52 protein-coding genes (1 of these 52 running past the window's edge) are annotated in these 57,071 nt (G+C 73.1%); 25 read left to right on the top strand and 27 right to left on the bottom strand.

All coding sequences use genetic code 11. The features are described from left to right. Window positions 1–651: the end of a Na+/H+ antiporter gene (locus tag AC2A1K_RS28730; protein WP_483899767.1), read on the top strand. It extends 945 nt beyond the left edge of the window; 651 of the gene's 1,596 nt are visible here — the last part of the coding sequence; the start codon falls outside the window, past its left edge; it ends in the stop codon at window positions 649–651. A 21-nt stretch (window positions 652–672) separates the two neighbouring features. On the opposite strand, the gene AC2A1K_RS28725 is transcribed toward AC2A1K_RS28730, so the two are convergent. The 4 genes from AC2A1K_RS28725 to AC2A1K_RS28710 all read right to left on the bottom strand — a co-directional run bounded on the left by AC2A1K_RS28725 (window position 673) and on the right by AC2A1K_RS28710 (window position 3,147). Then, the gene (locus AC2A1K_RS28725; RefSeq protein WP_483899766.1) at window positions 673–984 is read right to left on the bottom strand and encodes a hypothetical protein; all 312 of its coding nucleotides are present in this window, start codon (window positions 982–984) and stop codon (window positions 673–675) included. A gap of 73 nt (window positions 985–1,057) precedes the next feature. Beyond that, the gene (locus tag AC2A1K_RS28720; RefSeq protein WP_483899765.1) at window positions 1,058–1,885 is read right to left on the bottom strand and encodes a helix-turn-helix transcriptional regulator; all 828 of its coding nucleotides are present in this window, start codon (window positions 1,883–1,885) and stop codon (window positions 1,058–1,060) included. A gap of 36 nt (window positions 1,886–1,921) precedes the next feature. After that, complete coding sequence (locus AC2A1K_RS28715) at window positions 1,922–2,245, bottom strand: hypothetical protein (RefSeq protein ID WP_483899764.1); 324 nt, start codon at window positions 2,243–2,245, stop codon at window positions 1,922–1,924. Then, window positions 2,242–3,147, bottom strand: a complete 906-nt coding sequence (locus AC2A1K_RS28710) for a cation diffusion facilitator family transporter (RefSeq protein ID WP_483899763.1) — start codon at window positions 3,145–3,147, stop codon at window positions 2,242–2,244. Before AC2A1K_RS28710 ends, AC2A1K_RS28715 begins: the two co-directional genes overlap by 4 nt. A 448-nt stretch (window positions 3,148–3,595) precedes the next feature. Between AC2A1K_RS28710 and AC2A1K_RS28705 the strand changes: the two genes are divergently transcribed. Beyond that, entirely contained in the window at window positions 3,596–3,823 is a 228-nt protein-coding gene (locus AC2A1K_RS28705; RefSeq protein WP_483899762.1) for a DUF2630 family protein, read from the top strand. 102 nt (window positions 3,824–3,925) lie between these two features. Further along, window positions 3,926–4,189 (top strand): hypothetical protein, encoded by a 264-nt coding sequence (locus tag AC2A1K_RS28700; protein WP_483899761.1) that lies wholly within the window; start codon window positions 3,926–3,928, stop codon window positions 4,187–4,189. 412 nt (window positions 4,190–4,601) lie between these two features. Here AC2A1K_RS28700 and AC2A1K_RS28695 read toward each other — a convergent pair whose 3' ends face one another. Genes AC2A1K_RS28695 through AC2A1K_RS28675 form a run of 5 tightly spaced genes read right to left on the bottom strand, consistent with a single transcriptional unit; the run spans window position 4,602 to window position 9,198 of the window. After that, complete coding sequence (locus AC2A1K_RS28695; protein ID WP_483899760.1) at window positions 4,602–5,759, bottom strand: amidase; 1,158 nt, start codon at window positions 5,757–5,759, stop codon at window positions 4,602–4,604. Window positions 5,760–5,778: 19 nt separating this feature from the next. Beyond that, window positions 5,779–7,458: an MFS transporter gene (locus tag AC2A1K_RS28690; protein WP_483899759.1), complete on the bottom strand. Its 1,680-nt coding sequence runs from the start codon at window positions 7,456–7,458 to the stop codon at window positions 5,779–5,781. A 39-nt stretch (window positions 7,459–7,497) separates the two neighbouring features. After that, window positions 7,498–8,151 carry a TMEM175 family protein gene (locus tag AC2A1K_RS28685; protein ID WP_483899758.1) on the bottom strand — a complete coding sequence of 218 codons (654 nt, stop codon included), beginning with the start codon at window positions 8,149–8,151 and terminating at the stop codon, window positions 7,498–7,500. Between the two features lie 7 nt (window positions 8,152–8,158). Next, entirely contained in the window at window positions 8,159–8,773 is a 615-nt protein-coding gene (locus tag AC2A1K_RS28680; protein WP_483899757.1) for a histidine phosphatase family protein, read from the bottom strand. Next, a complete protein-coding gene (locus tag AC2A1K_RS28675; RefSeq protein ID WP_483899756.1) occupies window positions 8,770–9,198 on the bottom strand; it encodes an HIT family protein in 429 nt (142 codons plus the stop codon). Before AC2A1K_RS28675 ends, AC2A1K_RS28680 begins: the two co-directional genes overlap by 4 nt. A gap of 146 nt (window positions 9,199–9,344) precedes the next feature. Here AC2A1K_RS28675 and glgX point away from each other — a divergent pair, with 146 nt between their 5' ends. The 3 genes from glgX to nhaA are packed head-to-tail and all read left to right on the top strand — an operon-like array spanning window position 9,345 to window position 15,793. Further along, the gene (gene glgX / locus AC2A1K_RS28670) at window positions 9,345–11,573 is read left to right on the top strand and encodes a glycogen debranching protein GlgX (protein ID WP_483899755.1); all 2,229 of its coding nucleotides are present in this window, start codon (window positions 9,345–9,347) and stop codon (window positions 11,571–11,573) included. Next, a complete protein-coding gene (gene treY / locus AC2A1K_RS28665; protein ID WP_483899754.1) occupies window positions 11,573–13,894 on the top strand; it encodes a malto-oligosyltrehalose synthase in 2,322 nt (773 codons plus the stop codon). Before glgX ends, treY begins: the two co-directional genes overlap by 1 nt. 18 nt (window positions 13,895–13,912) lie before the next feature. Next, window positions 13,913–15,793, top strand: a complete 1,881-nt coding sequence (gene nhaA / locus AC2A1K_RS28660) for a Na+/H+ antiporter NhaA (RefSeq protein WP_483899753.1) — start codon at window positions 13,913–13,915, stop codon at window positions 15,791–15,793. A gap of 304 nt (window positions 15,794–16,097) precedes the next feature. On the opposite strand, the gene AC2A1K_RS28655 is transcribed toward nhaA, so the two are convergent. The 7 genes from AC2A1K_RS28655 to AC2A1K_RS28625 all read right to left on the bottom strand — a co-directional run bounded on the left by AC2A1K_RS28655 (window position 16,098) and on the right by AC2A1K_RS28625 (window position 25,382). Next, on the bottom strand, window positions 16,098–17,108 hold the full coding sequence (locus AC2A1K_RS28655) for a ferric reductase-like transmembrane domain-containing protein (RefSeq protein WP_483899752.1): 1,011 nt from the start codon (window positions 17,106–17,108) through the stop codon (window positions 16,098–16,100). A gap of 10 nt (window positions 17,109–17,118) precedes the next feature. After that, the gene (locus AC2A1K_RS28650; RefSeq protein WP_337699145.1) at window positions 17,119–17,298 is read right to left on the bottom strand and encodes a hypothetical protein; all 180 of its coding nucleotides are present in this window, start codon (window positions 17,296–17,298) and stop codon (window positions 17,119–17,121) included. 76 nt (window positions 17,299–17,374) lie between these two features. After that, window positions 17,375–17,665 carry a hypothetical protein gene (locus tag AC2A1K_RS28645; RefSeq protein WP_483899751.1) on the bottom strand — a complete coding sequence of 97 codons (291 nt, stop codon included), beginning with the start codon at window positions 17,663–17,665 and terminating at the stop codon, window positions 17,375–17,377. 94 nt (window positions 17,666–17,759) lie between these two features. Then, complete coding sequence (locus AC2A1K_RS28640; RefSeq protein WP_483899750.1) at window positions 17,760–18,158, bottom strand: hypothetical protein; 399 nt, start codon at window positions 18,156–18,158, stop codon at window positions 17,760–17,762. A gap of 47 nt (window positions 18,159–18,205) precedes the next feature. Next, window positions 18,206–19,003 (bottom strand): alpha/beta fold hydrolase, encoded by a 798-nt coding sequence (locus tag AC2A1K_RS28635; protein WP_483899749.1) that lies wholly within the window; start codon window positions 19,001–19,003, stop codon window positions 18,206–18,208. Window positions 19,004–19,059: 56 nt separating this feature from the next. After that, a complete protein-coding gene (locus tag AC2A1K_RS28630; protein ID WP_483899748.1) occupies window positions 19,060–20,118 on the bottom strand; it encodes an aldo/keto reductase in 1,059 nt (352 codons plus the stop codon). Window positions 20,119–20,264: 146 nt separating this feature from the next. Continuing rightward, window positions 20,265–25,382: a SpoIIE family protein phosphatase gene (locus AC2A1K_RS28625; protein ID WP_483899747.1), complete on the bottom strand. Its 5,118-nt coding sequence runs from the start codon at window positions 25,380–25,382 to the stop codon at window positions 20,265–20,267. A 131-nt stretch (window positions 25,383–25,513) separates the two neighbouring features. On the opposite strand from AC2A1K_RS28625, the gene treZ reads away from it, so the two are divergent. Then, window positions 25,514–27,235: a malto-oligosyltrehalose trehalohydrolase gene (treZ, locus tag AC2A1K_RS28620; RefSeq protein ID WP_483899746.1), complete on the top strand. Its 1,722-nt coding sequence runs from the start codon at window positions 25,514–25,516 to the stop codon at window positions 27,233–27,235. 72 nt (window positions 27,236–27,307) lie between these two features. Continuing rightward, a complete protein-coding gene (locus AC2A1K_RS28615; protein ID WP_483899745.1) occupies window positions 27,308–28,219 on the top strand; it encodes an SDR family oxidoreductase in 912 nt (303 codons plus the stop codon). A gap of 3 nt (window positions 28,220–28,222) precedes the next feature. On the opposite strand, the gene AC2A1K_RS28610 is transcribed toward AC2A1K_RS28615, so the two are convergent. The 4 genes from AC2A1K_RS28610 to AC2A1K_RS28595 form a co-directional block, all read right to left on the bottom strand. Continuing rightward, window positions 28,223–28,834, bottom strand: coding sequence for a protein-L-isoaspartate(D-aspartate) O-methyltransferase (locus tag AC2A1K_RS28610; protein ID WP_483899744.1), 612 nt, complete (start codon window positions 28,832–28,834; stop codon window positions 28,223–28,225). Then, a complete protein-coding gene (locus AC2A1K_RS28605; protein ID WP_483899743.1) occupies window positions 28,834–29,349 on the bottom strand; it encodes an STM3941 family protein in 516 nt (171 codons plus the stop codon). Before AC2A1K_RS28605 ends, AC2A1K_RS28610 begins: the two co-directional genes overlap by 1 nt. Next, a complete protein-coding gene (locus AC2A1K_RS28600) occupies window positions 29,346–29,780 on the bottom strand; it encodes a CoA-binding protein (protein ID WP_483899742.1) in 435 nt (144 codons plus the stop codon). The genes AC2A1K_RS28605 and AC2A1K_RS28600 overlap by 4 nt, the downstream gene beginning before the upstream one ends. A gap of 313 nt (window positions 29,781–30,093) precedes the next feature. Next, entirely contained in the window at window positions 30,094–31,512 is a 1,419-nt protein-coding gene (locus AC2A1K_RS28595; RefSeq protein WP_483899741.1) for an MFS transporter, read from the bottom strand. 432 nt (window positions 31,513–31,944) lie between these two features. On the opposite strand from AC2A1K_RS28595, the gene AC2A1K_RS28590 reads away from it, so the two are divergent. The 5 genes from AC2A1K_RS28590 (at window position 31,945) to AC2A1K_RS28570 (ending at window position 36,510) form a co-directional block, all read left to right on the top strand. Further along, the gene (locus AC2A1K_RS28590) at window positions 31,945–33,162 is read left to right on the top strand and encodes a PucR family transcriptional regulator (RefSeq protein ID WP_483899740.1); all 1,218 of its coding nucleotides are present in this window, start codon (window positions 31,945–31,947) and stop codon (window positions 33,160–33,162) included. Window positions 33,163–33,283: 121 nt separating this feature from the next. Further along, window positions 33,284–34,300, top strand: a complete 1,017-nt coding sequence (locus tag AC2A1K_RS28585; RefSeq protein WP_483899739.1) for a class I SAM-dependent methyltransferase — start codon at window positions 33,284–33,286, stop codon at window positions 34,298–34,300. After that, entirely contained in the window at window positions 34,300–35,232 is a 933-nt protein-coding gene (locus tag AC2A1K_RS28580) for an acetaldehyde dehydrogenase (acetylating) (protein ID WP_483899738.1), read from the top strand. The genes AC2A1K_RS28585 and AC2A1K_RS28580 overlap by 1 nt, the downstream gene beginning before the upstream one ends. Beyond that, entirely contained in the window at window positions 35,229–36,293 is a 1,065-nt protein-coding gene (gene dmpG, locus AC2A1K_RS28575) for a 4-hydroxy-2-oxovalerate aldolase (protein ID WP_483899737.1), read from the top strand. The genes AC2A1K_RS28580 and dmpG overlap by 4 nt, the downstream gene beginning before the upstream one ends. 13 nt (window positions 36,294–36,306) lie before the next feature. After that, window positions 36,307–36,510 carry a hypothetical protein gene (locus AC2A1K_RS28570; RefSeq protein WP_483899736.1) on the top strand — a complete coding sequence of 68 codons (204 nt, stop codon included), beginning with the start codon at window positions 36,307–36,309 and terminating at the stop codon, window positions 36,508–36,510. 114 nt (window positions 36,511–36,624) lie between these two features. Here AC2A1K_RS28570 and AC2A1K_RS28565 read toward each other — a convergent pair whose 3' ends face one another. Both AC2A1K_RS28565 and AC2A1K_RS28560 read right to left on the bottom strand, forming a co-directional pair. Continuing rightward, entirely contained in the window at window positions 36,625–37,044 is a 420-nt protein-coding gene (locus tag AC2A1K_RS28565) for a nuclear transport factor 2 family protein (protein WP_483899735.1), read from the bottom strand. A gap of 107 nt (window positions 37,045–37,151) precedes the next feature. Further along, window positions 37,152–38,186 carry an Lrp/AsnC family transcriptional regulator gene (locus tag AC2A1K_RS28560; protein WP_483899778.1) on the bottom strand — a complete coding sequence of 345 codons (1,035 nt, stop codon included), beginning with the start codon at window positions 38,184–38,186 and terminating at the stop codon, window positions 37,152–37,154. Window positions 38,187–38,449: 263 nt separating this feature from the next. Here AC2A1K_RS28560 and AC2A1K_RS28555 point away from each other — a divergent pair, with 263 nt between their 5' ends. The 6 genes from AC2A1K_RS28555 to AC2A1K_RS28530 all read left to right on the top strand — a co-directional run bounded on the left by AC2A1K_RS28555 (window position 38,450) and on the right by AC2A1K_RS28530 (window position 43,173). Then, window positions 38,450–39,850 carry an MFS transporter gene (locus AC2A1K_RS28555; protein ID WP_483899734.1) on the top strand — a complete coding sequence of 467 codons (1,401 nt, stop codon included), beginning with the start codon at window positions 38,450–38,452 and terminating at the stop codon, window positions 39,848–39,850. After that, window positions 39,738–41,210 (top strand): M20/M25/M40 family metallo-hydrolase, encoded by a 1,473-nt coding sequence (locus tag AC2A1K_RS28550; protein WP_483899733.1) that lies wholly within the window; start codon window positions 39,738–39,740, stop codon window positions 41,208–41,210. The genes AC2A1K_RS28555 and AC2A1K_RS28550 overlap by 113 nt, the downstream gene beginning before the upstream one ends. A 39-nt stretch (window positions 41,211–41,249) precedes the next feature. Further along, a complete protein-coding gene (locus AC2A1K_RS28545; protein WP_483899732.1) occupies window positions 41,250–41,981 on the top strand; it encodes a LuxR C-terminal-related transcriptional regulator in 732 nt (243 codons plus the stop codon). Next, on the top strand, window positions 41,969–42,130 hold the full coding sequence (locus tag AC2A1K_RS28540; RefSeq protein WP_483899731.1) for a hypothetical protein: 162 nt from the start codon (window positions 41,969–41,971) through the stop codon (window positions 42,128–42,130). The genes AC2A1K_RS28545 and AC2A1K_RS28540 overlap by 13 nt, the downstream gene beginning before the upstream one ends. Beyond that, the gene (locus AC2A1K_RS28535; protein ID WP_483899730.1) at window positions 42,130–42,339 is read left to right on the top strand and encodes a hypothetical protein; all 210 of its coding nucleotides are present in this window, start codon (window positions 42,130–42,132) and stop codon (window positions 42,337–42,339) included. Before AC2A1K_RS28540 ends, AC2A1K_RS28535 begins: the two co-directional genes overlap by 1 nt. Before the next feature lie 72 nt (window positions 42,340–42,411). Beyond that, window positions 42,412–43,173, top strand: coding sequence for an AraC family transcriptional regulator (locus tag AC2A1K_RS28530; RefSeq protein WP_483899729.1), 762 nt, complete (start codon window positions 42,412–42,414; stop codon window positions 43,171–43,173). Window positions 43,174–43,190: 17 nt separating this feature from the next. Here AC2A1K_RS28530 and AC2A1K_RS28525 read toward each other — a convergent pair whose 3' ends face one another. Next, a complete protein-coding gene (locus AC2A1K_RS28525) occupies window positions 43,191–44,264 on the bottom strand; it encodes a Glu/Leu/Phe/Val family dehydrogenase (RefSeq protein WP_483899728.1) in 1,074 nt (357 codons plus the stop codon). Between the two features lie 203 nt (window positions 44,265–44,467). On the opposite strand from AC2A1K_RS28525, the gene AC2A1K_RS28520 reads away from it, so the two are divergent. Then, complete coding sequence (locus AC2A1K_RS28520; RefSeq protein ID WP_483899727.1) at window positions 44,468–47,458, top strand: FAD-binding and (Fe-S)-binding domain-containing protein; 2,991 nt, start codon at window positions 44,468–44,470, stop codon at window positions 47,456–47,458. Window positions 47,459–47,490: 32 nt separating this feature from the next. Here AC2A1K_RS28520 and AC2A1K_RS28515 read toward each other — a convergent pair whose 3' ends face one another. The 3 genes from AC2A1K_RS28515 to pyk form a co-directional block, all read right to left on the bottom strand. Continuing rightward, entirely contained in the window at window positions 47,491–48,453 is a 963-nt protein-coding gene (locus AC2A1K_RS28515; RefSeq protein WP_483899726.1) for a type IV toxin-antitoxin system AbiEi family antitoxin domain-containing protein, read from the bottom strand. 83 nt (window positions 48,454–48,536) lie between these two features. Next, window positions 48,537–49,700: a MalY/PatB family protein gene (locus AC2A1K_RS28510; RefSeq protein ID WP_483899725.1), complete on the bottom strand. Its 1,164-nt coding sequence runs from the start codon at window positions 49,698–49,700 to the stop codon at window positions 48,537–48,539. Further along, a complete protein-coding gene (gene pyk / locus AC2A1K_RS28505; RefSeq protein ID WP_483899724.1) occupies window positions 49,700–51,118 on the bottom strand; it encodes a pyruvate kinase in 1,419 nt (472 codons plus the stop codon). Before pyk ends, AC2A1K_RS28510 begins: the two co-directional genes overlap by 1 nt. 86 nt (window positions 51,119–51,204) lie before the next feature. Here pyk and AC2A1K_RS28500 point away from each other — a divergent pair, with 86 nt between their 5' ends. From AC2A1K_RS28500 to AC2A1K_RS28480, 5 genes are all read left to right on the top strand, one after another. Then, window positions 51,205–52,557, top strand: a complete 1,353-nt coding sequence (locus AC2A1K_RS28500; protein ID WP_483899723.1) for an AI-2E family transporter — start codon at window positions 51,205–51,207, stop codon at window positions 52,555–52,557. A gap of 69 nt (window positions 52,558–52,626) precedes the next feature. Beyond that, complete coding sequence (locus AC2A1K_RS28495) at window positions 52,627–53,112, top strand: hypothetical protein (protein ID WP_483899722.1); 486 nt, start codon at window positions 52,627–52,629, stop codon at window positions 53,110–53,112. Window positions 53,113–53,180: 68 nt separating this feature from the next. Beyond that, on the top strand, window positions 53,181–54,035 hold the full coding sequence (locus AC2A1K_RS28490) for a DUF4097 family beta strand repeat-containing protein (RefSeq protein WP_483899721.1): 855 nt from the start codon (window positions 53,181–53,183) through the stop codon (window positions 54,033–54,035). A gap of 77 nt (window positions 54,036–54,112) precedes the next feature. Then, window positions 54,113–55,069 carry an ATP-binding cassette domain-containing protein gene (locus AC2A1K_RS28485; RefSeq protein ID WP_483899720.1) on the top strand — a complete coding sequence of 319 codons (957 nt, stop codon included), beginning with the start codon at window positions 54,113–54,115 and terminating at the stop codon, window positions 55,067–55,069. Window positions 55,070–55,122: 53 nt separating this feature from the next. Next, window positions 55,123–55,881, top strand: coding sequence for an ABC transporter permease (locus AC2A1K_RS28480; protein ID WP_483899777.1), 759 nt, complete (start codon window positions 55,123–55,125; stop codon window positions 55,879–55,881). 9 nt (window positions 55,882–55,890) lie between these two features. Here the strand turns inward: AC2A1K_RS28480 and AC2A1K_RS28475 are convergent. Continuing rightward, window positions 55,891–57,071 (bottom strand): TGS domain-containing protein (locus AC2A1K_RS28475; RefSeq protein ID WP_483899719.1); only part of this gene is annotated, 1,181 nt, incomplete at its 5' end.

Raw genomic sequence — 57,071 nt, 5'->3', positions numbered from 1 at the left:
ACCGTGCTGGCCCGCTTCGCGTGGGTGTTCCCGACGATCTACCTCCCGCGCCTGCTGCCGAGCGTGCGCCGGCGCGGGCCCCCGATGTCCTGGCGGGCGCCGTTCGTCATCTCGTGGGCGGGCATGCGCGGCGTCGTGACGCTGGCGGCGGCGTTCGCGATCCCGCACGGGATCGGCGGTGACGTGGCCATGCCCGGCTACAACGTCGTGGTGTTCGCGGCGTTCGTCGTCACGGTCGGCACCCTGCTGCTGCAGGGGCTCACGCTGCCCGCGCTGATCCGGCGCCTCCACGTCCAGGACAAGGGCGCCCAGCGCGACGTGCTCGACGAGGCCGCCGCGAAGCAGGCCGCCGCCGAGGCCGCGCTGAACCGCCTCGACGAGCTCACCGACGACAGCACCCCGCAGCACGTCACCGAGCAGCTGCGGACCTGGGCCCAGCACCGTTCCAACAGCGCGTGGGAACGCCTCGGGCGCTCCGACGAGGAGATCGGCGAGGCGCCCTCGGTCGCGTTCACCCGGCTGCGCCGCGCGATGCTCGGCGCCGAGCGCGAGACGGTCGTGCGCTTCCGCGACATGGGCCGCATCGACGAGGACATCCTGCGCGACATGCTCCGCGAGCTGGACTACGAGGAGGCGATGCTGGACCGGTGAGAGCCCTCCACCGCACCCGGCTCAGACCTCGGTCTTGAGGATGCAGATCGCGAGGTGGGCGGCCTCGACGGACTCCCGGGCCGCCCCTCCGAGACCCGGGTCCGCCGCCGCGGCCGCCCGCGCGCTGTCCGCCGCCTGCTCGAGCTCGATCACCGCGTCGCGGGCGCCGTCGTCGGCCGCCTCCACGGCCTTGTCGGCCTTGCCGAGGTACTCGCGCACGACGGCGACCGTGACGACCGACGCGTTCGGGTCGCCCTCGGTGTCGCGCATCGCGGTGGCGGTCCGGGAGCGGCAGTCGTCGAGGCGCGCGCGGATGTCGGTGGTGGCGAGCATCGGGATCCCCCTTCGTGGCGGTGGTGGTCCCTCCATTCACGACGGAGGATCACGAACGCGACAGGGGCGGGAACTACGTACGCCCCACGATCGGCGGCGGCAACAGGCCCAGGAGCTGGGCGTGCTGCACCGCGGCGAGCCGATCGGCGACGCCGAGCTTCGCGTAGACGCGCTGCAGGTGCTTCTGGACGGTCCGCTCGCCGACCGTGAGGCGGCGGGCGATAGCCCGGGCGGTGGCACCGGTGGCGAGCATGTCGAGCACGACGCTCTCCCGGGGCGTCAGGCCGACCGCGCCGGCGGTGAGCACGGCGGACGGCCCGGCGCGCGCCGACCAGCGCGCGTGCGCGCCGATCTGACGGTCGAGCCCCACGAACACGCGCAGCAGCCGCCGCGCCAGGTCCATCTCCTCACCGGTGTACGGGTCGACGCGTCCGATCAGGAACGACCGGTTCCCCGCGGGGCCCAGGCAGAGCGGTAGCGAGACCTGGGAGACGATCTCGCCGTCCAGCACGTCCGCGCACGCCGCGCGCCAGCGCTCGTGCACCCGGTGGTCGGCGAACCGCTCAGGCACCTCGGCCACCTGCATGACCTCGGTGCGGCCGGTCGCGAGGTAGTAGCGCAGCAGCGGGTGGTCGCGGGGCGCGTGCTCGCGCGTCCACCGGTCCATCTCGGCCCGGCGGGCGAGGTGGAAGTCGACCGGCCACTGCCGCTGCACGATCGTCCCGCCGGGATCCTCGGCGTAGTAGGTGCCGGCCGGCGCGGCGAACGTCGCCACCAGCAGCGCGGTCACCTGCTCGGCGGGCCACCACGTCAGCGGGCGGCTCATGAGGTCGGCGACGAGGTCCAGCCACTCCCCCTCGCGCTGGATGGTCTCCATCGCCGACCCCGTCCCCCGTGTCATCCGCGCGCGAGAGTCCTCCGGTCGGCGGCCGGGTCGCTACCCGCCGTCACCCGAAGCGTCGCTGGTAACCACTCGTTCGGCCCAGTTGCGCGGACGCACCTCGACCGGCATCGCCCTCAGCGCCTCGAGCGCCCCGCACTGGCGCTGCAACGGCAGGCGGGCGGAGAAGAGCGAGTCCAGCGGGTACCACAGCCCGATCCACGCGATGACGAGGAAGACGCCGTTGCCGAGCAGCTCCTGGAAGAACTCGGGGACGTCGGGGGCGAGGAAGTCGGTCGAGAAGAGCAGCCCGACGGGATCGACCTCGACGAGGTCCTCGGGCCGCCCGAGGTGCACGACCAGGTCGCTCCCCCTCCTCACTCCGCCCACCGCCGATCGGTCGTGAACGCGACGACCACCGAGCGCTCGTGGCCGAGCGCCTTCAGCCGGTCGTGCAGGGCCTGCCGGACGACGTCCCCGTCGGCCACCGTGTGCACGGACGATCCCTCCCCCACCACGTAGTCGACCTCGACGTCGACACGGCCGCCCACCTTCGACGCCCGCAGGAACGCCTCGGCGAGCCCGAACTGCTCGCGCACCGCCTCGACCGCGTCGTCGAGCTCCGCCTGCGTGTCCGCGGGCGGCGACATCGCGAGGATCTCCCGCATCCCTCCGCCGATCAGGCGCGCGGGGATGCGCAGGAACAGCAGCGACACCACGACGACCATGGCCGGGTCGAGGTAGGCGGCCAGATCCGGCCGGCCCGCGGAGGCCAGGATCGCGGCGACGACGAACCCGACGAGCACTCCGACCGAGAGCAGGGTGTCGCCGAACCACTCCGCCGCCTCGGCCCGCACGAGGTCCGACCGCCCGCCGCGGCGCATGAGCAGGGTGACGACGACGCCCGCGACCGTCGCGACGACCGCGTAGGCGAGCGCCCAGCCCGTCGAGACCTCCCGGCCGCCGGTCAAGAGGTCCGCGATCCCCCCCACCACCGCGTAGACGCACAGCGCGGCGAGCGCGACGGCCTTGATCACCACGACCAGCGGCTCCCACGCCTCGCGGCCCCACGGGTAGCGCTCGTCCGGTCCCCGCCGGGACGTCCGCAGCGCCACGACGGCCAGCATCGAGAGCCCGATGCTCGCGAACGACGAGAGGCCGTCGAAGACGATCATCGAGGAGCCGCTCAGCACTCCCCACACCGAGCACACCACGGCGAACGCGGCGGACGCCCACACCGAGAGCAGCAGCAGGCGCCGATCACGGGCGGCGACGTCGTCCACGCCGATGATCGTGGCCCGTCGCGGCCCGCCGCGTCGAGACGCTCGATCACCCAGAGGATTGTCCCTGCGATCGACGAGGCGGACACTCGACCCGGGACTCACCCGTTCAGCCGTCACGCGCGATCACGGGACAGCGCAGAGTGACAGTCCAGGAGAACGCCGTCTCCGAGGAGTGTGTCGCTGTCGGGCCCCGTTGGCCCGGGCCCGCGACGAGGTGGAAGGCGAGCACGTCCTCGACCGCGTGCTCGACCGCATGGGCGAGCTGCTCGAGCCCCACCACGGCTTCCGCCGCTGCACACGTTCACGGCGAAGCTCCAGCCGCGCTACGAGCCGATGTTCCTGTCTACCGCGACGTGGCCGACCTCCCGCGCGTCGGGATCGGCATCGGGCGCCTACCTCCCCGATTCGCGCGATCTCGTCGCCCTCGTCCGGAGCTAGGCTCGACGTCATGGCGGACGACGACACCCTGGGCACGATCCACGCGCTGGTCGACGAGGAGCACCGGCTGCGGGGGCACGGGGAGGCGATCAACGACGAGGACCGGGCGCGCCTGGCGCAGATCGAGGAGCAGCTCGACCAGTGCTGGGACGCGCTGCGCCGCCGCCGCGCCGGCCGTGACTTCGGCGGCGACCCGGGCGAGGCCACCGCGAAGCAGGTGCACGACTACCTGCAGTAGGAGCCGCGGGCGCCAGGCCGGGGCCGCTGGCGCAGGGCCGCGCCGGCCACCTGGGTGAGGTCGTCGTGGGTCGCGCCGCCCATCGCCTGGACCGTCGTCCCGTTGGCGATCGTCAGCAGCAGTGTCGTGCTCGGCGCGAAGATCACCGTCGGGGGCGGGGTGAACCAGATCTGTCGACGGCAGGTGCGCGTGCGTCCGCGCGACCTGGCCGTCGCGCACGGTGCAGGCGTCGACGACGTCCACCCTGTTCGGCGTGCCGTCGAGCAGGACGCCCTCGAGATGGTGGGCGATCTCGACGTCGCCGTCGACCACGGTCGCCCGGCGGTGCGAGCGCATCTCCCGCCAGCTCTCGCGGGAGGTGCGTAGGTGGTCCGCGACGGCCGCGGGATCCGGCGCTCGCCGCCGTTCGGGAACTCGTCGGGCTCGATCCACACGATGTCGGGGTGCATCGCGGCGACCGCGGCCTCGATGTCCGCGCTCCCGGACCGCGTAGGCGGCGAGGACGAGCGTCACGTCGGGGTTCGTCTCCGTCATGGGTGCCGCACCAGGGGCGCCGGCGACTCGTCGGGGTCGTGGTCACCGAGGTGCGACGAGCTCGTGAGGATACCGCCGGGGTCGTGACGAGAGGCACGTCTCCCCTGAGCCCACGCCCTGGTGATCGTGCGCGCCGTGCCGGTCCGGGCGGCACGCCAGCATGATCGGAAATGCCCCGCCGATTCCGGCCGAGGGTGCCCCTCGCCCGTCTACGCGACCGAAGGGGCCCTTCGGTCGGAACCGCTCAGCCTGCCGGCACCGCCGACCGCGAGGCCACCGGCGGCGAGGGGAAGCCCCCGACCGCCTGCTCGAACGCGCGGGCGACGCGCAGGCAGGTGGCGTCGTCGAACCGTTTCCCGATGATCATCATGCCGACCGGAAGGCCGTCCGCCGGCGCGGAGGGCACGGACGTCGCGGGGTGGCCGGTGACGTCGGTCGGGGCGGTGTTGACGATCATCTCGAGCGCGCGCACGACGATCTCGGCGGGCGGGGCGTCCTCCGGCGGGATCACGCTGGGCAGGATCGGCACGGTCGGCATGACGAGCACGTCGTGGTCGGCGAGCGCCGCGTCGTAGGCCGCGCGGGCAGTGGGCAGCAGGTTGCGCGCCATGGCGTAGTGCCGGCCGTGCTCGCGGGCGAGCGCGTGGCGCCCGGCCATGGTCACCATCTTCACGGTCGGCGAGAACAGGTGCCCACCCTCGGCGCGGCGCTGCCCGTAGTGCGCGACGAGGTCCGGGTCGTAGAGTCCGTCCCAGTTCATGCCGTAGCCGTTGCCCTCGATCATCTGGGCGACGACGCCGTCGGTCGCCACGACGGTCCACACGTCGAACGCATGCCGGTGCCACGGCACCGAGATCTCCTCGACGGCGAGCCCCGCGCCGGCGAGCACCTCGACCGCCGCGCGCACGCTCGCGTCGACACCGGGCGCCGAGAGGCCCTCGATCCCGAAGCCCTCGCCGACCACCCCGACGCGCAGGCCCCGGGCGCCCCGGGCGATCTCGGCGAGGTAGTCGACGGGCTCGACGGCGTCGGGCTGGCGGGGGTCGAGGCCGTCGGGACCGGCCATGATCCCCAGCGCCAGCGCGGCGTCGGAGACCGTCCGGGTCATGGGCCCGAGGTGGTCGATCGTCGCCTCGATCGGGAAGGCGCCGGTGTAGGGCACGAGGCCCCAGGTGGGCTTGTGGCCCACGATCCCGCTCATCGCGGCCGGCATGCGCACCGACCCGCCCTGGTCGCCGCCGGTCGCGAGGTCGACCTCGCCCGCCGCCAGCAGGGCCGCGCTCCCGCTGGACGAGCCGCCGGTGGTGCGGCTCGGGTCCCACGGGTTGCGCACCGGCCCGGTGTGCGAGGTGTGGCTGCCGCCGGAGAAGCAGAGGTCCTCGCAGACGGACTTGCCGGTCACGACCGGGTGACGGTGCCGATCAGCCGGACACGGGCCGTGAGCGGGTCGGCGAAGACGGGAGGCGCGCGGGCCGGACGGGATGGCGGAAGTCCGGGTCGCCGTACCCCGGCTCCTCCGCAGCACCCCATTCCGTCTCCGGCACCTCCTCCTCGGCGACCTCGGTGGCGGGGTCGGCCGGGCGCCGGACCAGCCAGGCCGACGTGACGGCGCCGACCACCGCCAGGACCGTCACCGCCAGGAAGGCGACGACGTATCCCATGTCCGAGGCCTGCCTCGCGACGTCGAGGTACTCGGCGACCTGCGGGTCGAAGCGGCTCGGCACCAGGCCGGTCTGCTGCGCGTCGGCGAGGGCGTCGCGCAGCTCGATGCCGCGCTCGGGCGTCAGCGGCGGGAGCCCCCGCTCCGCGACGCCGTCGATCAGCGAGGTGACGTAGGTCAGGTGGAGCAGGGCGTAGAGCAGCGCGATGCCGATGGCGCCGCCGCCCTGCTCGGCGGTGGCCGACACACCCGACGCCTGGCCGTGGTCGCGCTCGGGCACCGTGTCGAGGCTGACCGGATCGTTGACGGTGAGCACCACCGCGAGGCCGACGCCGTAGACGACCAGCCCCGGCAGCAGCCACCAGAAGTCGTTGGCCGGGATGCCGAGCGCGAGCAGCACCCCCGACACCGCGAGCAGCACGAACCCGGTCACCAGTGGCGGGCGTCCCCCGGCGCCGTCGTACCAGCGCCCGACCAGCGGGGCGACGAGCACCATCGGCACCGTCGTGGCCAGCAGCGCGAGCCCCGCCACCGCGGGGTCCATCTCCAGGTTGAGCACCAGCGCGAGCGGCAGGATGAGCCCGAGGCCCATCTCGGCCATGCCGGCGAGGCCCTGCGAGATCGTCGCGCCGCGGTAGTCGCGGCTGCGCGCGAGCAGGCGCAGGTCGAGCAGTGGGTCGTCGACGCGCCGCTCGCGGACCACGAACAGCACGCCCGCGACGACGGCCACGACGAGGGAGACGACGACGTCGGGAGCCGTCCAGCCCTCGGCGGTCGTCTGCGCGAGCCCGAACACGAGCCCCACGAGCACCAGCCCGAGCAGGGCCGCGCCGGGCAGGTCGACGTGCACGCCCCGGCGCCGCGGCCCGTCCGGCGGCACCGCCCGCAGCGTCGCCCACAGCGTCACCGCGAGCAGGGGCAGGTTCACGAGCAGCACCGCGCGCCAGCTCAGCGTGGAGGTGAGCACCCCGCCGATCGTGGGTCCGAGCGCGCCCGCCGTGGCCGCGATCCCGCCCATGGCCCCGAGGGCCCGACCGCGCTGCGAGGAGTCGAACGCGCTGCTCAGGATCGCCACGGTCGCCGGGAGCATGAGCGCGCCCCCCGCGCCCTGCAGCACCCGGGCGACGAGGAGGACGGTGAAGTCCGGTGCCGCACCGCCGACGGCCGACGCACTCGCGAAGACCACCGAGCCGAGCAGGAACACGCGGCGGCGCCCGAGCAGGTCGCCGAGACGCCCGCCCAGCACCAGCAGGCCCGCCAGCGGCAGCAGGCTGGCCGTGAGCACCCACTGCACGAGCAGCGAGCTCACCCGGAAGTCCTGCGCGATGTCGGGCAGCGCGAGCGGGACCGCGGTCTGGTCCACCAGGATCATCGCGTTGGCCAGGGTCATGGCGGCGAGGACCATCCGCTGCCCGCCACGGGAGGTCGCCGACGTGGTCATCGGCCGAGCGTGGTCCACCCCCCGCGCGGCGGACAAGGATCAGTCGCGCGGGTGCTGGAGGCGACGCTGCACGACGGGCGCGAGCAGGCGCTCCACGGGCGCGCCGAGGAACAGCAGCAGGAGCGGCCAGTAGCCCAGTCGCGGCGCCACCAGCGTCGTGATGAAGATCAGGAGGAGCAGGGTGCTCGTGCCCCCGGACCCGCCGCGCTCCGGGACGCGTTCCGCGGGTGGCCGGGAGCGCCGGACGAGGACGGTCATGACGGTGAGCAGGGCGCTGCTCACGAACAGCGTCCCCACGTAGAAGCGCAGCGTGAACGGGTCCTCCGGGAACGCCCCCACCATCTCGGTCGGGAACGGCAGGACGACGATCGTGAACAGCCAGACCGTATTGACCGCGACGATCAGGGGGCTGACGCGCGGGGCGTCGTCGAACACCCGATGGTGCGCCGCCCAGAACCGCGCGATCACCACGAAACTCAGCACGAAGCTGCCGATCGGCGCGAGGTTGTCGGTGATGATCCCGAGACCCGAGCCGTGGGGCTCCTGGGCGTCCGGGACGAGATCGGCGAGCGGGAGGACGAGCAGCGTCAGCCCGATGGCGACGACGCCGTCGCTGAAGGCGAGCAGGCGCTCCGGGCCGAGCCGGTCCCGGCCCCGGTCGTCCTCCCCCGCCTCGCCGGTCCCGTCCGCCATCAGGCCGTCACAGCATCCCGGCGAGGTGCTGCGTCTCGTTCACCGAGCTCACCCGGCGGGCGCCCGACCGCGAGATCAGCACGCGCGTCACCGAGGTGTGGTGCAGCGGGAAGGCCAGCGGCCGGTCGATGCCGAGGATCCCGGCGACGTAGGTGTTGATCACCCCGGCGTGGCAGACGACGACGGCGGTGGCCCGCGGGTCCTGCCGCGCGGCGATCGCGTCGAGGGCCGCGACGAGGCGCGCGGTGAACGCCGGGCCGTCGACGTACGACGGGAAGACACCCGCGCGGATGGCCTGCCAGTCGTCGTCGGCGTCGTCGCGCAGGTGCACGGGGCGGTAGCTCGCCCGCCCGGCGTCGAACTCGCAGAGATCCTCGACGGCGTGCGGCTCCGGGGTCCCGAGCAGCCGCACGGCCGGCGCGGCCGACTGGCGGGCGCGCCGCATCGTGGACGTGACGATCTCGGCGACGCCGTCGCGGTCGGGCGCGCCGGCCAGCCATTTCGCGAACCGGTCGGCCTGCTCCTCGCCGCGCGCCGAGAGCGCCGGGTCGGCGCCCTTCTGCCCCGGCTCGGCGGTGGCCGCGAGCGGCTCCGCGTGCCGGACGAGCAGGAGCTGGGTCACGAGGACGGGACCGCGGCCCCGTGGCCCGCCGACCGCAGCCCGGCGCGGATCGCCTCGGCGTTGCGCTCCAGGCCGTCCTGGTCCGGGTCGCTCTCGGCCTGCGTGAAGTCGAAGGCCTCGAGCCCCCAGGCCGGGTGAACGTGCACGTGCAGGTGGGGTACCTCGAATCCGGCGATCATCAGCGCCACGCGCGGCGGCGACCAGACGTCACGGATCACCGCCCCGATGGTCCTGGCCACCGACATGGCGTGCTCGAACAGGCCGTCCGGAGCGTCGATCCACTGGTCGACCTCCTCCCGCGGCACGACCAGCACGTGGCCGGGGCCGAGGGGGTTGATCGAGAGGAACCCGACCACCTGGTCGTCCGACCAGACGAAGCGCCCCGGGATCTCGCCATTGATGATCTTGGTGAAGACCGTCGCCACAGCCGGGATGGTAGCGATCGACGCGCCGGTCCGCGGCCCGGTCCTGCGTCGATCCCGCGCCGTCGGTCCCGGCCCGTATTCTCGCCGTGCGCGATCGGGCACTCCGTCCGAGCCCGTCCCTCACCACCCCCGCGGAGGCAATCCCGATGCAGCCCTGGCCCGGCACGTCCTACCCCCTGGGCGCGACCTACGACGGGGCCGGCACCAACTTCGCGCTCTTCAGCGAGGTCGCCGAGGGCGTCGAGCTGTGCCTGTTCGACGAGGCGGGCGCCGAGACGCGCATCGCTCTGCCGGAGCGCGACGGCTTCGTGTGGCACGGCTACCTGCCCGGCATCGTGCCCGGTCAGCGCTACGGCTACCGGGTCCGCGGCCCGCTCGAGCCCGAGCAGGGCCTGCGCTGCAACAGTCACAAGCTGCTCGTCGACCCCTACGCCAAGGCGCTCGACGGCACGCTGGGCAGCAGCTACGCGTGGGACGAGTCGCTGTTCGGCTACCACTTCGCCGACGCCGACGAGACCAACCACGACGACTCGGCGCAGCACGTGCCGAAGTCCGTGGTGATCAACCCCTTCTTCGACTGGCACGACGACCGTCCGCCGCGCACGCCGTACCACGACACCGTCGTCTACGAGGCCCACGTCAAGGGGCTGACCCACCTGCATCCCGAGGTGCCCGAGGAGATGCGCGGCACCTACGCGGGCGTCGCCCACCCGGCGGTCGTGGCCCACCTGCAGCGGCTCGGCGTCACGGCCATCGAGCTCATGCCCGTGCACCAGTTCGTGCACGACGACGCGCTCGTCCAGCGCGGCCTGCGCAACTACTGGGGCTACAACACGATCGCCTTCTTCGCGCCGCACTACGGCTACGCGACGCCGTCCGTCACCGGGGCACCGGCGCCGGGCGCGCACGTGCAGGAGTTCAAGGCGATGGTGCGCGACCTGCACGCCGCGAACATCGAGGTGATCCTCGACGTCGTGTACAACCACACCGCCGAGGGCAACCACCAGGGCCCGACGCTGTCGATGCGCGGCATCGACAACCAGGCCTACTACCGCCTGGTCGACGACGAGCCGCAGTACTACATGGACTACACGGGCACGGGGAACTCCCTGAACGTCCGCCAGCCGCACACGCTGCAGCTCATCATGGACTCCCTGCGGTACTGGGTCACCGAGATGCACGTCGACGGGTTCCGCTTCGACCTCGCCGCGACGCTGGCCCGCGAGTTCTACGACGTGGACCGGCTCTCCACCTTCTTCGACCTCGTCCAGCAGGACCCGGTGATCTCGCAGGTCAAGCTCATCGCCGAGCCATGGGACGTCGGTCCCGGCGGCTACCAGGTGGGCAACTTCCCGCCCGGGTGGACCGAGTGGAACGGCAAGTACCGCGACACCGTGCGCGACTTCTGGCGCGGCACGCCGGGCACGCTCGGCGAGTTCGGGACGAGGATCACGGGGTCCTCGGATCTCTACCAGGACGACGGCCGACGCCCCTACGCGTCGATCAACTTCGTCACCGCGCACGACGGCTTCACCCTCAACGACCTCGTCTCCTACAACGAGAAGCACAACGAGGCCAACGGCGAGGGCGGCCGGGACGGCGCCGACGACAACAACTCCTGGAACTGCGGCGTCGAGGGTCCGACCGATGACGAGGCCGTGCTGGAACTGCGCCAACGTCAGCGGCGCAACTTCCTCGCGACGCTGTTCCTCTCCCAGGGCGTGCCGATGCTGCTGCACGGCGACGAGATCGGCCGCACCCAGTACGGCAACAACAACGGCTACTGCCAGGACTCCGAGATCTCCTGGATGGAGTGGTCGCCGGAGAAGGCCGACCAGGAGCTGATGACGTTCGTGTCGTCGGTGTCCGAGCTGCGCGCGGCCCACCCGGTGTTCCGGCGCCGCCGCTTCTTCAACGGGCGCCCGATCCGGCCCGCCGCCGGCGCCCCGGACGCCGAGGTGCAGCGTGACATCGCGTGGTTCACCTCGTCGGGGGAGGAGATGACCGACACCGACTGGGAGGGGGGCGAGGGCAGCACGAACAACACGGTGCTCACCGTGTTCCTCAACGGCGACGGCATCCTCGAGAGCGACCCCCGCGGGCGCAAGGTGGTCGACGACAGCTTCATGCTGATCTTCAACGCCCATGCCGAGGACGTCGACGTCACCCTGCCCGGCGAAGGCTTCCCCCACCGCTGGACCCCGGTGGTCGACACGGTGAGCGGCGACGTCGTCGTGGGCACCGTGCGCACGGCCCGGACCTGGAACATCCCGGCCCTGCCCGCCGACGGGCCGGAGCACGTGGGGGGCGATGTCCTCCGGGTCGCGGCCCGCTCGATGGTGCTGCTACAGCGCACGGACCTGACGGAGCACTGATGATCCCCGCGTCGACGTATCGGCTCCAGCTCTCCGGAGCGCAGGACTTCGCGGCGGCGCGCGACCTCGTCGGCTACCTCGACGTGCTCGGGGTCGGGGCGCTGTACTGCTCGCCGATCCTGCAGGCCACGCCCGGCTCGACGCACGGCTACGACGTCGTCGACCCCACCCGCGCCAACGACCAACTCGGCGGCGAGGAGGGCCGGCGCGCCCTGGTCGACGCCCTGCGCGAGGCCGGGCTCGGTGTGCTCGTCGACCTCGTGCCCAACCACATGGGCGTCGCGGTCCCGGCGGCCAACCCGTCGTGGTGGTCGTTGCTGCGCGACGGGCGCGACTCGCCGTACGCGTCCTGGTACGACGCCGATCTCTCCCGGCCGTTGCTCATCCCCGTGCTCGGGTCGCCCGAGGACGTCGCCGAGCTGCGGGTCGCCGCCGGGGAGCTGCACTACCACGAGCACCGCTACCCGCTGGCGCCCGGCACGGAGGGCGGGACGCCGCAGGAGGTGCACGAGCGCCAGCACTACCGGCTGATCCACTGGCGCCGCGGCAACGCCGAGCTCACCTACCGGCGCTTCTTCGACGTCTCCGACCTCGCGGCCGTCCGCGTCGAGGATCCCGCGGTCTTCGACGCCGTCCACGCCGAGGTGCTGCGCTGGCGCGCCGCCGGCGATCTCGACGGTCTGCGCATCGACCACCCCGACGGGCTCACCGACCCCGGGGCCTACGTGCGCCGCCTGCGCGAGGGCCTCGGGGACGACGCCTGGCTGCTCGTCGAGAAGATCCTCGGGGCCGACGAGTCACTGCCCGGCTCCTGGCCGGTCGACGGCACCACGGGCTACGAGGCGCTGCGCGAGATCGGCGGGCTGTTCCTCGACCCGCGCGGCGAGGCCCTCGTCGACGCCGTCGCCGCGCAGCACACCGGCGTGCGCGAGGGCCTGTCGACGGTGGAGCACGCGGCGCGCCGTCTCGTCACCGACGAGATCCTCGTCGCCGAGGTCCGCCGCATCGCCGCGCTGGTGCCCGGCGACGGCGACGAGCAGAAGGTGCGCGACGCGGTCGCCGAGCTGCTGTGCTCGTTCCCGGTCTACCGGTCCTACCTGCCCGAGGGCCGCGCGCACCTCGACCGGGCCGTCGACACCGCGGCGACCGCCCGACCCGAGCTCGCCGACATCGTGCGACGCATCCACGCGACGATGACCGCCGAGCCCGACGGGGCGCTGGCCCGGCGCGTGCAGCAGACCAGCGGGATGGTCACGGCGAAGGGCGTGGAGGACACCACGTTCTACCGGTGGAACCGCTTCGTCGCGCTCAACGAGGTCGGCGGTGCGCCGGACCGCTTCGGCGTCTCCCCCGCCGAGTTCCACACCCGCGCCGCGGCCCGCGACGCCGCGACGCCGGCCACGATGACCACGCTGTCGACCCACGACACCAAGCGCTCCGAGGACGTCCGCGCGCGCCTCGCGGTGCTCAGCGAGCTCACCGCCGAGTGGGGCGCGTTCCTGCGCTCGGCGTCGGCGCGCCATCCCCTCCCCTCGCCGTCGCTCGAGCTCCTCGCCTGGCAGTCGGTGCTCGGGGCCTGGCCGATCTCGGCGGAGCGACTGTCGGGCTACCTGCTCAAGGCGGCGAAGGAGGCCAAGCTCGTCACGGCACACGTCGACGCGGTGCCCGAGGTCGACGAGGCGGTCGCGGCATGGCCGTCGCAGGTGCTCGACGACCCCGAGGCGGTCGCGGAGATCGAGGCGTTCGTCGCGCGGCTCGACGCCTCGGGGCGGTCGAACTCCCTGGGTCAGAAGCTGCTGCAGCTCGCCGGACCGGGGGTGCCGGACGTCTACCAGGGCACCGAGTGCTTCGAGTACTCGCTCGTCGATCCCGACAACCGCCGTCCCGTCGACTTCGCGCTCCGGCGGCGCCTGGTCGAGCGGCTGGACGGCGGGTGGACGCCGACGTTCGGGGGCTCCGAACCCGACGACATCCCGGGCACCAAGCTCGCCGTCGTCTCCGCCGCCCTGCGCCTGCGCCGCTTCCGGCCCGAACTGTTCGACGGCTACGCGCCGCTGCCGGCCTCCGGCGTCGCGGCGGAGCACGCCGTCGCGTTCGCCCGCGGGGGTCCGGCCGGTCGCGAACGGCTGGTCGCCGTCGCCACCCGGCTGCCGGTCGGCCTCGAGGCCGCCGGCGGCTGGCGCGACACCGTGCTGCCGCTGCCCGGCGGGGCCGACGATTGGACCGAGGTGATCACCGGACGGCCGGTGGAGGGGTCGGCGCCCGCCCTCGGGCGTGTGCTCGACCGCTTCCCGGTCGCCCTGCTCGTCCGGCCTGCTTGATCCTGCTTGGATCGGCGCATGGCCGACCTGACGGACAGCCGTCCCCGCTGGCACGGCGTCCTCGAGCGGATCTCGCAGGCCCGTAGGGGCGACTCGAGCGAGTCGCTCGCGGCGGTGTTCATGCTCGGCGCGACCGTGATCGCGCTGCTCTGGGCGAACTCACCCTGGGCCTCGACCTACGACGCGTTCTGGCACACGCCCCTCGCGATCTCGCTGGGTGACGCGTCGATCGACCTCGACCTCCAGCACTGGGTCAACGACGGCCTCATGGCGCTGTTCTTCTTCGTCGTCGGCCTGGAGGTCAAGCGCGAGTTCGCGCTGGGCGAGCTGCGCGACCGGTCGAAGGCCGCCGTGCCCCTCGCCGCCGCCGTCGCCGGCCTCGCCCTGCCCGCGGTGCTGTTCCTGCTGCTCAACCCCTCGGGGCCGGCGGCGGCCGCCTGGGGCGTGGTGATCTCCACCGACACGGCGTTCCTGCTCGGCGCGCTCGCCGTGATCGGGCCGGGGCGGGCGGAGCGGCTCAGGATCTTCCTGCTCACGCTGGCGGTCGCCGACGACATCGGCGCGCTGGCGATCATCGCGCTCGTCTACACCGACGAGCTGCACTTCGTCCCGCTGACCGTGGCGGTCCTCGGTCTGCTCGCCATCTGGCAGCTGCGGCGCCTGCGCGTCTGGCGTGGCGGCGGCTACCTCGTGGTGTCGCTCGTGACGTGGGTGGCGCTCTACGAGTCGGGCGTGCACGCGACGCTGGCCGGGGTGCTCATCGCACTCCTGCTGCCGGTCTACCCGCCGAAGCGCAAGGAGGTCGAACGCGCGGCGGCGCTCGCCCGCGCGTTCCGCCAGTCGCCCAACCCCGAGTACGCGCGCAGCGCCCGGCTCGGGCTGGAGCGCGCGGTGTCGGTCAACGAGCGGCTCATGCGCCTCTGGCAGCCCTACAGCGCGTTCATCATCGTGCCGGTGTTCGCGCTGGCCAACGCGGGCGTACCGCTGACCGCCGAGACGCTGCGCGCCGCCGTCGTCTCGCCGCTGTTCTGGGGCATCGTGCTCGGTCTCGTCGCCGGCAAGTTCGTCGGCATCACCGGTGCCACCGCCCTCATGGCCCGCCTGCGCCCCGGGAGCCTCGCGCCCGGCCTGACGATGCCGCAGGTGGCGGGCGGCGCGGCGCTGTCGGGGATCGGGTTCACGATCTCGCTGTTCATCGTCGACCTCGCCCTCGACGACCAGGCTCTCGCCGACCTCGCCCGCGTCGGCGTGCTCGCGGGGTCCGTGCTCGCGCTCGCGCTCGGCGCCGCGGTGTTCCGGGCGGGACGGTCGGCGCTGCCCGAGGAGCCCTCGCGCGACCTGCTGCGTCCCGTCGACCCGCGGCGCGACCACATCCGCGGCCCCGTCGACGCGCCGCTGACGATCGTCGAGTACGGCGACTTCGAGTGCCCCTTCTGCGGTAAGGCCACCGGCAACATCCGCCAGGTCCGCGAACACTTCGGCGACGACATGCGCTACGTGTTCCGCCACCTCCCGCTCGACGAGTACCACCCGCACGCCCGGCTGGCCGGCGAGATCGCCGAGGCCGCCGCCGAGCAGGGCCGCTTCTGGGACGTCCACGACACGTTCTTCGCCCATGCCGACGCCCTCGAACGTGACGACCTCATCGAGTACTGCGTCGACCTCGGGCTCGACATCGACCGCCTCGAGGAGGACCTGCGCGACGGCGACGCCGCCAACCGCGTCGAGGACGACGAGATCGACGCCCGCAGCAGCGAGCTCCCGGGCACGCCGACCTTCTATCTCGGCATCGGCGGCGCGACCCCCCAGCGCCACGTCGGCCCCTACGACGCGAAGACCCTCATCGGCGAGCTCGAACGCCAGCGCGCCGAGACCCAGGAGGTCGCCGACCCGCCGTAGGCGCGCCTCGGGGCAGCAGCGAACGGGCGGTTCGCTGCTTCTAAGCGTCCGAAGTCCGCGCTCGCGGGTCGGGGCAGGTGCCAACGCCGCCGCGACCTGCACGACGCACATGGTCAACGGGGTCAGCGGCCCGCGGGAGGTGCCGGTCGGCGGCGGGGTGTCGCTCGCACGCCGGCCCCGCTCCCCCGACCCCGCTCCCCCGACCCCGCTCCCCCGGCCCCGCTCGCTGTGTCTCGCGGTTACTGGCTGGTATCGCTCGCCAGGGGAGCGATACCAGCCAGTAACCCTCGGGAGTAGCGCCCGGTCAGCGCCGGCGGGGGCGCGGCGGGAGCGCGACGGTCGGTGCCTCGGGGCCCGCCACCGTGTCGGTCCGGGCGTCGGCGCCCGCCTCGTCGTCGGGGTCGGCGGAGTGGCGGCCCCGGCGCGGCCGCTCGGCGGCGGCGCGGTCCGCGGGCGCGTCGTCCTCGCCCGGCGCGGCCCCGGTGCCGGGTCGCGTGACGACCCGCAGCCGGCGCACCGCCCGCCGTGCCGGCGCGCCCTCCCCCGGCGCGCCCTCCCCCGGCGCGCCCTCCCCCGATGACACGAACGCGCCGTTCGCTGCCTCGGAGGCAGCGACAGCGCCGCTCGTTCCCTCCGGCCCGCCCGCGCGCGGGGCGGGCGCCGCCGGTTGCGGTACCGCCGGCGCCTCCACGCGCACCACCGGTTGCGAACCCGTGGCGTGGTCGGCGGCGCGCTTCGCCTCGGCGGGGTCGGTGCGCCCGCGGTCGGCGAGCGGGAGGGCCGGGCGCCGGCGGGCGGCGCGGCGGTAGAGCAGGGCCGCGACGACCATCCCGGTCGCGAGGAGCGGCACGAGCAGCGTCCACCACGTCCCGCCGCGGAACGACGCGTTCGCGACCGCGTGCGCGACGGCCACCGGGAAGCAGACGTAGGTCGTCCAGTGCACGACGAGCCAGGCGCGCTTGGACAGGTACTTGCGCAGGCCCGACGAGATCACCACGGCGAGCAGCAGGTCGAACGCGATCGCCCCCAGCGCGACCGGCCACGGGTTGAACGTGGCCGTGAAGGGGACGAACAGGTGGTACCAGCGCAGCGGCAGGTAGGGCGTGACCAGCACCGTGACGACGTGCAGCAGCACGAAGACGACGCTGATCAGGGCGAGGTTGCGGTGCAGCGCCACCAGCACGAACCGCGGCAGCGCCTGCCCGACCAGCTTGGTCAGCGAGGTGTTGTGCAGCGCGCCGAGGGCAAGCACCACGCCCATGAGCAGGAGCGCGACGAGGCCGAGCGCCCGCGAGACGTTCCAGAGCTCGATCACGGGATACGGATCACCGGTACTCGGCGGTGGTGACGCGCGGGACGTCCGCGGCCGTCGACGACGCCGAGATGGCCCCGTGCAGTCCGACGACGAGCATGGCCGCCGCCACCGTGATCCAGGCGGTCAGCTCGACGATCGTGCGCTTGTTCTGCTCGTGCTGTGCGGCCTTCGCCGTGCGGCGACCGGGCACCGGCGTCTCCCTCCTCGTTCCCCGGTGCCCAGGATGGACGATCGCGCAGTGTGATCCGGGTCAGGGGTCGCCATGATCACCCGACCGGCACGGCCGTCCAGCTTCGCAGGATCCCCAGCCCGGTGGCCTCGGGACGCCCGGCCACGTCGGGGCCGAGCACCCGGGCGAACGCCGGCCCGAGGCGCTCGGCGAGGAAGCGCTCGGCGTGCTCCTTCGAGACCCACGAGGTGACCACGCGCAGCGAGGCGTCCGCCGCCTGCCCGCACCGGCGCCCCTCGAGGACCTCGCCCTCCCCGGCGGGCGCGGTCACCGCGTCGAACGCCTCGACGGTCTGCACCGGCGGGGTCGCGATCAGGATGTACGACATGACGTCCTCCTCGTCCTCGGCGGCCGGACCGGCCGTGCCGGGACGACGCAAGGAAGGACGCGCACGCCGGCCATCCGTGGAAGCACGGAACGCGCTACGGAACCCCGCCCCGCACCACCCACGCCGCGACCTGGCTGCGGGAGCGCAGGTCGAGCTTGGTGAGCACGTGCTGGACCTGGCTCTCGACCGTCCGCTCGGAGAGCTGAGGGCGGAGCGTGTCGGGCGCAGCCGCTCCCCGAGCGCCGCCGGCCGCGCGCTCCAGGCCCGCCATCCCGAGGGCGCCGACGAGCCGCTCGGCGTCCCCGATCGCCGCGACGGCCCGGTCGCCCGGGCGCCGCGGGCGTGGCGCGCGGCCGCGAGGGGGACCTGCGCCTCGGCGGCGAACGCCCGCGCGGTCGGCGGACGCGGCGGCGGTGAGGTCGTCGTGGAGGTCGCCGCCGCGCGACGGAGCCGCCGGCGCCTCGTCGACGAGCTGCGCGAGCAGGGCGTTCACCGCGGGATCCGGCCGAGCATCCCGCGTCGGCGCGGGTACGGGAAGGCTCAGACGTGCGCCAGGATCGCCGTCGCCACCAGCTCGGGCGCCGTCTGGAGAGCCGCGTGGCCCTGGCCGGGCAGGTCGACGACCTCGGCGTCGGGCAGCGCTTCGGCGACGGCCGCGGTCGACGCGTGCAGATGCCCGGCGCTCTGCTCGCCGAGCAGCATCACCGAGCGCAGTCCCACGGACCGCAGCACGGAGGTTCCTTCGGGCATGCGGGCGAGCTCGCGGCCCTCGCGGGGCCATGTGTGGGCCTGGGCGACCCGGAGCGGCCACGACGGCGTCTGCTTCATGGCCTCGACCACGGGCGGAGGCGCCTCGACGAGCCGGAGCAGTCCGGTCTCCAGGACACCCTCCGGGTCGCCGTCGGCGAGCCGGGCGTCCATGGCGTCGAGAGCGGCCGAGAGGTCCGCGCGGCCGGGCAACGGCCACGGCGGCTCGTAGAGCACCAGCGACGCGGCCGGCAGACCACCCGACGCCGCGGCGCCCAGGACGCACACGGCGCCCGAGGAGTGTCCGGCGAGCACCGCCGAACCACCGAACCAGGCGGCGACCGCACGGACGTCCTCGTGCTCGCGCTCGAACGAGTACGGCTCCGTGTCACCGGAGTCGCCCTTCCCGCGCCGGTCGGCCAGCCAGACCTCGAAGCGCCCGCCGAGCCGCTCGGCCGTCGCCAGCCAGTTCCCCCTGCCAGCGGTGGCGCCCGGGAACGTCACGAGAGGGCGCGGCCCGTCCGTGACCCGCTCCAGCGCGATCGGCGTGCCGTCGGCGGAGGTGATGTGCTGCAGCGTGGGCCCGACCATGGTCGGAGTCTCCCGCCCGCCCCGGAGCGCCACCAGCACACTCCGGAGCCCGGATGTCAGCCCAGCAGCGTCGCGTCCGCGGGCGAGAGGCGGTCGGTGATCGTGTTCCTCTGGTGCCAGTACGGGTAGAGCAGCGGCGTCGCACTGACCTCGTCGAGGCGGGCGACCTCGTCGTCGGTGAGGGCGAGCTCGGCGGCCGCGAGGTTGTCGGCCAGCTGCTCCTCGGTCCGGGCGCCGACGACCAGCGAGGTCACGCCCGGCTTGTGCAACAGCCACGCGTTCGCCACCTGCGCCACCGACACCCCGTGCGCGTCGCCGATCTCCGCGGCGACCTCGACGATGTCGTAGAGCCGCTCCTGGTCGTGCACCGGCGGCTCGGACCACTCGCCGAGGTGGCGCGAGGTCTCCGGGGAGTCCTGGCCACGGCGGAACTTGCCCGAGAGCAGGCCGCCCGCGATCGGGCTCCAGACGAGGATGCCGAGGCCCTGGTCGATCGCCACCGGGACGAGCTCGTTCTCGGCCTCGCGCGCCTGCAGCGTGTAGTGGATCTGCTGGGACACGAAGCGCTGGTACTCCTCGCGCTCCGAGACGCCCAGCGCCTTCATGATGTGCCAGGCCGAGTAGTTCGAGCAGCCGATGTACCGGATCTTCCCCTTGCGGACCAGCGTGTCCAGCGCCTCGAGCGTCTCCTCCAGCGGCGTCACGCCGTCCCAGCCGTGGAGCTGGTAGAGGTCGACGTGGTCGACGCCGAGGCGGCGCAGGCTGTCCTCGACGCTGCGCTCGATGTGCTGGCGCGAGGCGCCGCCGTCGTTGGGGCCCGGTTCCCTCCCCTTCTGGCCGGCCATCGGGAAGCGGCACTTGGTGGCCAGCAGCAGGTCGTCGCGGTGGTTCTTCGTCGCCTGCCCGACGATCTCCTCCGACGTGCCCGCCGAGTACATGTCCGCGGTGTCGACGAGGTTGACGCCGTGGTCGACGCACAGGTCGATCTGACGGGTGGCGCCCTCGACGTCGGTGGCGCCGAGCGCGGAGAACATGCCCTCCCCGCCGAACGTCATCGTGCCCATCGTCATCGTCGAGACCTTCAGCCCCGACCGTCCGAGAGTGCGGTACTCCATGCTCATCGGTTGCCCACGACCGGAGCGGAGGGAACGTGACATGCCCCCGCCCGCGAGCGGGAAGGGCTCGACCTGGTCGCCGTGGGGCGGGGAACCCGCAGATCGCCTCGCCCTGTTCCTCTCGCCCGACCGGGGCGGGCCTCGAGTCACCTCTCGTCGGGCAGGGCGAGCGACAGCACCCGCGCGGCGGGGCTCCCCGCGCCCGTCGTCAACCGGGCGTGCCCGCCGCGGCGGCGCGTCGCCTGCAGCGCCTCCAGCACCAGGCCGACGCCGGCGCTGGCCAGGTGGCCGACACCGCACAGGTCGATCTCCACCGACCTCGCCCCGTCGACCGCCCCGTCGACCGCCCCGTCGACCGCCCCGGTCACAGCCCGGAGCAGCGCCTCGTGGCACGCCGCCGCGCCGGCGAGGTCGAGGTCGCCGGCGAGCACGATGCGGCGGACGGCACCACTCCCGGAGCCCTCGGCGTGCACCTCCACCGAGGCCGGCCTGCCCGTGGCGCGCTCCTGCTCGCAGGCCTCGTGCGTGGCCGCGACCGGCCCGTCCTCCCCCGGCTCCACCCGAAACGCGACTCGGGTGCCGCCGTCGGGCGAGGTCGTCACGGTCGCGTCCCGGCTGACCTCGCGCAGGAGCCTCAGGCCCCGGCCGCGGAAGCCGGGGTCGGCGGGCGCCGCGCGCCAGGTGCCGTGGTCGACCACGCTCGCCTCGGTCGAGCCGTCCGCCCGGCGAGCGAGCCGGACCTCGACCTCGCCGGACCCGTCGTCGTCCCGGTAGCCGTGCTCGACCGCGTTGGTGGCGGCCTCCCCGAGCGCCAGCTGCAGGTCGCCGAGGACCACCTCGGAGACGCCCGCCGCGCGGGCCCACCGCGAGGTCCGGCGGCGCAGCACCGCCAGCGCGTCGGCGCGTGCGGGCAACGTCAGCTCCAACGGCGCCGGCGCGAGTCGGGCCACGACGAGGGCGACGTCGTCGCTGTGCGTCCCGAGGTCCGCGAGCAGCGCCCCGGCCAGCGCGTCGGGAGCCGCGCCGCGATGGCGCTCGGCCGAGGCCACGAGCCGCTCGAAGCCCTCGTCGAGCGTCTCCCCGCGACGCTCGACGAGACCGTCGGTGTAGAGCAGCACGACGCTGCCCGGGTCGAGGGTGAGGACGGCCTCGCCGTGGTCGCGCAGCCCGCGCGGCAGGCCGAGCAGCGGACCGTGGCCCGCGGGGTCGTCGAGGAAGTGCACCGGGCCGCCGTCGGCGGGCGCCAGCAGGGCCGGGAGGTGCCCGGCACGGGCGTAGCGCAGCTCCCCGGTGCTCGTGTCCAGCGTCAGGCACATGGCCGTGGAGGCCTGCGAGCCCGGGATGCGCGAGGTCAGGCCGTCCAGCAGACCGAGGGAGTCGGCGGGGCCGTGGCCGGCGAGCAGGTAGCCGGACAGGGCCGTGCGCAGCTGGCCCATCACCGCGGCCGCCGCCGTGCCCTGCCCGACGACGTCCCCGACGGCGATGGCGACGCGGTGCTCGTCGAGCTCGACGACGTCGTACCAGTCGCCGCCGGCCTGGGTCCCGGTGGCGCCGGGCAGGTAGCGGACCGCGAGCCCGAGCCGGTCGAGCATGGGCAGCCCCTGCGGGAGCAGACTGCGCTGCAGGGTGTCGGCGATCTGGTGCTCGGCGCGGTACAGCCGCGCCCGGTCCAGGGCGATCGCGCACGGCTCGGCCAGCGCGACCAGGGCGCTGCGCTCGGTGTGCGGGACACGGACGCGGTCGGGCAGACCGACGCCGATGGCGCCGACCGTGACTCCTCCCGCCACCAGCGGCAGCGCCATCGCACCCCGGATGCCGGCCTCCCGCAGCGGCGGCCGCAGGTGGTCGGTGTCCGGCGTCTCGGGGCCCCCACCGACCAGCCAGAGCGGCTCCCCGCGGTCGATCGCCGCGCCGACCATGGTCGGGATCTCACGCCCGACGGCGACCACCGGCGGGTCGACGTTGACGGCGGCGAGCGGGGCGAGGGCGCCGGTGCGGGGGACGTACTCGAAGACGGCCACACGCGCCGACGGCCCGAACAGGGAGCGGAGATGACCGACGGTGACGTCGGCGACCTCGGCCGGCGTCGCCGCGGCGGACAGCTCGGTGGTCGCGCGCTGGAGCAGGGAGAGCCGTGCGGCGGTGGCGCGCTCCTCGGCGAGGAGCAGCGCGTTGTCCAAGGCGAGGGCGGCACGGGCCGCGATCTCCTCGACGAGGTCCAGGTCGTCCTCGCTCCAGGCCGGCGCGGCGTCGGTGCGCACCAACGCGAGCAGGGCGACCGGGTGGTCGCGGGCTGTCAGCGGGAGGTGCAGCACGCCCGCCTCGGTGATCGGCGACCGATGCTCGAGGGCCCGCCGCTCGCCCGCACCGACGCCGTCGGCGGACAGCGGCACGACGCCGACCTGCCCGTCGGTGACGGACGCCGCCCGCCCCGCGCCGGGCACGCCGTCCTCGTCGACCGAGCGCGCGGCGGCCCGGGCGGCGAGCCCCGCCTCGACGAGCAGGCGGACGAGGCTCCCGAGGCGGTCGACGACCTCGGGCTCGCCGTCGAGCTCGGCCCCGACGCGGGCGAGCAGCCGCTGGCGCTCCGCCTCGAGCCAGCGCGCGTGGACGTCGATGCAGCTCCCGACCCACCCCGAGACCCCGCCCTCGCCGGGCAGCGGGACGGCGTGCTCGGCGACCCGGTGGTAGGCCCGATCGACACCACCCTCGACGCCGCGCCGCAGCCGGTACTCGACCTCCCAGCCGCGGCCGACGGCCACCGCGCGGGACCGCACGTCGCGGTAGTGCTCCCGGTCCTCCGGATGCACCCCGGCGAACCAGCCCTGGCCGCGCTCCTGGGCGTCGGACCGCCCCGTGAAGCGCCGCCAGCCCGCGTTGTGGAACGTGCGCGCGCCGTCCGCGTCGGCCACCCAGATCATCGCCGGGGCGAGGTCGGCCATCGCCGTGAAGCGGACCTCCGCGCGCCGGCGCGCCCGCCCGAGCTGCAGATGCGCGTCGACGCGGGCCCGTAGTTCGGACGCGGTGAACGGCTTGACCAGGTAGTCGTCGGCCTGCGCGGCGAGTCCCTCGACGGCCGCCTCCCCTCCGGCCCGGGCCGAGAGCAGCAGCACCGGCACCCGCGCGGTCCGCTCGTCGGCGCGCAGGGCCGCGAGCAGGGCGAGCCCGTCGCGCCGGGGCATCATCACGTCCGAGATCACGAGCTCGGGCGGGTTCTCCTGCGCCTCGGTGAGGGCGTCCTCGCCGTCGGCGACGAGGCGCACGTCGTGGCGCGGCGCGAGCAGGCGGTGCAGGTAGGAGCGCATGTCGGCGTTGTCGTCGGCGACGAGGATGCGACCGCGGGCGGCCTCGGGGCGCTCGTCCGGGGCGTCGGATCCGTCGGTCTCGTCGGTGTCGGTGTCGGTGTCGGTGTCGGGCAGCCAGCGCATGGCCTCGGCGACGAACGACTCCGCGTCGTCCGACGGCGCCGCGGCGGTCCCGGGCTCGTCGACGATGCGCTCGGGGGGCAGGTGCGCCCGCCCGAACGGCACCGTGACGGTCATCGTGGTGCCGACGCCGAACTCGCTCTCCGCGCTCACCTCGCCGCCGTGCAGACCGACCAGCTCGCGGACCAGGGCGAGCCCGATGCCGCTGCCCTCGCCCGAGCGGGCGCCCTTGTCCCCGGCACGGCCCTCGACCCGGTGGAAGCGCTCGAACAGGCGGGGCAGCTCGGCGGCGGGTACGCCGACGCCGGTGTCGGCGACGTGCAGGACGGCCGCGTCCTCGGTGGCCTCCACACGGACCGTCACCGACCCGGCGGTGGTGAACTTCAGCGCGTTGGAGAGCAGGTTGAGGACGATCTTCTCCCAGGCGTCCTGGTCGAGCAGGACCGGGCGGCCCAGCGGGGCGACGTCGACGACGTACTCGAGTCCGGCGCGCTCCATCGCCGAGCCGAACATGCCGGCGAGCTCCTCGGTGGCCCGTCCGAGGTCCGTGGGCACGTAGTGGGCCTGGCGACGACCGGCGTCGAGGCGCGAGAAGTCGAGCAGGCTGTCGACCAGCCGGCCGAGCCGGCGGCCGTTGCGGTAGACGATCTCGAGCTCGTGGCGCCAGTGCTCCGGGTCCACCTCGGGCGCGTCGCGCAGCTCCTCGACCGGGCCCATGATCAGGGTCAGCGGCGTGCGGAACTCGTGGCTGACGTTGGAGAAGAACTCGGTCTTCGCGCGGTCGAGCTCCGCGAGCGCCTCGGAGCGGCGTCGCTCGGCCTCGAAGCCCCCGGCGTTGGTGAGACCCGCCGTGATCTGGCCCCCGAGCAGCTCGAAGAAGCTCGCCATCCGGTCGTCGTAGCGACGGTGCGGGTTGACCCCGACGACGAGGAACCCGGCGATGCCCGCGTCACCCTCCCCCGGCGCGGCGGCCAGCGGGACCATGACCGCCTGGCTCGCGGGGCGCTCCCACGCACCGTGGGGCACCGCGTCGCCCCAGCGCTCCGCGAGGTCGTCCACCAGGACCGGCACCCCGGTGGCGAGCCGCTCGACCGGCCAGGCCCCCTCGCCGCGCGCGACGGTCGGCGGGGCCACCGGCGAGCCGGGGGCGACACCGGAGCTCGCGGCGAGCCGGGCGACGCCCGCGTCGCCGGCGTCGGAATCGGAGTCGTACAGGTAGACCAGCGAGAACGGCAGGTCGCGGTCGTTCTCGCCGAGCGTCTCCTCGACCGCGTCCAGCACGTCGGCCTGCGAGCGTGCCGGGCCCATCGCGGTGCCGAGGTCGCTCATCGTCGTCAGCCGCCGGTCACCGATGACGCGCTCGGTGGTCTCGGTGACCACGCAGAGCATTCCCGCGATGCCGCCGTCGGCGTCGAGCGGGCTGTAGGAGAAGGTGTGGAAGGTCTCCTCGGGATAGCCGCTGCGCTCCAGGAACAGCAGCAGGTCCTCGTCCCAGGTCGCGACGCCGGTCTCGAGCACCGACGCGATGCGGGGACCCGCGGCGTCCCAGACCTCCGACCACACCTCGTGCGCGGGACGGCCCAGCGCCCAGGGGTGCTTGGAGCGCAGCGTGTCGCGCCAGTAGGCGTCGTTGTAGAGCACGGTGAGCTCGGGGCCCCACGCCATCCACATCGAGAACCGCGAGGTCAGCAGCATCCGCACGACGGTGCGCAGCGGGGTGGACCACGTGTCGGGCTCACCGAGGGGGGTCGCGGTCCAGTCGACCGTCGTCATGTCGGCACCGACCCGCCCGCCGCCCGCGAGCAGCGCCTGCGTGCCGGGTGAGACTCCCGTCCCCATATCACCGCCCCTGTCGCCGTGGACGACCGGATCGTCCCACTTCGCCGTGGTGCCCCGTCTCGATCCGCAGCCCCATCCTCGCGGGCGCGGCGCACGCATGCGCGAGCGACCCGTCGGGAAGCATCGCCCTCGTGGCACACGAGTTCGCGGTCTGGGCGCCGGAGAGCACGTCGGTGGATCTGGTGCTGGGCGACCGGACCGCTCCGATGACCGCGGGGACCGGGGGCTGGTGGCGCGTCACCGTCCCGGAGGCGGGCCCGGGGACCGACTACGCGTTCGCGCTCGACGGCGGCGAGCCGCTGCCCGACCCACGCTCACGCTGGCAGCCGCACGGGGTGCACGCGCCGTCGCGGCTGGTCGAGGTCGAGCCCTCCCCCGCCGACGCGGCGTGGACGGGCCGGACGCTGCCGGGCTCGGTGATCTACGAGATGCACGTCGGGACGTTCACGCCCGGCGGGACGTTCGCGTCGGCCGAGGAGCGGCTCGACCACCTCGTCGACCTCGGCGTCGACCTCGTCGAGGTCATGCCGGTCAACGCCTTCGACGGCACGCGCGGGTGGGGCTACGACGGCGTGCTCTGGTACGCGGTCACCGAGAACTACGGCGGCCCCGCCGCGTTCCGTCGGTTCGTCGACGCCTGCCACGCGCGCGGGCTGGGCGTGGTGCTCGACGTCGTCTACAACCATCTCGGCCCGTCGGGCGCCTACCTCGACCGGTTCGGGCCCTACTTCCTCGGCGAGAACGTGTGGGGCCCGTCGTTGAACCTCGACGGCCCCGGGTCGGACACCGTGCGGGCCTACATCCTCGACAACGTCACGATGTGGCTGCGCGACTACGGCGTCGACGCCCTGCGCCTCGACGCCGTGCACGCGCTGCGTGACACCCGCGCGACCCACCTGCTCGAGGAGATGGCCGACCACGTCGCGGCGCTCTCGGCCCACCTGCGCCGGCCGCTGACGCTGATCGCCGAGTCCGACCTCAACGACCCGCGCCTGATCACCCCGCGGGAGGCGGGCGGGTACGGGCTCGACGCGCAGTGGTGCGACGACGTCCACCACGCCCTGCACTCGACGCTCACCGGCGAGACGCAGGGGTACTACGTGGACTTCGGCGCGCTGGCCTCGCTGGCCGACGTGCTGCACCACCCGTTCCACCACGCCGGCACGTGGTCGACGTTCCGCGGCCGAGCCCACGGGCGCCCGGTGGACCTCCTGCGCACGCCCGGGCACCGCTTCCTCGCCTACCTGCAGGACCACGACCAGGTCGGCAACCGGGCGGCCGGGGACCGGCTGGCGGCGTCGGTGTCCCCCGGCCTGCTCGGGTGCGGGGCGGCGCTGGTGTTCTGCTCGCCCTACACCCCGATGATCTTCATGGGCGAGGAGTGGGGCGCCCGGACACCGTGGGCGTTCTTCGTGGGGTTCTCCGATCCGGATCTGTCGGCGGCGGTGCGGGAGGGGCGGCGCTCGGAGTTCGCGGAGCACGGCTGGGGTGCCGCCGACGTGCCGGACCCGACGGCGCTGTCGACCTTCGAGGCGTCGCGGCTGGACTGGTCGGAGCCGTCGCGGTCGCCCCACGCCGAGCTGCTCGGCGTGTACCGGGAGCTGATCGCCCTGCGCCGCGCCCACCCCGAGCTCACCGACCCGCACCTCGACCCGGTCCGCGTGGAGCACGACGAGGAGGCGCGGACCCTGGTCGTGCACCGGGGGGCGCTGCGGCTGGCGGTGAACCTGGGCGGGGCGCCGGCCACGTTGCCGGTGGCGGCGCGCGAGGTGCTGTTCGCGCCCTCGGGGGTGGAGGTCCTCGAGGGTTCCCTGACCCTCGCCCCGGAGTCGTTCGCCCTGGTCCGCATGTGAGCACTTTCCGGGCCCAGAGGCCCGGAAAGTGCTCACGAGGGATTGTCGGGGGGTCGTGCGAGCGTCGGCGGTATGACCGATCTGATCGGACGTGTCGCGCTCGTCGCCGGGGCCACGCGGGGGGCGGGGCGCGGGATCGCCGTGGAGCTCGGCGCCGCCGGCGCCACCGTCTACGCGACGGGGCGCACCACGCGCGCACAGCGCTCGGAGTACCAGCGGGCCGAGACCGTCGAGGACACCGCCGACCTGGTCACCGCGGCGGGCGGCACCGGCATCGCCGTGCCCACTGACCACCTCGACCCGGACGCCGTCGCCGCGCTGGTGGCGCGGATCGAGCACGAGCAGGGCCGGCTCGACGTGCTGGTCAACGACATCTGGGGCGGCGAGCTCATGGTCGAGTGGGACGTCCCGGTCTGGGAGCACGACCTCGCGAACGGGCTGCGGACCCTGCGCCTCGCGATCGACACCCACCTCATCACCGCCCACCACGCCCTGCGTCTGCTCGCGCGCCGGTCGGGCGGGCTCGTCGTCGAGGTCACCGACGGAACGGCGGAGTACAACGCCGGGCAGTACCGGCTCAACGTCTACTACGACCTCGCGAAGATCGCGCCGATCAGGCTGGCGCGGGCGTGGGCGCACGAGCTGTCCGATCACGGCGCCACGGCGGTCGCGGTCACGCCGGGCTGGCTGCGCTCGGAGATGATGCTCGAGCACTTCGGGGTTACCGAGGCGACCTGGCACGACGCCCTGGAGGCGGAACCGCACTTCGCGATCTCCGAGAGCCCACGGTTCGTCGGCCGCGGCATCGCGGCGCTCGCGGCGGACCCGGCGCGCCAGCGGTGGAACGCGGCGTCGACGTCGTCGGGCGAGCTGGCCCGCGCGTACGGCGTCGACGACCTCGACGGCTCGCGGCCCGACGCGTGGCGCTACATCGTCGAGGTGCAGGACGCGGGCAAGCCCGCCGACGTCACCGGGTACCGCTGAGGTTCAGAGCAGCGGCACGAACGACACCGGGATGATCGTCTCGGACTGCCCGTCGCGTCCCATCCGCACGAGGTCGCCGTGGCGCCCGTGGCCGACGGGGCAGACGAGGACGCCGCGGTCGGCGAGCTGCTCGAGCAGGGCGGCGGGCACCTCGCCCTCGGCCATCGCGGCCACCGAGATCGCGTCGAACGGCGCGCGGTCGGGGACGCCGAGCCGCCCGTCGCCGTGTCGGACGTCGACGTGATGGCCCGTCGCGGCCAGCGCGTCACGGGCGGACGCGGCGAGCGAGGGGTGGTACTCGACGGTGACGACCTCGCCCGCGAGACGGGAGAGCACCGCGGCGGCGTACCCGCTGCCCGCCCCGACCTCGAGCACGCGCTCGCGCCCCGTGAGGTTCAGCAGCGCGGCCATGGCGGCCACCATCGCCGGCGCGGAGATCGTCTGCCCGCAGGCCAGCGGCAGCGGACCCGTGCCGTAGGCCTCGTCCGCCAGGTGCGCGGGCACGAAGCGGTGTCGCGGCACCTCGCCCATCACCGCGAGGACCCGCTCGTCGACGATCCCCTGCTCGCGCAGGTTCGCGACCATCTCCTGGCGACGGCGCGCGTGGTCGCTCATCAGGTGTCCGGTCGCAGGCGTTCCAGGTCCGCGGCGAGCTCGTCCGCGGGCACCGGCAGGACCGTCGGGGGCAGCACGACCGGGCTCCCGAGACGCCCGGCCTGCGCACGACCGACGCGCGCCCGCGCCGGGGTGGTCCGGGCCAGCACGGCCTCGGGGTCGCGGACGCCGATGACGAGCATCGACCCCCCGCGGGTGGGCAGGACGTCGATCGTCCCGAGCTCCGACCAGGGCAGGAACCCGGCGGCGACGATCGACCCGCCGTCGTCGATCCCCTCGCGGGTCGCGACCAGCAGCGGCTTTCCCCGGGCCAGGCGCAGCGCGGCCCGCACGGCGCCGGCCCCGAAGAACACGACGAGCACGGCGCCGAGGACGAGGTTCGCGGTGCCGCCGACGAGCAGCAGCCAGACGCCGGCGAGGACGCCGATCACGCCGGTCACGAGCGTGACGACGGGGGCGGTGCGGGGGGCGCGGACCTCGAGGCGGTCCGGGTCGCGGATCACGGGCGGGCTCATGCGCACCATCGCCGGTGGTCGGCGCGCAGGTCGCGGTCGGCGACGGCCTCGACGCCGGCCCGCTGCGCACGGGCGATCGTGCGGGCGGTGGTGTTCCCGTCGGCGACCCCGGTGGGGAGCCACACCGCCCGTCCGCCGACCGCGGCGACCTCGTCCACCACCGCCCCCCAGGCCGCCGGCGCCCGACAGACGACGACGAGGTCGGGCGTCGGGACGTCGGCGAGCCGCGGGGCGCAGAGGCGTCCGAGCGTCTCCACGACGTGCGGGTTGACCAGATCGACGGTCCAGGCCGTCCGGTCGAGCAGGTAGGCGGCGAGCCGGAAGCTGGGCCGGTTGAAGCGGTCGGAGACGCCGAGCACCGCCACCCGCCGCACGCTCGTCAGCAGCGCGCCCACGGCGGCGTCGTCCACGAGCCCCGTCCCCGATCTCACGTCGCCATCCTCCCGCATCCCACGTGCGTACTTTCCTGCGCCGATCACTACGCGGAACCAAGACTCCGCCTTCATCACGCGGCGGACGCCGTAACCCCAATTCCGCACCAGGCTCTACGACGTCGAGAACTGCGAGGTCATCTGCTCGACCAACGCGATCGAGAGCCTCGACACCCGCTACCGCCTTCGCGATCGCCTTCCCCAGCCGTATCGTCCCGTCAACCACCAACTGACCCATCGACGCCAGTTGCACCCGAAGTCGGACCGCCCCGCCGACGCGGCGGCGGCGTGGTCACCCTCGGTCCTCGTGTTCCTAGACGGGCCCGTCGCGGTGGGTGAGCCCCACGGTCACGGCGATTACCGCCATCGCTGCGCCGACCACGACCATGCCGACGTGCATGCCGGTGACGATCGACCCGCTGGTCTCCGCGATCGCGCCGAGGACGGCGACGCCCATCACCCCGCCGACCTGCCGACTCGCGTTGAAGACGCCGCTGCCGGTGCCGGCGAGGTCCGAGGGCGTGGCGACGACCGCCAGCGACGCGGTCGGGGGAAGAGTCAGACCGCTCCACGTCCCCTGCAGGACGAGGGCGAGCCCGAGTATCCAGTACGGCGACGACCCGTCGACCGCGAGCATGAGCACGGCCCCCGGGACGCCGACCAGCGCTCCGAGCGCGACCGGGCGTCGCAGCCCGTGGCGAACCATGAGCCGGCTCGTGAGCAGGGGCGGCAACGCCGCAGTGGCCACGGTGAGCGGCAGGAGCTGAACGCCCGCGGACAGTGCGCTGGTCGGGTGCACCGTCTGCAGGTAGAGCGGGAGGAGGAAGAGCGTTCCGAAGAATCCGAACTGGAACACGAGGCCGTTGACGGTGGCCACGACGAAGGACCGGTCGGCGAACAGGCGCGGGGGCACCAGCGGGTGCTCGGTGCGCCGTGCCCCGGCCACCAGCGCCGCTCCCGCCAGCAGGCCGAGCGCGAAGGCGCCGATGATCACCAGGGATCCCCAGCCGAAGTGCGCGCCCTCCATGAGCCCGAACGCGAGGCCACCCATCGTCAGCACGGTCAGGACCTGCCCCGGAAGGTCGAAACGCCGGCCGGTGGTGTGCGGCATCGCGGGGATCGTCCGTGCCACCATCCACCACACGGCCAGGCTGATCGGAACGTTGATCAGAAAGATGGCCTCCCAGCCCAGGGTGTCGATGAGCAAGCCCGCCACGAGGGGCCCGGTCGCGAGTGCCACCGCGCCGGTGCTGCCCCACACCGCGATCGCGCGGGCCCGTTCGCCCCGCTCGACATAGAGGTGTGGGATCAATCCGAGCAGGGACGGCAACAGGACCGCGGCGGTCATGCCCTGCAGCACTCTGGCGACGACGAGCAGCGCCACCGACGGAGCGAGCGCGCAGGCGAGCGACGTGGCGGCGAAGCCGAGCACCCCGAGGCGATAGACACGGTCGTGACCGAGCCGGTCACCGACCACACCTCCGGACAGGATCAGCACCGCCACGGTGAGGGTGTACGCGTTGATCACCCACAGGAGCTCCGCGAGGCCACCGCCGAGCGAGGCGCCGATGTGCGGCAGCGCCAGGTTGACGATGTTCGTGTCCATCATGATGACGAAGTTGCCGAGGCACACAGCCGTGAAGCCGATCGCGCGCCGGCGCCGTGTCGTCGGGCCGACCACGCCCGTCCCGGGGGACGTGTCCGTCGAACGGGCCGGGTCCGGCGCGGTCATCGGGCTCCGATCGGGCGGGGTGGGTGGATGGCGCGACCTGGCTCCCGCGCTGTGCCCAGCCTGGATTCGATGCTCAACCGTGCCTATGTCGCAGGCGACGAAAGACAGGCGCTGTAGTCGGTGAGATCCACGAACCGGCCGTTCATCCGGCCGTGGGTGGTCTGCGGTCGCCGGTCCCGTCGGCGGGGCCGACCACCTCGCCGGGGTGAGGACGGCATGCGGGTCGAGCGCGGTCTTCACTACCCGGTGCAACCCCAGGACCGCCGGTGAGCCCCGTCTCGAGCGGTGATGAACTGGTCGGGGCCCAGGTGCTGCGCGAGCGACGACACGAGGTCCATGCCTCTCTACGATCCGAGAGCGAGTGGCGGGGAAGAACGGTGCGAACGACGAAATCCGGTCGCCACCGTCGGGTGAACACACGAGAGGCGCGCGGTGCCGGCCGACGAGCACGAAGGTCCCGACGAGGGCGACTGGGCACCGGTGAGCGAGCTCTGCCGCCAGGTGTCGGCGGACCTGCCGACGCTCGTGCCCGTGATCGTCGAGAACATCCGCGCCACGTGCCCTCGCTACGCCGCGGTCCCGCGAGCCGATCACGTCCGCCACGTCCACGACCAGTTCGACGGCCTCCTCAGCGGGCTCGGTGCCCGTCGCCCGCCCACCGCGCGGCAGACCGAGCGGGCCCGGGACCTGGGATGGGAACGGGCGCGGCAGGGCGTGCCGGTGGAGGAGGTGATCGCCGCCTACCACGTCGGTTACCGGGAGCTGTGGAACGTCCTGCTGGAACGTGCCGGGGACGGCGACGACGCGCTCAGGTTGCGCCTCGTACGTCTCGTCGACCTGGTCTGGACGTGGATCCGGGTGATCTCGAGCGCTTCGGCGGACGCGCACGGTGAAGCGAGTCGCGCCCTGCAGACGGCCCGCGTCACCCTCGCCCACCGCTTCCTCGAAGCGCTGCGGGCGGGGGAGGTGGTCTCGGATGACGCCGTGGACCTCGCTCGCGCGCTCGGGTTCTCCGCCGACGGCATCTTCCAGGCGGTGTGCCTGCCGCTGGACGCGCGACCCGAGGACCTGCTCGATCCGGTCGCGCGCCGACTCGAACGCTTACCAGGCGTGGTGGCGGTTGCGGCGCGGGAGGCCTACGCCGTCGTGGTGTTCCAAGGCCTCGAGGCGGACGACGTCGTCGTGGCCGTGCACGCGGCTCGCCCCGACTCACCCCTCGGAGTCGGCCTGCCGCGTCAGGGCCCCCTGGGCGCCGAGTCGACCGTGGTGGACGCTGAACGAGCGCTGGCGGTGGCGCTGCTCGATGGCTCGGTCGCGCGTTTCGAGGACGAGTGGTTGCCGGCCACCCTGCTGCCGCACCGGCGACGGCTGGCCCCGCTCCTGGAGGTCCCGGAGGGTCTCGGGGCTGCCCACCGGCATCTCGCGGACGCAGTCCGGGCCTACGCGCAGCACGGCTTCTCGGTCACGGCCGGTGGCCGCGGGGCCCACCTCCACCCGAACACGATGCGGTACCGCCTCGACCGGTGGCGCGCCGTCACCGGGTGGGATCCGCGTACCCCGTCGGGCCTGGTGGCGTCGTTAGTGGCCCTTCGCCTCTTCCCGACCGGTGAAGCCGGTGACCCGGGACGCGAGCTGCCACCAAGGTCGTAGCCGGGTGGCACCTTGCGCTCCCCGTCGACTCGACCTTCGATCCTCACGTGACGTGGTCGCCCGGTCGCAGACTGGACCACCGGGACCTGCAACGGCGCACGTCCCTCAGCACGGAGCCCCGGTGCATGAGGGAGGGACCCCCAAGGTGTCGACGACAGGAACTGCCGAACGGCCCGTCTTCCGCTACTTCGAGGGATACGCGGTCAGCAGCGTGCTGGCCTCACTGGAGATGACAGGCGTCCTTGCGTCCCTTCGGGACCAGGGTCTGACCCACGACGCGATCGACAGGTTCGGCGGCGACCGCGCGAACCTGCTGCTCGCGAGCCTCCGCTTTCTCGCCGACCGCGGACTGGTCGCCGAGTCGGACGGGGCCTTCGGGCTCACCGCGCTCGGAGTCGACGTCGACCGCGATATCGGCTACCTGGTCTGGCTCGTCGGCGGTTACGGAGAGCCGCTGCGGCGCACCGACGCGTTCATCGAGGGATCCGCGCGCTACGGCGACGACTTCCCCCGCGACGGCCGATGGGTCGCCGACGGGTCGGCGATCATCGGGGGCGACGACGTGGTACCGGTGGCGATGGGCCTCATCGAGCGCCATGGCTTCGGCAACGTTCTGGACCTCGGGTGCGGCAACGCGCGGTTCCTCGTGAACGTCTGCCGCACCTTCGGGGCTCGCGGGGTCGGTGTCGACCTGAGCCCCGCGGCGTGCGCCGAGGCCGAGAAGGTGATCGGCGAGGCTGGCATGGCCGACACGGTGCGGGTGGAGGTGGGCGACGCCGGTGCCCTCGACCGGATCTCCGGCCTCGAGGACATCGATCTGGTGGTGGCCTTCTTCCTGCTCCACGAGATCTTGGCGGGCGGGCGCGACGTGCTCGTCGACTACCTGCGCTCGATGGGCAAGCAGTTGCCCAGCGGCGCCAGCCTGCTGATCGCGGAGATCGAGCCGCCGCGCCCGGACGGCGGCCACGACCAGTACTTCACCCCCGAGTTCGGCTACGTGCACGCGATCATGCGGCAGCACCTGATCACGGGTGACGAATGGTCCTCGGTGCTCGGTGACGCAGGGTTCTCCGTCACCGAGCTCGTCCCGAGCGGGATGCCGGGCGGGATTCTCGTCCTGGCCAGGAAGCAGGACTGATGACACTGCACCTGGCGAACGACCGGGCCGCGCCCGGTGAGCAACCCGGCACGACCGATCAGCTGCAGGCTGCGATCGTCGGCACCGGCAACGTCGGCGCCGACCTCCTGCTGAAGGTCATCGCGTCTCCGTCGCTGCGATGCACGATGTTCGCGGGGCGCCGGCTCGACTCGCCCGGCGTGGAGATGGCGCGCTCGCGGGGCGTGCCCGTCAGCGACCGCGGCCTGGAGGCGGTCCTCCAGGCCCGCGACGACATCGACCTCGTGTTCGACGCGACATCGGCCCGCGACGCCACGCGCCACTGGGCCGCCCTGAAGGCGGTCGGGCTGCCGATGATCGACTTGACGCCCGCGAAGCTGGGCCGCTTCTGCGTCCCGGCACTCAACCTCGGCGACCGGCTCGACGACGACTACGTCAGCATGGTGACCTGCGGCGGCCAGGCAGCCGTCCCGATGGCGAGCGCCCTGGCCCGAACCATCCCGGAGCTCGCCTACCTGGAGATCGCATCCACCAGCGCGTCGGGCAGTGTCGGCCCGGCCACCCGCGCCAACATCGATGAGTACGTCATGACCACCGAGAGCGCCACCCGTGAGTTCTCCGGGGTCGGCAACACGAAGACCATCCTCGTCATCAACCCGGCGGAGCCGGGTTCCATCATGCGGAACACCGTGGCCGTCACCGCTCCCGGTGAGGTCGACCTCGACGCGGTGACGACGGCGGCCGCCGACGCGGAGAAGGAGATCCAGTCCTACGTTCCTGGTTACCGGATCGTAGTGCCGCCGGTGCGCACCGGTGACCGTGTCCTCCTGACCGTCGAGGTCGAGGGCCGCGGTGACTGGCTCCCGCCCTACGCCGGCAATCTGGACATCATCGACTGCGCCGGGATCGCGCTGGCCGAAGCCCGCGCCCGGAGCCGGATGGAGGCGGCATGACCACGACCGAGGAACTGGCATCCCTGACCATCTGCGACTCGACGTTGCGCGACGGCAGCCACGCAGTTGCCCACCAGCTCGGTGTCGCCGACATCCGGGCCTACGCGAACGCTGCCGACCGGGCTGGGGTCGACGTGGTGGAGGTGGGGCACGGCAACGGCATCGGCGCGTCCTCGCTGCAGGTCGGCCTGGCCGCCGTCGACGACGCCACCATGCTGCGCACCGCCAAGGAGCAGCTGCGCACCGCCAAGCTCGGGGTGCTGTCCATCCCCGGCTTCTCATGCGTGGAGCGCGACCTGAAGCCAGCGATCGACTGCGGGGTGGACGAGGTCCGCGTGGGCACGCACTGCACGGAGGCCGACGTCACCCTCCAGCAGATCTCCCTGCTCGCAGACATGGGGGTGTCGGTCAAGGCAGTCCTCATGATGAGCCATATGGCCTGCGCGGTCACCTTGCTCGAGCAAGCTCGGATGATGGAGGAACACGGAGCCGCGGCGGTCGTCCTCATGGACAGCGCCGGGGCGTACACGACCTCCGACGTCCGCGAGAAGGTCGGGCTCCTCGTCGAGGGGCTCGACGGGGAGGTCGGGTTCCACGCGCACAACAACCTCGGTCTGGCTGTGGCGAACAGTCTCACCGCGCTCGACGCCGGCGCCACGATCATCGATGTCACTGCGCGCGGCTTCGGAGCCGGCGCGGGCAACACCCCGCTCGAGCTGGTGGCCGCGAACTTTCGCGTCGACCAGGTCGGCTGCGGGATCAACCTGTTCGAGGCGATGGACGCCGCGGAACTCGCCGAGTCGTCCTTCGTCAAGCGGGTGCCGACCAACGACGGCGTCACGATCACCAGCGGGATCGCGGGCGTGTTCTCGGGCTTCGCCGGCCCCACGCGCAAGGCGGGCGAGCTCTTCGAGGTCGATCCCCGCGAGATCCTCATGGAGCTCGGTCACCGGCGGGTCGTCGCCGGTCAGGAGGACACCATCGTCGAGGTCGCCATGGGCATCGCCCGGTCACGCGACGCGGCGCCGGCCGGCACGCCCCGCGGTCGGCTGGCCAGCTGAAAGGGAGCCGGACATGACCGAGACACGTGAACCGTGTTGCCCGTCGGACGTCATCGAGATCGTGCGAGGACAGGCCACAGAAGCCGATGTGGCGGCCCTGGCCGCCGCCTTGGGCCTGCGCCACACGGGCGGCACGTGCGAACGTGCCGGCCAGCTCGCGGGCGCCGTGACCTCGTCGACCCACGAGGACGCGACACCCTGGACGTGCGCCGGGTGACGTCGTGATCACGCAACACCACACGATCACGACTCCGCGCGGCGGGGGCCCGATCCAGCTGGATCCGGCCCCCGCCGTGCTTCGTACCCGGTCCTTCTTCGTACCCGGTTGGGATCACACCCCGGGCACGAAGAAGTGGCTGCGGCGCAGGCGGATGGCCCCGTCCTCGATGAGGTATGCGTCCGCGAACCCGAGAGTCACGTGGTGGCCGTCGGAGCGGACCGCCTCGATCCGGCCCCAGCTCGCCGCTCGTGAGTCCTCGACCGCCGTGCCGTCGAGCGTGTGGCGTCCGTCGGCGATGACCCGCTCCTCGCGGTAGAACCGCATCACCCGGTCCCGACCCTCGAAGGGCTCATAGCCCGGCCGCTCATAGACGATCCCGGGGTGGAAGAACGTGGCGAGCCGGTCCCACTCTCCGGCATCGATCACAGCGAACATGTCTCGGAGCCATCGGCCCGTCACCGGCGAGGGCGCGGTGGTCGGGTGGGGTGTCATGGCGCGGACCTCCCGTGCCGGGTGCTGGGTCTCGTCCACGCTAAGAACGTGCCCGCCCGCCGGTAAGCGACGGACGTCGTAGCTTCCGTGGGCGCAAGGTCGTAGTGGAACTTGCGGCCCGCATCCAGTGGGGGTCCCGATGAGGGTCAGAGTGTCTCGCTCGACCCGGTGGCCACGGGGTCGCGCCAGATGTCCATCGGCACGGCCCGCGCCCCGTGACCGGCTTCGTCGAGGACGCGGCCCATGAGCTTGAGGTGGCGCAGCGTCAGCAGCCGCTCGGCCACGTGCAGGCCCGGGACCCGCTGGGCAATCTCCAGCTCGAGGTTCTGCAACTCGTCGGCGGAGGAGAGCCAGACGGTCAGGACGAGGTTGCCCGGCCCGGTGACCGCTGCGCACATCCGGGTCTGCGGAAGCCCGCCGAGCATCCGGGCGGTCTCGGTGAGCTCGGTCGGCGGGACCTCGATCCAGAGCGTGGCCTCGACGGGAGCCCCGGCGGTGTGATGGGACAGCTCGCAGCGCAGGGCGAACGTCCCCGCCTCGAGGTGACGCCGCAGACGGCGGCGGACGGTGCTCGGGCTGGTGGCGGTCCGCACCGTGAGCTGCTCGATGGAGGCCCGGCCGTTCTCGCTGAGGGCCAGCACCAGCGACCGGTCCGCAGTCGAGAGCGGGACGGGCGAGGTCCGCCGGACCGCCGGCACCGCCAAGGCCTGCTGCTGGGCGGGGTCGAGCGACCGAAGCCGCCAGCGGCTGCCCTCGGCGTACATGGCCGAGACCACCGAGACTCGGCTGGTCAGCACACCGGGCAGCAGGTTGAGCCGGCCGACGAGGTAGCGGGAGAGCATGCCGAGATCGGCCACCCACAGGCCGACCAGAAGGTCGGAAGTTCCCACTGTGTGCGAGACCGTCACCGCGTGCGGGTCGTCGACAAGGGCCTCGGCGACCTCGATGACCTGGTGGGCCGTACAGCGCACTGTGACCAGTGCGTAGGGCAGGGTCTGCATCAGCGGTGGCGCACAGTAGGCGGTCACCCACGCGTCCCCGTGGGCAGTCAGCCGCTCCCAGCGCCGAGACGCGGTGACCGGGTTCACCCCCAGGACCTCGCCCACACGGGTCCAGGACGCCCGGGGCGCGATCTGCAGTGCGTGCACGAGTGCGAGGTCCGTCTCGTCGAGGTGACGCATTTCCTGCACGAACGTCCTCCGATGTGGCGATAAAGCGCGAGATCGACCCGCGGGAACGAACACCAGGCAGCATCGGCGGCGAACCGAGCATGGGCCGAGGGCGCATCGCTGCGTGTCGAGACGGAGATGAATTTACCGAACGCACGTCTCGTGAACGGCCCGTAAATCGAGTGATCACTCGAGGGAGATGGTCGCCTGTGCCCCGTCCACATTCCCTTCCGGTCGAGATGGCCGACCCGTCGATTGCCGCCCGTCTCGATCGCATGCCGCTGACGCGACTGCACGTCGTCGCCGTGGTATCGGTCGGTCTCGGGCTGTTCTTCGACACCTACGAGGTCTTCCTGTCCGGCACCTTGTCTGCGGTGCTCCGGGAGGAGTACGCCCTCAGCGGGAACCCGCTGGCACTGGTCCTGGCGAGCGCTTTCATCGGACAGTTCTTCGGTGCACTTCTGCTCGGCCGCCTGGCCGACCGGATCGGTCGTCGCCGGGCTTTCATGCTGAATCTGGCGATCTACTCCCTGTTCTCGTTCCTGGGCGGACTGTCGCCCTCGGTCGAGTTCCTGATCGCCACCCGATTCCTCGCCGGTCTCGGACTCGGCGCCGAACTCGCCCTGGCCGACACCTATCTCTCCGATCTCCTGCCGGCCCGGCTGCGCGGCAAGTGGGTGGCGGGCGCCTACACCCTCGGGTTCATGGGAGTGCCCGCGGCGGGCTTCCTCGCGCTGGGACTCGTACCGACCACCCCCTTCGGCGTCGACGGATGGCGATGGATGTTCTTCCTCGGCGGCCTCGGTGCGCTCCTCGTCTGGGCGCTGCGCCGCACTCTGCCCGAGTCGCCGCGCTGGCTGGAGTCGGTCGGGCGTGAGGCGCAGGCCGAGGCGGTCATGGACCGCTGGGAGGAGGACGCCCGCCGCGCCGGGCACACACTGCCCCCGCCAGAGCCCACGGCGCCGCGACCCATGGTGGTCGCGCGTCCGAACGGGGCCCGCATGCTGTTCTCCGCGCGCTTCCGCCGCCGCACCGTGATGGCCTGGATCCTCAACGTCGGATCCGCCTTCGGCTACTACGGGTTCGGCACGATCGCCCCGCTGGTCCTCGTGGCGAACGGGTTCCCGATCGTGAGCTCCCTGCTCTACCTGGCGCTGACCTACATCGGCTATCCCGTGGGATCGGCGCTCTCGCTCCCGATCATGGAGCGGGTCGAGCGGAAGGTCCTCATCGCCGCGACAGCAGCGGGGATGGGCGTCACCGGGCTGATGTTCGGATTCGCGACATCACCGGTCGCCGCCGTGGCCTGGGGCTTCGCCTTCACAGTGATCAGCAACGTGTTCTCCAACGCGTACCACGTCTACCAGGGCGAGCTGTATCCGACGCCGATGCGCGCCACCGGGTCCGGCGCGGCCTACTCGGTGAGCCGCCTGACCACGGCCGTCCTCCCGTTCGTGCTCCTGCCGGCGCTGGCAGTGGGATCGGGCTTCGTGTTCGGCATCGTGGCGGTCGCGCTGGCTGTCCTCATCGGCAATGTCCTCCTGCTCGGTCCACGGACTACCGGTGTCGAGCTCGAGCGAGCGACCCAGGAGTCGGACGCACGAGGCCGTGAGCCCGACGGCGACGCGGGTGGCGCCCAGTCCGTTCACTCCGCCCTGGAGGGTCGCCGTGACTGACACGACAGAGTGGGCTGCGGCCACGGGTCCTCGGCCGTCAGGCGGGACCGTTCTCACCGGTCCGGCAGCCGCCGACGAGGCGGTCCGGATCTGCAGCGAGCTGATGAGGATCGACACGTCCAACTTCGGCGATGACAGGGGGCCCGGCGAGCGCCGGGCGGCCGAGTACGTGGCCGGCCTCTTGAGCGAGGTCGGCCTCGCGGTGGAGATGATCGAGCCGAAGCCCGGCCGCACCACGGCCGTGGTCCGCTGGGCGGGAGTCCGCCCCGAGCGACCGGGACTGCTGGTCCACGCCCACACCGATGTGGTCCCCGCCGAGCGGTCGGCATGGACCCGTCATCCCTTCGGCGGGGAGATCGCCGACGGGTGCCTGTGGGGTCGGGGCGCGGTGGACATGAAGTACTTCGCCGCGCAAGTCCTTGCCGTGGTTCGGGATCGAGTTCGTACGAACCGGCCCCCCGCCCGTGACACGGTGCTCGCCTTCGTCGCCGACGAGGAGAACGGCGGGCGGCTCGGGGCGCGCTGGCTCGTCGAGCACCGGCCCGAACTGTTCGCCGGGTGTTCCGAGGCCATCGGAGAGGTCGGCGGATACTCCTCCACGCTGCCCGACGGCGAACGCCTCTACCTGGTCGAAAGCGCCCAGAAAGGAGTCATCTGGTTTCGGGTCACGGCGCTGGGAGTCGCCGGTCACGCCTCGATGCTCTCGCCGCGGAACAGCATCGTCGAACTGGCCGAACTGGTGTCCCGCATCGGGCGTCACGACTTCGGTGTCCAGCTCGTCCCGACAACCCGAGTTCTGCTAGAGACGCTCGCCCGACGTCTCGGCCGGCCGGTGGACCCGGACGATCCGGAGCCCTTGCTCGCCGAGCTCGGACCGCTCGAGCGTCTGCTCGGCGCGTCCCTGCGCAACGTCGCCTCGCCGACCCTCATCGAAGGCGGCAACAAGACGAACGTCATCCCGGGACAGGCGTCGGTCCAGGTCGACTGCCGGTTCCTTCCGGGGCACGAGGACGAGTTCATCGAGAGATTCCGCGCTGTGGTGGGCCCGGACGCCACCTGCGAGACGATCCACCACGACATCTCCGTGGAGTCGCGGTTCGCGGGACCGGCGGTGGACGCGATCTCCGCCAGCCTGCGCTCTCGCGACCCGCACGCCGAGGTCGTGCCCTACCTGCTGCCGGCCGGTACGGACGCGAAGCACTTCTCCCGCCTGGGCATCGAGTGCTTCGGGTTCGCGCCACTTCGCCTCCCGCCCGGCTTCGACTTCGCGGCGGCCTTCCACGCCGTGGACGAACGCGTGCCCGTCGACGCCGTGCGGTTCGGCACCGGGGTGCTGGACACCTTCTTTGACCTGTGCTGATCCCCGCCGTCGCCGACCGTCCCGACCACGAGGTGTTTCATGCTGCGAACATCGATCCTGCCCCTGCAGGGCACACGAGCCGGGGCGGCCTCGGAATCCCCCGACGCCGCCGGCCCGAGGTCGTCCTGGAAAGCCCGGCTCGAAGACAATTCGGTGCGGCTGGTGCTCGCCGACCACAACATCCTGCTCCGCGAGGGCATCGCCCAGATGTGCCGGCAGGAGCCTGACCTGCGGGTGGTCGGTCAGGTCGAACACGCCGACCAGATCGTCGCGACAGTCCGCCGCGAGCGTCCGCACGTCGTGCTGCTGTCGGCCGAGTTGCCGGGGCCGGGACTGGAGCGCGTCCTCGATCAGCTTGCTGAGCTGGGCCCCGCGGCCCCGCGGGTGGCCGCGGTCGGCGTTCGCGACGACGCACGCCTGCTCAGCAGGCTCGTGACTACCGGCATCCACGCCTACCTGCCGCCGTCCTCGACACGGGCCGAGCTGATCGCGGTGATCCGCGCGGTCCGCGACCGCGACGACCACGTCGTGCTCGCCGGGTCGCGCGCCTCGATGATCCGGCTGGCCGCTCCACCACCCGGACCGTTGTCGCGGCGTGAGCTCGAGGTGCTCGACCTCGTCGCCCAGGGTCTCGGCAACGCCCAGATCGCCGGCCGCCTCCACATCAGCGAGGCCACCGTGAAGCGCCACCTGACGAACGTCTACGTGAAGCTGGACGTGCGCTCGCGCACGAACGCGATCAACAAGGCGCGTGCGCTGTGTCTACTGTGAATCCCGCGGTCAAGGCGCGGGCCCTCTACGAAGCGCGCCGCACGCGCACCCCGATCGCGCCGTTCACCGACGCCGAACCCGGGCTCGGCACGATCGACGGCTACGCCGTGCAGCAGGAGCTGGTGTCGCTGCTGCTGGCGACGAGCTGATGGACACCGGGGCGGGCGCGGCCGCACTCGGGGACCCGCTGGCAGTGGTGGCGTGGCTCGCCGACACCCTGGGCGAGCTCGGGGTCGGGCTCGAGCCCGACCATCTGATCATGACTGGCGCCCTACATGCGGTCGTCCCGATGCTCGCGGGCGACGAGTTCCGTGCCGAGTTCGACCGGCTGGGGTCGGTCACGATCCGGGTCGGTTGACCGATGCGGCCGTCCGACCGTCCGAACAGGACCCGTTACCGCCGGGACCCGCACATCACCGGGCTCAGCGTGATGAGTGCCGACCTGCGCACCCACCGTTACGCCCCCCATCGCCACGACGGTTTCGTCGTCGCCGTCACCGAGCGCGGCGGCTCGGTCGTCCGCGGCGGCGGCACGGAGGGGGAGACCCACAGAGGCGTGCTCTCGGTGTTCAACCCCTTCGAAAGCCACGACGGAAAGATGGGCACGAGCCCGCGGTGGCTGCACCGTTCGGTCTATCTCGAGGGCGAGGCCTGCGGCGAGGTGGCCATAGCACTCGGAATCGAGGAGCTACCCCACGTACGTGACACGTTCCTGAGCGACGGTGTGCTGATCGCGGGCTTCCTGGATCTGCACCGCGCTCTCGACGCCCGGCGCGATCTGCTGCACGCGCGGGAGCTGCTCGTCCGGAGCTTCGGGCTGCTGTTCGCCCGGTACGCCGACGGCGGTCGGCGCCCCTTGTTCGGCCACCGCGACCGTCGGCGGTTGGCGGCGGCCGTCGCCATGCTCCGCGCCGACCTCGTCGCGCCCCCCTCGCTCGGGGTGATGGCGGCCGCGCTCGACCTGAGCGAGTTCCAGCTGGCTGGGGTGTTCAAGCGGACGACCGGGCTCACCCCGCATCGGTACCTCACACAGCTGCGCCTCGACGCCGCTCGTCGGGCGCTCGGCCGCGGCGAGCCGATCGCCGAGGTCGCCACCGGCGTCGGCTTCTACGACCAGAGCGCCCTGACGAATCACTTCAGACGCTGCTACGCGCTCACTCCGCAGCAGTTCGCGGCCGCCGCCCGGGCATGATCTCCGGGCAACACCGGTCAGCGACGCGAGGCGGCCGCGACACGCTCCTCGGCGATAGTGCGCGCCGCCGCGCTGGTGGGTCTCCCGTCCGCCGCCGACCTCCTGAAGATCTCGGCGAGGGTTTCGCCGATGGCGTCCACGCGCCGGTGGACGTCTTCCCACTCCAGGGTCCCGGAGCGCTCCATCGCGAGCTGGATCATCCCGCCGGCGTTGGCGACGAAGTCCGGAGCGTAGAGCACTCCTCGTGCGTGCAGGGCCGCACCGTGCCGGACCTCGTCGCCGAGCTGGTTGTTCGCGGCGCCTGCCACCACCGGGGCAGCGAGCCGGTCGAGGCTCACGTCGTCGATCACCGCGCCGAGGGCGCACGGAGCGAAGACGTCGACCTTCTCCTCCAGCACGGCGTCCACCGCGCAGGGCGCGGCGCCGAACGCGTCGGTCGCGGCCCTCACGAGGTCGTCGCGGATATCGGCGACGACGAGTTCCGCCCCCTCCGCGGAGAGAAGGGAGCAGAGGTTCCACCCGACATTGCCCAGTCCCTGGACCGCGACCTTCACCCCGGCGAGGTCGGGGGCGCCTAACCGGTGCCGGAGGGCCGCGGCGACGGCGGCCCGGCAGCCTCTTGCGGTGCTCGGCGAGGGATCGCCGCTCCCGCCCATCGCGGGAGGCATGCCCATGACATGCGGCGTGACGCGACGGATGGCAGCCATGTCCTCGACGGTCGTGCCGACGTCCTCGCCAGTGACGTACCGCCCACCGAGCGCGTCGACCGCCCGGCCGATGCCCTCCAACAGTGCCGCGCTCTTGTCGCGGACCGGGTCGGCGAGGACGACCATCTTGCCGCCGCCGTAGGGCAGGCCGGCGACGGCTGCCTTCGCCGTCATGCCCCGGCTCAGGCGAAGCACGTCGTGCAGTGCCGCGGACTCGTCGGCGTAGGGCCGGATGCGGCAGCCGCCGAGCGCCGGCCCCAGGGCAGTGCTGTGGACGGCGATGATGGCGCGCAGCCCGGGCGTCGGCGCGAAGACCACCAGCTCGTGGTGGTCGAGGTCGGGTGATGTGAAGAGCCCGGGCGCGGGAGGCGAGAGCGTCGTCATGCCCCCAGCGTGGGCCGCGCTGGAGGCAGGTGTCTTGGTCGAAACCGAAGCTTGCACGGGACGGTGCGAGCGGGCCACGCGGCCCATCCTCGCTACCGAAATCGAAGATCCACTCCTGCGACACGCTGATCTTGCAACAGGCTCGAAAGTGCTCACAAGGCGGAGAACTTGCGTCCCGCGGGGGTCGCCCACAGAGTCGTCCGGTGGCCACGGTCGATCTGCCCTCCCCCCGCACCCGCCCGGAGACCGCGGCGGAAGCGCTCGAACGGACTCTCCGGGAGCGTGTCGACGGCGAGGTCCGCTTCGACAACGGGTCGCGCGCCGCCTACGCCGTCGACGCCTCGAACTACCGTCAGGTCCCGATCGGCGTCGTCGTCCCGCGCTCGATCGACGCCGGCGTCGAGGCGCTGGCCGTGTGCCGCGAGCACGACGTGCCCGTGCTGTCCCGCGGCGGCGGCACGAGCCTCGCGGGTCAGTGCTGCAACGCGGCCGTGGTGATCGACTGGTCGAAGTACTGCACGCGGATCGTGTCCGTGGACGAGGACGCCCGCACCTGCGTCGTCGAGCCGGGGATCAAGCTCGACGACCTCAACGCCGCGCTCCCCGGCCGCCTGATCTACGGCCCGAAGCCCGCGACGCACGTGAGCTGCACGCTCGGCGGGATGATCGGCAACAACTCCTGCGGCTCGACCGCACAGGTGTTCGGCAAGGTCGCCGACAACGTCCGGCGTCTCGAGGTGCTCACCTACGACGGGCTGCGCATGTGGGTCGGGCCGACGACCGAGGAGGAGTACGCGGCGATCCAGGCCGCGGGCGGGCGGCGCGCGGAGATCTACCGGGGCCTGCGCGCGATCGCCGAGGACCACGCGGGGCTCGTCGCGGAGCGCTTCCCCGACATCCCGCGGCGCGTCTCGGGCTACAACCTCGACGACCTCGTGCCCGGGCCGGATGTCGACGGCTCGGGCTTCCACCTCGCCCGCGCGCTCGTGGGCTCGGAGTCGACGCTGGTCACGGTGCTGCACGCCGAGCTGGACCTGGTCACCGAGGCCCCGCACACCGCGCTGGTCGTGCTCGGGTTCGACGACGTCGTCGCCGCCGCGCGCTGCGTCGACGCGATCCTGCCCCACGCCCCGCACTTCCTGGAGTGCATCGACCGCAACATCGTCGAGTTCCAGCGCGCCCGGGGCGTGCACCAGCGCGCGATGGCCGCGATGCCCGAGGGCCACAGCTGGCTGATGGTGCAGATCCGGGACGAGGATCCGTCACGGGTCATCTCCCGCGCCGAGGCGTTGGCCTCGGCGCTCGACGACCACGGGCCCAGCATCCTCACCGTCACCGACCGCGCCGAGCAGGCCGAGCTGTTCGCGATCCGCGAGTCCGCGCTCGCCGTGTCCGCCCGCGACCCGCGCACCGGCGTCGACAACTACGAGGGCTGGGAGGACGCCGCCCTGCCCACCGACCGGCTCGGCGACTACCTCGCCGAGTGGGTCGCGCTGCTCGAGGAGTACGGCTTCACCGAGAGCACCGCGATCTACGGGCACTTCGGGCACGGCTGCATCCACACCCGCATCCCGTTCGACCTCAACTCGCCCGCCGGGGTCGCGGACTACCGCACGTTCATGGAGCGCTCGGCCGACCTCTGTGTGACGTACGGCGGCTCGCTGTCGGGCGAGCACGGCGACGGGCAGTCGCGCGGCGAGCTGCTCGAGCGGATGTACGGCCCGGAACTGGTAGCGGCCTTCGAGTCGGTGAAGGCGCTGTTCGACCCCCGCCACCGCATGAACCCCGGCAAGGTCGTGCACCCCTACCGCCTCGACGAGCACCTGCACGTCGGGGCCGACTACGCCCCCGCCGACCCGGCGCCGACGTTCGCGTACCCCTCCGACGACGGCCGCTTCACCCGCGCCGTCGAACGATGCATCGGCGTCGGCCGCTGCCGGCGCACCGACGGGGACGTCATGTGCCCCTCGTACCGCGTCACCGGCGAGGAGCACCACTCCACGCGCGGGCGCTCGCGGCTGCTCCGGGAGATGCTGCGCGGCCACGCCGACTCGCCGATCCGCGACGGCTGGCGCTCCACCGAGGTCCGCGACGCCCTCGACCTCTGCCTGGCGTGCAAGGGCTGCCTGTCGGACTGCCCGGTCAACGTCGACATGGCGACCTACAAGGCCGAGTTCCTGCACCACCACTACGCGAAGCGGCCGTGGCGCCGGCCGCGCTCGCACCTGTCGATGGGTTGGTTGCCCGCGCTCTCCCGGGTCGCGTCACCGCTCGCGCCGCTGGTCAACCGGGTGACGTCGTCGCGGGGCGCCGGCCTGCTCAAGCGGGCCGGCGGCATCGACGAGCGGCGCGCGATCCCGGCGTTCGCGACGCCGCGGTTCTCCCACTGGTACCGCGCGCGGGGTCCGCGTGGGACGGGTGAGCGCGGCGAGGTGCTGCTGTGGCCGGACACGTTCACCGAGTTCCTGCACCCGCGCGCCGGCGCCGACGCGGTCCGTGTGCTGGAGGCGGCGGGGTTCACAGTGCGGCTGCCGGGAGACGTCGCGGAGCGGAGCTCGACCCGTGGGGGACCGCGGGAGCTGTGCTGCGGGCTGACCTGGGTGACGACGGGTCAGCTCGGCGTCGCCGCGCGCGTGCTCGGGCGCACGCTCGACGCGCTCGCGCCCGCCGTCGGGACCGGCATGCCGATCGTCGGCCTCGAGCCCAGCTGCATCGCGGTGTTCACCGACGACGCGCCGAACCTGCTGCCCGGACCGCGGGCCGATGCGGTCGCCGCGGCGACCACGACGCTCGGGCGCCTGCTCGCCGATCGCGCCCCGGACTGGGTACCGCCGGGGATCGCGGGCCGCGAGGTGATCGTGCAGCAGCACTGCCACCAGCACGCCACCGGCGGCTACGGCGCCGAGACCGAGGTGCTGCGCCGCGGCGGCGCCGTCGTGGAGGTGCTCGACTCCGGGTGCTGCGGGCTGGCGGGCAACTTCGGGTTCGAGCAGGGGCACTACGAGGTGTCCGTGGCGTGCGGTGAGCAGGTGCTGCTCCCCCGGGTGCGCTCCGCTGATGCCGGCACCGCGGTCGTCGCCGACGGGTTCTCGTGCCGCACGCAGATCGACCAGCTCACCGACCGGCGCGGCGACCACCTCGCGACCCTCCTCGCCACCGGCCTCCCCGACGAACCCCTCCCCTGGCCCACGTGAGTACTTTCCTGGCCTATCGGCCCGGGAAGTACTCACGAGCAGCGGAGGCAGCTCCGGAACGGATCGGCCCACCCCATGGTGCGCAGGGCGACCTCCACCTCCCTCGCCGTCCGGCAGGGCGCGGTCGACACCTCGGTCCAGCCGTAGGGCAGAGCAGTGGAGGAACTCATGACGGCTGCCACGGACCGCCGACGGTCGACCAGTGCCGTGAGCTTGTCCGCGTGCGAGAAGTAGCCGTCCAACCGCACGATGACCCGCCCTCCGGGCATGTCGTAGACGACGTCCTCGTATCGCCGCTGCCCGTCCACCATGACCGGCTGCTGCCGGCGTCCGCGAGGAAGCCCGTGGGCGTCCTCCACGTCGTCGCGGTAGGCCAGCTCGAGCACGGAGTCGATGCCCTCGCGGAGGAGGGTGACGGCATCGCCGATGGCGCGCCCGTACCGCCGCGGCTTCCGGAGCTCGACGCCCCTCCCGAGGGCCACGGCGTCGATCCGATGCGCGACGGCGAGCTCGTGCACCAGGTGCGTCGCCTCCGACGGCGTCGAGGCGGCCACGGCGAGATCCAGGACGGTGTGCACGCGATTCGTGCGCGGCGGCTCGACGTCACGCGCTCCGATGTGGGCGAACGCGCGGGAACGGTGGACGCGGAGGCCGTCCGCACGGACGGCGGCGCGGCCGTACTCCACGGTGACGTGGATCGGCCGCTCGGCGACGGCCGGCACCATGCCCCACAGCTCGCCCGCGGTCTCGTGGCTCAGCAGCGCGCCGCCCCGACAGGCCAGGAGCGCGCCGACGCGCCGGGCCTCGGCAGGGACCGGGCCGTTGTGCAGGACGTACACCCCGCGATGGAGGCGTTGCCACCGGCCCGCGCTCACCTGCGCATCGATGCCGTCCTCGGTGAAGCCGCGACGGAACAATTGCTCGATCGTCACCACGTCGTGCTGAGCGCGGCGCAGAGCTCGCCACCCGTCCAGGTCCAGGTCCAGGTCATCCATGCTCTGTTTGACGCGGCCTGCTCACCGCCGGATCCATCGGACTCGTTGTGAGCACTTTCCGGGCCCATAGGCCCGGAAAGTGCTCACATGGGGAGGGCGGCGCGCAGGCGGGCGAGGGACTCGGCGAGGACGGGGCGGGACATGGCGAGGTTGAGACGCATGCCGCCGCGTCCCGCCTCGCCGCATGCCGCGCCGTCGGTCATCACCACGCCGGCCTCGCGGGTGAAGAACGCCGACGGGGGTTCGTCGAGCCCCAGCGACCGCGCGTCCAGCCACGCCAGGTAGGTCCCGTCGGGCACCGTCACCTCGATGCCGGGCAGATCCGCCGCGGCGAGCAGAGCCCGGTTGCCCTCCAGGTAGTCGATCACCTCGTCGAGCCAGTCGCGCCCGTCGCGGTAGGCCGCGGTCGATGCGAGCACACCGGGCGTCGCGGTGCCGTGCTCGGCGAGGTAGCCCGTCGCCGTCCAGTGCTCCGCGTCGGCGGCGTTCGACAGCACCACCTGCCCGCACTTGAGCCCCGGCAGGTTCCAGGCCTTCGACGCCGAGGTCGCCGTGACCGTGTGCGCCGCCGCCGCGTCGGAGGCCGTCGCGTAGGGGCGGTGTCGGGCACCGCCGAACGTCAGCGGCGCGTGGATCTCGTCGCTGAAGACCCGCGCGCCGCGCCGGTCGACGATCTCGGCCACCGCGGCGAGCTCGTCGGCGTCGAACACCCGGCCGGTCGGGTTGTGCGGGGTCGTGAGCACCAGGAGCCCCGCGCCGTCGGCGAAACCGCGGTCGATCGCGTCGAGGTCCAGCTCGAAGCGCCCGTCACGCGAAGGCGTCGGCACCTGCACCAACCGACGGTCGATCATCCCGGGCACGGTCAGGAACGGCATGTACGCCGGGGTCGGCAGCAGGATCGGGCTCCCGGGGCGCGTGAAGTGCCGGACGGTGGCCGTGAACGCGGTCAGCACGTCGGGCACCGGACGCACCCACGACGGGTCGGGCGCCCACCCGAACCGGTCACCCCAGAACGCCGAGCACGCCGACGCCATGTCGTCGACCCAGTCGTCGGGCAGGTAGCCGAACGCCGACGCGTCCGCGGACCACCGCACGGCGTCGGCCACGGCCGGCGCCACCGGATAGTCCATCTCGGCGACGAACGCCCCGATCAGCCCGCGGCCGTGCGACTCCCCGGGCGTCGACCACTTCCACGACCCGCCCGCCCGCATGTGCTCGGCGGTGAGCTCATCGAACCGGTGAGCCACTAACGGGTGTCCTCGCCGATCTTGTGCACGCGCAGCAGGTTGGTCTTGCCGACGGTGCCGGGCGGTGAGCCGGACACGATCACCACGAGCTCGCCCGCGGCGAAGCGCCCGATCTCGAGCAGCGACGCGTCCACCTGGCGGATCATCGCGTCGGTGGTGTCGGCCCAGGGCACGAGGAAGGTCTCGACGCCCCAGCTGAGGGCGAGCTGGCTGCGCACCTCGGGGACCGGCGTGAACGCCAGCACCGGCAGCCGCGTGTGCAGGCGCGCGAGGCGCCGGACCGTGTCGCCGGTGCGGGTGAACGCCACCAGCGCGCGGGCGTTGAGACGCTCGCCGATGTCGCGCGCGGCCGTGGTGACCACGCCCCGCTGGGTGCGCGGCACGTGCTGGATCGGCGGCACCGAGGCCGGCCCCACCTCGACCGCGGCCACGATGCGCGACATCGTCGACACCGTCTCGATCGGGTACTCGCCGACGCTCGTCTCGCCCGAGAGCATCACCGCGTCCGCGCCGTCGAGCACGGCGTTGGCGACGTCCGACGCCTCGGCGCGGGTCGGACGGAAGTTGTGGATCATCGACTCGAGCATCTGGGTCGCGACGACCACCGGCTTGGCGTTCTCGCGCGCGATCTGGACCGCCCGCTTCTGCACCAGTGGCACGTCCTCGAGCGCGAGCTCCACGCCCAGGTCGCCGCGCGCCACCATGATCGCGTCGAACGCCAGCACGATCGCCTCGAGCGCGTCGACCGCCTCGGGCTTCTCGAGCTTGGCGATCACCGGCAGGCGGGCGCCGGTCTCGTCCATGATCTTGTGGACCAGCTCGGCGTCGGCGGGCGAGCGCACGAACGACAGGGCGATCATGTCGACGCGCAGCCCGAGCGCGAAGCGCAGGTCGGCCTCGTCCTTGTCGCTCATCGCCGGCACGGAGACCGCGGTGTTGGGCAGCGAGATCCCCTTGTGGTCGGAGACCCGGCCGCCCTCGAGGACGCGGGCGACGACGTCGCGCCCCTCGACCGCGGTGACCTCGAGGGCCACGTTGCCGTCGTCGACCAGCAGCGACTCGCCGGGCCGGCAGTCGTCGGCGAGGCCGGAGTAGGTGGTGGAGACCCGGTCGTGGGTGCCCTCGACGTCCTCGGTGGTGACGCGGACCGTCTCGCCGGCGGCCCACACCTGCGGGCCGTCCGCGAACGTCCCGAGGCGAATCTTCGGGCCCTGCAGGTCGGCGAGGATCCCGACCGCGCGGCCCTCGGAGTCGGCCGCCTCGCGCACGAGACGGTAGATGCGTTCGTGCTCGGCGTGGGTGCCGTGGCTGAAGTTGAGGCGAGCGACATCCATCCCCGCGCGGACCAGGTCGCGGATGGCTTCCGGTGAGGACGTCGCCGGCCCCAGCGTGCACACGATCTTGGCTCGTCGGCTCACGGCCCCATGCTAGTCGGTTCTGCACCGATCCAGCAGACGCGGTGCGACGACGACCCGCCGTTCGCGAGCCGGACTACGGTGAGCCGATGAGCCCGCCGTCGCCGTCGGATCCCGCCGGGGATCCGGACCCGGAGGGACGGAGACCGAGCGACCCCGAGCTCGACACCCCGGGCCGTCCCGGTCCCCCGAAGGACATCGGCGATCTGCCGGGCGGGGAGGTCGTCGACCGCGGTCCCGAGGCCGTCGTCCGCCCCGCACGGCGGTGGGAGGTCCCGGTCGGGCTCGAGATCGCGAGCGGACTCGCCTGGCGGGTGCTGCTGCTGGCCGCGGCGGGCTACGCGGTCCTCTACGTGATGGGATTGCTGTCGGCGGTCCTCATCCCCGTGGTGCTCGCCGTCATCGGCGCCTCGCTGCTCGCGCCCGAGGCCCACGCACTGTCGCGGCGCTGGCGCGCCGTCCCGCACGCGCTGGCGACCGCGCTCGTGCTCTTCGCCGGCATCGCGATCGTCACCGCCGTCTTCTACGGCGTCGTGCTCGCGTTCATCTCGGGCCTGCCGGACCTGACCACGCAGCTCACCGCGAGCCTCACGGGCATCCAGGACTGGCTGCGCACCGGGCCGCTCGGGCTCAACAACGAGCAGTTCACCGCGATCGGCAACCAGGCCATCGCCTACCTGCAGTCCAGCCAGGCCACGCTCGCGTCCAGCGCGATCGGCGCCGTCGGCACCGTGGGCGAGCTCTTCACCGAGATGCTGCTGACGCTGTTCGCCCTGATCTTCTTCGTCTACGAGGGCGGGCTCGTCTGGCGGTTCGTGCTCTCCGGCGTCCCGAGGACCGCGCGCGACCGCGCCGACATCGCCGGGCGGCGGGCGTTCGCGTCGCTGGTCGGCTACACGCGGGCGACGGTCCTCGTCGCCGCCGCCGACGCCGTCACCGCCGGCCTGGGACTGTGGCTCATCGGGGTGCCGTTGGCCGTCCCGCTGGCCGCGCTGATCTTCTTCGGCGCCTTCGTCCCGACGCTCGGCGCCGTCGTCACCGGCGTCGTCGCCGTCCTCGTCGCCCTGGTCAGCGGTGGGCTCACCGACGCGCTGCTCGTCGTCCTGCTCCTCATCGCCGTGCAGAACATCGAGGGCTACATCCTCCAGCCCCTGCTGCTCGGCCGGTCGATCAAGCTGCATCCGCTGGCGGTCGTCCTGCCCATCGCCTGCGGTCTCGTCATCGCCGGCATCCCCGGCGCGCTTCTCGCGGTGCCGCTGGTGACGGTGCTCGACGCCGGCATCCGCTCGCTGGTGCGCCCGTCGGACGGCTCCGGCCTCGACCCCGCGACCGTGGACCCGCTCGACCCGCGCTCCGCCCGCCCGGAGTGGCACGACGCCGAGGCCACCCGCCCGGGCGAGGGTCTCCGCAGCCTCTTCCGGCGGCGCCGCCAGCACCCCTGAAACCACTATGGCGCCATCATGGCGCCATTGACTCTTGTTAATGGTGCCATCGTGCGCCAAGATGGCGCCATGCAGCTGAACGTCTACGTCGACCGGCTCCGCGAGGAGTTCGCGGCGGCCGCCGAGGCTGCCGGCGACGACGTCCGGGAGGTCGCCGAACGCCTCGTCACCCCCCTCGACGCCGCCACGCGCCTCGTGCTGCTCGAGGCGCTGGCCGCCGCCACCGAGGAGATCACGCTCGACCTCGCCCCGGGCTCGGTGCACCTGCGGCTGCGCGGCCGCGACCCCGACTTCGTCGTCGCACCCGCCGTCGAGACGCCCGCGCCGCCGGCAGCGACCGAACCAGAAGCTCACGACGGCCCCTCGGCCCGCGTCAACTTCCGCCCGCCGGAGAGCCTCAAGGCCCGCATCGAGGAGGCCGCCGCGCGCGACGGCCTGTCGGTCAACACCTGGCTCGTCCGCGCCGCCACCGCCGCGCTCGGCGGCCGCGCCGACGCCGCCCCCCGCCCCGGCAGCAGCTCGACCTCCGGCGGGCGCGCCGGCTGGTTCGGCTGATCCGGCACCACACCGACGCACCGTCTGTGAACACGCGGGGTCCCCGGACCCCGAGGAGGCGATGACCCGTGCCCACGTTCGACACCCCCACACCGATCACCGCGACCGTCGACCTCCCGATCGGCGAGGTCCACATCGTCGCGACCGACCGCCCCGACACCACCGTCGAGGTCCACCACTCCCCCGCCGACCGGGCCGAGGCCGAGGCCGTCGCGATCGAGATGTTCGGCAGCGAGACGGGCGGCGGGGAGCTCCGCATCCAGGGACGCCGGCTCGGCCTGCGGGGTCTGCGGATCCCCACTCCCGGCCGGTCGCTCGAGGTCGAGATCGGCCTGCCGACCGGCTCGGCAGTGAGCGTGCGCTCCGGCTACGGCGGCATCCGGTGTGAAGGCCGCCTCGGCGGCTGTCGCGCCGAGAGCTCCTACGGCGACATCCGGGTCGAGGCCGCCGAGGCCGTCGACCTCACCACCGGCTACGGCCAGGTCCGGGTGACGGGCGCCGTCGCGGGCGACGCGACGGTACGCGCCGACCACGGCGAGGTGCGCCTCGGCCACATCGGCGGGGACGCCGGCCTGACCACCAAGCACGGCACGGTTCACGTCGACGGTGTCGAGGGCACCGCGCGCGTCACCGGCGTGCACGGTGTCCTCGAGGTCGACGCGGCCGCCGGCGACGTCGAGGTCCGCAGCGCCTACGGCACCGTGCGCCTCGGGCGCGTCATCCGCGGCGAGGTGTCGCTGACCAGTACGCACGGCCGCCTCGAGATCGGTGTCGACCCGGCCAGCGCGGTGTGGCTCGACGCCGACACCCGCGGCACGGTCCGCAACGCCCTCGAAGCCCGCCCGGGACCGGAGGGGTTCGCCGAGACCGTCGCCATCCACGCCCGCTCCCGCGACGGCGACGTCGTCGTCCGTCGCGCCTGAGCCACCCACACATCCCCGGAGCGGACGGCCACGCGTCGCCCGCCGACCGGACCCGCCCGCATCCAGGAGGGACTCACATGGCGGCCGAACCCGCGATCAGCGTCGCGGACCTGCACCACTCGTACGGCACGCACGCGGTACTGCGCGGCGTCGACCTCGACGTCGCACCCGGCACGGTGTTCGCGCTGCTGGGACCCAACGGTGCCGGCAAGACCACCGTCGTCTCGATCCTGTCCACGCTCGTCCGCGCCGACGCCGGCCGCGTGCGGGTCGCGGGCCACGACCTCGCGACCGACCCCGACGCCGTGCGCGCCGCGATCGGGGTGACCGGCCAGTTCTCGGCCGTCGACGGGCTGCTCACCGGCACCGAGAACCTGCAGCTCATGGCCGACCTGCACCACCTGCCGCGATCCCGCGGACGAGCCCGCGCCCGCGAGCTGCTCGAGCAGTTCGACCTCGTCGACGCCGCCGCGAAGCCGGCCGGCTCCTACTCCGGCGGGATGCGCCGGCGCCTCGACCTGGCCATGACCCTCGTCGGCACTCCCGAGATCATCTTCCTCGACGAACCGACGACGGGGCTGGATCCCCGTAGCCGACGTGACCTGTGGACGAACGTCCGGGCCCTCGTCGACACCGGCGTCACCGTCTTCCTCACCACCCAGTACCTCGAGGAGGCCGACCGGCTCGCCGACGACGTCGGCGTCCTCGACGACGGCCACCTCGTCGCCCGGGGCAGCCCGGCCCACCTCAAGACCCTCGTCCCCGGCGGCCACGTCCGCGTGCGGTTCGCCGACCACGCCGATCTGGACGCCGCCGCCGGCGCGGTGTCCGCCGGCGTCCCCGATCCCGACGCGCTGACCCTCCAGGTTCCCGCCGTCGGGGTGCCCGACCTCCGCGCCCTGCTCGACCGGCTCGACGCGGCGGGCGCCGCTCCGGACGAACTGACCGTGCACACCCCCGACCTCGACGACGTGTTCCTCGCCCTCACCGGGCACGCGACGACCCCGATCACCCGAGAGGTGCCCGCACCGTGACCGCGCCGACGACCCCGACCCTCACCGCCCGCCCCGTCACCGACTCCCTGACGATGGTGCGCCGGCGCCTCGCCCACATGCGTCGATACCCGTCGCTGACGATCATGCTGATCGGACAGCCGATCGTCTTCCTGCTGCTGTTCGTCTACGTCTTCGGCGCCACCATGGGCGCCGGGCTCGCCGGGCCGGGCGGCGGTCGCACCGAGTACCTCACGTTCATCACGCCCACGATCCTGCTCATCACCGTGGCCAGCGTCGCCCTCGCGACCGCTCTCGGCGTGGCCACGGACATGACCGAGGGCATCGTCGCCCGCTTCCGGACCATGGCCATCGCCCGCGTCAGCGTGCTCACCGGGCACGTCGTCGGCGCCGTCGTCCAGACGGCGATCGCGCTCGCCGTGGTCCTGGCCGTCGCCCTGCTGCTCGGCTTCCGGAGCAGTACGGCCGATCCGCTCGCCTGGCTCGGTGTCGTCGGGCTGCTGGCCCTCGTGACGCTCGCGCTGACCTGGTTCACCGTCGCCCTCGGGCTGGCCGCCGGCAGCGTCGAGACCGCCAGCAACACCCCGATGTTCCTGCTCCTGCTGCCCTTCCTGGGCAGCGGGTTCGTCCCCACCGACTCGATGCCCGCCGGGTTGCGCTGGTTCGCCGAGTACCAGCCCTTCACGCCCATGATCGACACACTGCGCGGGCTGCTCACCGGTGCCTCGGACCTCGCCGGCCCGGCCGGGGCCGCAGTCGCGTGGTGCGTGGTGATCACCGCCGGCGGCTACGTGTGGGCGAAGCGCCTGTTCAACGCCCGCACCGGCCGCTGAGGGCCGGCGTCAGCTCGCCGACGTCACCCGGTACACGTCGTAGACGCCCTCGACGTTGCGGACCGCCTTGAGCACGTGCCCGAGGTGCTTCGGGTCGCCCATCTCGAAGGAGAACCGGCTGACCGCGACGCGGTCGCGGGACGTCGTCACCGACGCGGACAGGATGTTGACCTTCTCGTCGGCGAGGACCTTGGTGATGTCGGAGAGCAGGCGGTGCCGGTCGAGCGCCTCGGCCTGGATGGCGACGAGGAACAGCGCGCTCGAGGAGGACGCCCAGTGCACGTTGACCAGGCGCTCCGGCTCGCTGCGCAGCTCGTCGGCGTTCGTGCAGTCGGTGCGGTGCACGCTGACCCCGCCGCCGCGCGTGATGAAGCCCAGGATCCCGTCACCCGGCACCGGCGTGCAGCAGCGGGCGAGCTTGATCCACACATCGGACGAAGCGCCGTCGCCGGCGCCGTCGTCCATGTCATCGAGCACCACACCGACGTCGCCGGTGCCGCGCCGGCGCTGCACCGTCGAGGGCGTCGCGCGGTCGGCGAGCTCCTCCTCGTTCTGCTCGACGCCGCCGAGCAACGCGACCAGGCGCTGCACGACGTGCCGGGACGACACGTGGTGCTCGCCGACCGCGGCGTAGAGCGCCGACACGTCCTGGTAGCGCAGCTCGTGGGCCAGCGCGGACATCGAGTCGGCGGAGACGAGGCGCTGCAGCGGCAGGCCGGTGCGGCGCGCCTCCCGGGTGATCGCCTCCTTGCCTGCCTCGATCGCCTCCTCGCGGCGTTCCTTGGCGAACCACTGCTTGATCTTCTGCTTGGCCCGCGGCGACGCGACGAACGACAGCCAGTCGCGCGACGGCCCGGCTCCCTCGGCCTTCGAGGTGAAGATCTCGACGACCTCGCCGTTCTCGAGCTCGCGCTCGAGCGCGACGAGCCGGCCGTTGACCCGGCTGCCGATGCACTTGTTGCCGACCTCGGTGTGCACCGCGTAGGCGAGGTCCACCGGGGTGGATCCGCTGGGCAGCGTGATCACGTCGCCCTTCGGCGTGAACACGAAGATCTCGCGGGTGGCGAGGTCGTAGCGCAGCGACTCGAGGAACTCGCCGGGGTCCGCGGCCTCACGCTGCCAGTCGAGCAGCTGGCGCATCCAGGCCATCTCGTCGAGCTCGAGAGTGCCATCGCCCCCCGAGCCCCCCG

The sequence above is a fragment of the Actinomycetospora sp. 2LY8.5 genome (assembly GCF_057180585.1).
Note: the sequence above shows the minus strand (reverse complement) of the source record. Positions and strands in the feature narration are given on the sequence as shown.

Coding starts and splice junctions, on each gene's coding strand:
- AC2A1K_RS28725 (WP_483899766.1), bottom strand. CDS start 984: ATGCTCGCCACCACCGACATCCGCGCGCGCCTCGACGACTGCCGCTCC.
- AC2A1K_RS28720 (WP_483899765.1), bottom strand. CDS start 1,885: ATGACACGGGGGACGGGGTCGGCGATGGAGACCATCCAGCGCGAGGGG.
- AC2A1K_RS28705 (WP_483899762.1), top strand. CDS start 3,596: ATGGCGGACGACGACACCCTGGGCACGATCCACGCGCTGGTCGACGAG.
- AC2A1K_RS28690 (WP_483899759.1), bottom strand. CDS start 7,458: ATGACCACGTCGGCGACCTCCCGTGGCGGGCAGCGGATGGTCCTCGCC.
- AC2A1K_RS28685 (WP_483899758.1), bottom strand. CDS start 8,151: ATGGCGGACGGGACCGGCGAGGCGGGGGAGGACGACCGGGGCCGGGAC.
- glgX (WP_483899755.1), top strand. CDS start 9,345: ATGCAGCCCTGGCCCGGCACGTCCTACCCCCTGGGCGCGACCTACGAC.
- treY (WP_483899754.1), top strand. CDS start 11,573: ATGATCCCCGCGTCGACGTATCGGCTCCAGCTCTCCGGAGCGCAGGAC.
- nhaA (WP_483899753.1), top strand. CDS start 13,913: ATGGCCGACCTGACGGACAGCCGTCCCCGCTGGCACGGCGTCCTCGAG.
- AC2A1K_RS28645 (WP_483899751.1), bottom strand. CDS start 17,665: ATGTCGTACATCCTGATCGCGACCCCGCCGGTGCAGACCGTCGAGGCG.
- AC2A1K_RS28635 (WP_483899749.1), bottom strand. CDS start 19,003: ATGGTCGGGCCCACGCTGCAGCACATCACCTCCGCCGACGGCACGCCG.
- AC2A1K_RS28630 (WP_483899748.1), bottom strand. CDS start 20,118: ATGGAGTACCGCACTCTCGGACGGTCGGGGCTGAAGGTCTCGACGATG.
- AC2A1K_RS28625 (WP_483899747.1), bottom strand. CDS start 25,382: ATGGGGACGGGAGTCTCACCCGGCACGCAGGCGCTGCTCGCGGGCGGC.
- AC2A1K_RS28615 (WP_483899745.1), top strand. CDS start 27,308: ATGACCGATCTGATCGGACGTGTCGCGCTCGTCGCCGGGGCCACGCGG.
- AC2A1K_RS28610 (WP_483899744.1), bottom strand. CDS start 28,834: ATGAGCGACCACGCGCGCCGTCGCCAGGAGATGGTCGCGAACCTGCGC.
- AC2A1K_RS28605 (WP_483899743.1), bottom strand. CDS start 29,349: ATGAGCCCGCCCGTGATCCGCGACCCGGACCGCCTCGAGGTCCGCGCC.
- AC2A1K_RS28595 (WP_483899741.1), bottom strand. CDS start 31,512: ATGACCGCGCCGGACCCGGCCCGTTCGACGGACACGTCCCCCGGGACG.
- AC2A1K_RS28580 (WP_483899738.1), top strand. CDS start 34,300: ATGACACTGCACCTGGCGAACGACCGGGCCGCGCCCGGTGAGCAACCC.
- dmpG (WP_483899737.1), top strand. CDS start 35,229: ATGACCACGACCGAGGAACTGGCATCCCTGACCATCTGCGACTCGACG.
- AC2A1K_RS28570 (WP_483899736.1), top strand. CDS start 36,307: ATGACCGAGACACGTGAACCGTGTTGCCCGTCGGACGTCATCGAGATC.
- AC2A1K_RS28560 (WP_483899778.1), bottom strand. CDS start 38,186: ATGCGTCACCTCGACGAGACGGACCTCGCACTCGTGCACGCACTGCAG.
- AC2A1K_RS28555 (WP_483899734.1), top strand. CDS start 38,450: ATGCCGCTGACGCGACTGCACGTCGTCGCCGTGGTATCGGTCGGTCTC.
- AC2A1K_RS28545 (WP_483899732.1), top strand. CDS start 41,250: ATGCTGCGAACATCGATCCTGCCCCTGCAGGGCACACGAGCCGGGGCG.
- AC2A1K_RS28535 (WP_483899730.1), top strand. CDS start 42,130: ATGGACACCGGGGCGGGCGCGGCCGCACTCGGGGACCCGCTGGCAGTG.
- AC2A1K_RS28530 (WP_483899729.1), top strand. CDS start 42,412: ATGAGTGCCGACCTGCGCACCCACCGTTACGCCCCCCATCGCCACGAC.
- AC2A1K_RS28525 (WP_483899728.1), bottom strand. CDS start 44,264: ATGACGACGCTCTCGCCTCCCGCGCCCGGGCTCTTCACATCACCCGAC.
- AC2A1K_RS28515 (WP_483899726.1), bottom strand. CDS start 48,453: ATGGATGACCTGGACCTGGACCTGGACGGGTGGCGAGCTCTGCGCCGC.
- AC2A1K_RS28500 (WP_483899723.1), top strand. CDS start 51,205: ATGAGCCCGCCGTCGCCGTCGGATCCCGCCGGGGATCCGGACCCGGAG.
- AC2A1K_RS28495 (WP_483899722.1), top strand. CDS start 52,627: ATGCAGCTGAACGTCTACGTCGACCGGCTCCGCGAGGAGTTCGCGGCG.
- AC2A1K_RS28485 (WP_483899720.1), top strand. CDS start 54,113: ATGGCGGCCGAACCCGCGATCAGCGTCGCGGACCTGCACCACTCGTAC.
- AC2A1K_RS28480 (WP_483899777.1), top strand. CDS start 55,123: ATGGTGCGCCGGCGCCTCGCCCACATGCGTCGATACCCGTCGCTGACG.